The 57,365-nt window shown below is 62.2% G+C and carries 53 protein-coding genes and 1 tRNA gene (1 of these 54 only partly in view); 18 read left to right on the forward strand and 36 right to left on the reverse strand.

What is annotated here, in order from left to right; genetic code table 11:
- From mobF to LOZ77_RS04800, 6 genes are all read right to left on the reverse strand, one after another.
- Positions 1–1,457, reverse strand: the 5' portion of a protein-coding gene (mobF, locus tag LOZ77_RS04775) for a MobF family relaxase (protein ID WP_230281046.1). Its footprint begins 1,294 nt before the window's first position; 1,457 of the gene's 2,751 nt are visible here — the first part of the coding sequence; the start codon lies at positions 1,455–1,457; the stop codon falls past the left edge of the window.
- The gene (locus LOZ77_RS04780) at positions 1,457–3,277 is read right to left on the reverse strand and encodes a type IV secretion system DNA-binding domain-containing protein (protein ID WP_230281047.1); all 1,821 of its coding nucleotides are present in this window, start codon (positions 3,275–3,277) and stop codon (positions 1,457–1,459) included. The genes mobF and LOZ77_RS04780 overlap by 1 nt, the downstream gene beginning before the upstream one ends.
- Positions 3,274–3,654 carry a hypothetical protein gene (locus LOZ77_RS04785; protein ID WP_230281048.1) on the reverse strand — a complete coding sequence of 127 codons (381 nt, stop codon included), beginning with the start codon at positions 3,652–3,654 and terminating at the stop codon, positions 3,274–3,276. Before LOZ77_RS04785 ends, LOZ77_RS04780 begins: the two co-directional genes overlap by 4 nt.
- Before the next feature lie 214 nt (positions 3,655–3,868).
- Positions 3,869–4,366 carry a hypothetical protein gene (locus LOZ77_RS04790; protein ID WP_230281049.1) on the reverse strand — a complete coding sequence of 166 codons (498 nt, stop codon included), beginning with the start codon at positions 4,364–4,366 and terminating at the stop codon, positions 3,869–3,871.
- Between the two features lie 130 nt (positions 4,367–4,496).
- A complete protein-coding gene (locus LOZ77_RS04795) occupies positions 4,497–4,715 on the reverse strand; it encodes an AlpA family transcriptional regulator (protein ID WP_230281050.1) in 219 nt (72 codons plus the stop codon).
- A gap of 77 nt (positions 4,716–4,792) precedes the next feature.
- The gene (locus LOZ77_RS04800) at positions 4,793–5,977 is read right to left on the reverse strand and encodes a hypothetical protein (RefSeq protein ID WP_230281051.1); all 1,185 of its coding nucleotides are present in this window, start codon (positions 5,975–5,977) and stop codon (positions 4,793–4,795) included.
- A 281-nt stretch (positions 5,978–6,258) separates the two neighbouring features.
- Between LOZ77_RS04800 and LOZ77_RS04805 the strand changes: the two genes are divergently transcribed.
- A complete protein-coding gene (locus tag LOZ77_RS04805; RefSeq protein ID WP_230281052.1) occupies positions 6,259–6,909 on the forward strand; it encodes a hypothetical protein in 651 nt (216 codons plus the stop codon).
- A 247-nt stretch (positions 6,910–7,156) separates the two neighbouring features.
- Here LOZ77_RS04805 and LOZ77_RS04810 read toward each other — a convergent pair.
- The 6 genes from LOZ77_RS04810 to LOZ77_RS04835 all read right to left on the reverse strand — a co-directional run bounded on the left by LOZ77_RS04810 (position 7,157) and on the right by LOZ77_RS04835 (position 13,219).
- A tRNA-Lys gene (locus LOZ77_RS04810) sits at positions 7,157–7,232 on the reverse strand.
- A gap of 131 nt (positions 7,233–7,363) precedes the next feature.
- Complete coding sequence (rodA, locus tag LOZ77_RS04815) at positions 7,364–8,479, reverse strand: rod shape-determining protein RodA (RefSeq protein ID WP_230281053.1); 1,116 nt, start codon at positions 8,477–8,479, stop codon at positions 7,364–7,366.
- Positions 8,476–10,602 carry a penicillin-binding protein 2 gene (mrdA, locus tag LOZ77_RS04820; protein WP_230281054.1) on the reverse strand — a complete coding sequence of 709 codons (2,127 nt, stop codon included), beginning with the start codon at positions 10,600–10,602 and terminating at the stop codon, positions 8,476–8,478. The genes rodA and mrdA overlap by 4 nt, the downstream gene beginning before the upstream one ends.
- On the reverse strand, positions 10,602–11,159 hold the full coding sequence (locus LOZ77_RS04825; RefSeq protein ID WP_230281055.1) for a rod shape-determining protein MreD: 558 nt from the start codon (positions 11,157–11,159) through the stop codon (positions 10,602–10,604). The genes mrdA and LOZ77_RS04825 overlap by 1 nt, the downstream gene beginning before the upstream one ends.
- A 25-nt stretch (positions 11,160–11,184) precedes the next feature.
- Positions 11,185–12,063, reverse strand: coding sequence for a rod shape-determining protein MreC (gene mreC, locus LOZ77_RS04830; protein ID WP_230281056.1), 879 nt, complete (start codon positions 12,061–12,063; stop codon positions 11,185–11,187).
- A 109-nt stretch (positions 12,064–12,172) separates the two neighbouring features.
- Entirely contained in the window at positions 12,173–13,219 is a 1,047-nt protein-coding gene (locus LOZ77_RS04835) for a rod shape-determining protein (protein WP_230281057.1), read from the reverse strand.
- Positions 13,220–13,427: 208 nt separating this feature from the next.
- On the opposite strand from LOZ77_RS04835, the gene mutL reads away from it, so the two are divergent.
- Both mutL and LOZ77_RS04845 read left to right on the forward strand, forming a co-directional pair.
- Entirely contained in the window at positions 13,428–15,281 is a 1,854-nt protein-coding gene (mutL, locus tag LOZ77_RS04840; RefSeq protein WP_230281058.1) for a DNA mismatch repair endonuclease MutL, read from the forward strand.
- Positions 15,282–15,297: 16 nt separating this feature from the next.
- Positions 15,298–15,795 carry a hypothetical protein gene (locus tag LOZ77_RS04845; RefSeq protein ID WP_230281059.1) on the forward strand — a complete coding sequence of 166 codons (498 nt, stop codon included), beginning with the start codon at positions 15,298–15,300 and terminating at the stop codon, positions 15,793–15,795.
- Between the two features lie 4 nt (positions 15,796–15,799).
- Here the strand turns inward: LOZ77_RS04845 and LOZ77_RS04850 are convergent, their stop codons facing one another.
- From LOZ77_RS04850 to LOZ77_RS04885, 8 genes are all read right to left on the reverse strand, one after another.
- Positions 15,800–16,606: a DUF1206 domain-containing protein gene (locus LOZ77_RS04850; RefSeq protein ID WP_230281060.1), complete on the reverse strand. Its 807-nt coding sequence runs from the start codon at positions 16,604–16,606 to the stop codon at positions 15,800–15,802.
- Positions 16,607–16,691: 85 nt separating this feature from the next.
- A complete protein-coding gene (ychF, locus tag LOZ77_RS04855) occupies positions 16,692–17,792 on the reverse strand; it encodes a redox-regulated ATPase YchF (protein ID WP_230281061.1) in 1,101 nt (366 codons plus the stop codon).
- A gap of 111 nt (positions 17,793–17,903) precedes the next feature.
- A complete protein-coding gene (locus tag LOZ77_RS04860; protein ID WP_230281062.1) occupies positions 17,904–18,443 on the reverse strand; it encodes a hypothetical protein in 540 nt (179 codons plus the stop codon).
- A gap of 410 nt (positions 18,444–18,853) precedes the next feature.
- Positions 18,854–19,228, reverse strand: coding sequence for a VOC family protein (locus tag LOZ77_RS04865; protein WP_230281063.1), 375 nt, complete (start codon positions 19,226–19,228; stop codon positions 18,854–18,856).
- A 12-nt stretch (positions 19,229–19,240) separates the two neighbouring features.
- The gene (gene pth, locus LOZ77_RS04870; protein WP_230281064.1) at positions 19,241–19,807 is read right to left on the reverse strand and encodes an aminoacyl-tRNA hydrolase; all 567 of its coding nucleotides are present in this window, start codon (positions 19,805–19,807) and stop codon (positions 19,241–19,243) included.
- 95 nt (positions 19,808–19,902) lie between these two features.
- Positions 19,903–20,553, reverse strand: a complete 651-nt coding sequence (locus LOZ77_RS04875) for a 50S ribosomal protein L25/general stress protein Ctc (RefSeq protein ID WP_230281065.1) — start codon at positions 20,551–20,553, stop codon at positions 19,903–19,905.
- A gap of 131 nt (positions 20,554–20,684) precedes the next feature.
- On the reverse strand, positions 20,685–21,590 hold the full coding sequence (locus LOZ77_RS04880) for a TraB/GumN family protein (protein ID WP_230281066.1): 906 nt from the start codon (positions 21,588–21,590) through the stop codon (positions 20,685–20,687).
- Positions 21,587–22,486 (reverse strand): TraB/GumN family protein, encoded by a 900-nt coding sequence (locus LOZ77_RS04885; RefSeq protein WP_230281067.1) that lies wholly within the window; start codon positions 22,484–22,486, stop codon positions 21,587–21,589. Before LOZ77_RS04885 ends, LOZ77_RS04880 begins: the two co-directional genes overlap by 4 nt.
- Positions 22,487–22,620: 134 nt before the next feature.
- Here LOZ77_RS04885 and LOZ77_RS04890 point away from each other — a divergent pair, with 134 nt between their 5' ends.
- The 3 genes from LOZ77_RS04890 (at position 22,621) to ppdK (ending at position 28,433) form a co-directional block, all read left to right on the forward strand.
- Positions 22,621–23,544, forward strand: a complete 924-nt coding sequence (locus tag LOZ77_RS04890) for a glycine--tRNA ligase subunit alpha (RefSeq protein WP_230281068.1) — start codon at positions 22,621–22,623, stop codon at positions 23,542–23,544.
- Positions 23,541–25,637: a glycine--tRNA ligase subunit beta gene (gene glyS / locus LOZ77_RS04895; protein ID WP_230281069.1), complete on the forward strand. Its 2,097-nt coding sequence runs from the start codon at positions 23,541–23,543 to the stop codon at positions 25,635–25,637. The genes LOZ77_RS04890 and glyS overlap by 4 nt, the downstream gene beginning before the upstream one ends.
- Before the next feature lie 129 nt (positions 25,638–25,766).
- Entirely contained in the window at positions 25,767–28,433 is a 2,667-nt protein-coding gene (gene ppdK / locus LOZ77_RS04900) for a pyruvate, phosphate dikinase (RefSeq protein ID WP_230281070.1), read from the forward strand.
- A gap of 4 nt (positions 28,434–28,437) precedes the next feature.
- Here the strand turns inward: ppdK and LOZ77_RS04905 are convergent, their stop codons facing one another.
- Positions 28,438–29,229: a methyltransferase domain-containing protein gene (locus LOZ77_RS04905; RefSeq protein WP_230281071.1), complete on the reverse strand. Its 792-nt coding sequence runs from the start codon at positions 29,227–29,229 to the stop codon at positions 28,438–28,440.
- Positions 29,230–29,275: 46 nt separating this feature from the next.
- Here LOZ77_RS04905 and LOZ77_RS04910 point away from each other — a divergent pair, with 46 nt between their 5' ends.
- The 3 genes from LOZ77_RS04910 (at position 29,276) to LOZ77_RS04920 (ending at position 32,665) form a co-directional block, all read left to right on the forward strand.
- On the forward strand, positions 29,276–30,070 hold the full coding sequence (locus tag LOZ77_RS04910) for a ComF family protein (protein WP_230281072.1): 795 nt from the start codon (positions 29,276–29,278) through the stop codon (positions 30,068–30,070).
- Positions 30,071–30,429: 359 nt separating this feature from the next.
- Positions 30,430–30,798: a phosphoribosyl-AMP cyclohydrolase gene (gene hisI, locus LOZ77_RS04915; RefSeq protein WP_230281073.1), complete on the forward strand. Its 369-nt coding sequence runs from the start codon at positions 30,430–30,432 to the stop codon at positions 30,796–30,798.
- A 64-nt stretch (positions 30,799–30,862) separates the two neighbouring features.
- Entirely contained in the window at positions 30,863–32,665 is a 1,803-nt protein-coding gene (locus tag LOZ77_RS04920; RefSeq protein WP_230281074.1) for an acyl-CoA dehydrogenase C-terminal domain-containing protein, read from the forward strand.
- 22 nt (positions 32,666–32,687) lie between these two features.
- Here the strand turns inward: LOZ77_RS04920 and LOZ77_RS04925 are convergent, their stop codons facing one another.
- The 4 genes from LOZ77_RS04925 to LOZ77_RS04940 are packed head-to-tail and all read right to left on the reverse strand — an operon-like array spanning position 32,688 to position 36,278.
- Positions 32,688–33,389: a dienelactone hydrolase family protein gene (locus LOZ77_RS04925; RefSeq protein ID WP_230281075.1), complete on the reverse strand. Its 702-nt coding sequence runs from the start codon at positions 33,387–33,389 to the stop codon at positions 32,688–32,690.
- Positions 33,390–33,391: 2 nt separating this feature from the next.
- Complete coding sequence (gene cysK / locus LOZ77_RS04930) at positions 33,392–34,309, reverse strand: cysteine synthase A (RefSeq protein WP_230281076.1); 918 nt, start codon at positions 34,307–34,309, stop codon at positions 33,392–33,394.
- A complete protein-coding gene (locus tag LOZ77_RS04935; RefSeq protein WP_230281077.1) occupies positions 34,306–35,619 on the reverse strand; it encodes an MFS transporter in 1,314 nt (437 codons plus the stop codon). The genes cysK and LOZ77_RS04935 overlap by 4 nt, the downstream gene beginning before the upstream one ends.
- An 11-nt stretch (positions 35,620–35,630) precedes the next feature.
- Positions 35,631–36,278 (reverse strand): carbonic anhydrase, encoded by a 648-nt coding sequence (locus tag LOZ77_RS04940; RefSeq protein WP_230281078.1) that lies wholly within the window; start codon positions 36,276–36,278, stop codon positions 35,631–35,633.
- Positions 36,279–36,361: 83 nt separating this feature from the next.
- Between LOZ77_RS04940 and lipA the strand changes: the two genes are divergently transcribed.
- Together lipA and LOZ77_RS04950 are read left to right on the forward strand one after the other, a co-directional pair.
- Positions 36,362–37,354, forward strand: a complete 993-nt coding sequence (lipA, locus tag LOZ77_RS04945) for a lipoyl synthase (protein WP_230281079.1) — start codon at positions 36,362–36,364, stop codon at positions 37,352–37,354.
- On the forward strand, positions 37,354–37,827 hold the full coding sequence (locus tag LOZ77_RS04950; protein ID WP_230281080.1) for a type II toxin-antitoxin system RatA family toxin: 474 nt from the start codon (positions 37,354–37,356) through the stop codon (positions 37,825–37,827). Before lipA ends, LOZ77_RS04950 begins: the two co-directional genes overlap by 1 nt.
- On the opposite strand, the gene LOZ77_RS04955 is transcribed toward LOZ77_RS04950, so the two are convergent.
- Both LOZ77_RS04955 and LOZ77_RS04960 read right to left on the reverse strand, forming a co-directional pair.
- A complete protein-coding gene (locus LOZ77_RS04955) occupies positions 37,788–38,291 on the reverse strand; it encodes a CinA family protein (RefSeq protein WP_230281081.1) in 504 nt (167 codons plus the stop codon). The two genes, LOZ77_RS04950 and LOZ77_RS04955, sit on opposite strands and share 40 nt — an antisense overlap.
- A gap of 36 nt (positions 38,292–38,327) precedes the next feature.
- Positions 38,328–39,515: a bifunctional 2-C-methyl-D-erythritol 4-phosphate cytidylyltransferase/2-C-methyl-D-erythritol 2,4-cyclodiphosphate synthase gene (locus tag LOZ77_RS04960; protein ID WP_230281082.1), complete on the reverse strand. Its 1,188-nt coding sequence runs from the start codon at positions 39,513–39,515 to the stop codon at positions 38,328–38,330.
- A gap of 73 nt (positions 39,516–39,588) precedes the next feature.
- Between LOZ77_RS04960 and dusB the strand changes: the two genes are divergently transcribed.
- The 7 genes from dusB (at position 39,589) to hflX (ending at position 49,242) form a co-directional block, all read left to right on the forward strand.
- A complete protein-coding gene (dusB, locus tag LOZ77_RS04965) occupies positions 39,589–40,626 on the forward strand; it encodes a tRNA dihydrouridine synthase DusB (RefSeq protein ID WP_230281083.1) in 1,038 nt (345 codons plus the stop codon).
- Positions 40,623–41,744 carry a nitrogen regulation protein NR(II) gene (locus tag LOZ77_RS04970; RefSeq protein WP_230281084.1) on the forward strand — a complete coding sequence of 374 codons (1,122 nt, stop codon included), beginning with the start codon at positions 40,623–40,625 and terminating at the stop codon, positions 41,742–41,744. The genes dusB and LOZ77_RS04970 overlap by 4 nt, the downstream gene beginning before the upstream one ends.
- On the forward strand, positions 41,741–43,189 hold the full coding sequence (locus LOZ77_RS04975; protein WP_230281085.1) for a sigma 54-interacting transcriptional regulator: 1,449 nt from the start codon (positions 41,741–41,743) through the stop codon (positions 43,187–43,189). Before LOZ77_RS04970 ends, LOZ77_RS04975 begins: the two co-directional genes overlap by 4 nt.
- 114 nt (positions 43,190–43,303) lie before the next feature.
- Positions 43,304–45,631: an ATP-binding protein gene (locus LOZ77_RS04980; protein WP_370638045.1), complete on the forward strand. Its 2,328-nt coding sequence runs from the start codon at positions 43,304–43,306 to the stop codon at positions 45,629–45,631.
- Between the two features lie 34 nt (positions 45,632–45,665).
- The gene (locus LOZ77_RS04985; protein ID WP_230281086.1) at positions 45,666–47,048 is read left to right on the forward strand and encodes a sigma-54 dependent transcriptional regulator; all 1,383 of its coding nucleotides are present in this window, start codon (positions 45,666–45,668) and stop codon (positions 47,046–47,048) included.
- Positions 47,049–47,227: 179 nt separating this feature from the next.
- On the forward strand, positions 47,228–47,863 hold the full coding sequence (gene hfq, locus LOZ77_RS04990; protein ID WP_230281087.1) for an RNA chaperone Hfq: 636 nt from the start codon (positions 47,228–47,230) through the stop codon (positions 47,861–47,863).
- A 29-nt stretch (positions 47,864–47,892) separates the two neighbouring features.
- Positions 47,893–49,242: a GTPase HflX gene (gene hflX / locus LOZ77_RS04995; RefSeq protein WP_230281088.1), complete on the forward strand. Its 1,350-nt coding sequence runs from the start codon at positions 47,893–47,895 to the stop codon at positions 49,240–49,242.
- Here the strand turns inward: hflX and mazG are convergent.
- The 9 genes from mazG to LOZ77_RS05040 all read right to left on the reverse strand — a co-directional run bounded on the left by mazG (position 49,239) and on the right by LOZ77_RS05040 (position 57,295).
- Entirely contained in the window at positions 49,239–50,033 is a 795-nt protein-coding gene (gene mazG, locus LOZ77_RS05000) for a nucleoside triphosphate pyrophosphohydrolase (RefSeq protein ID WP_230281089.1), read from the reverse strand. The two genes, hflX and mazG, sit on opposite strands and share 4 nt — an antisense overlap.
- A gap of 53 nt (positions 50,034–50,086) precedes the next feature.
- Positions 50,087–50,257 carry a hypothetical protein gene (locus LOZ77_RS05005; RefSeq protein ID WP_230281090.1) on the reverse strand — a complete coding sequence of 57 codons (171 nt, stop codon included), beginning with the start codon at positions 50,255–50,257 and terminating at the stop codon, positions 50,087–50,089.
- Positions 50,254–51,021 (reverse strand): MBL fold metallo-hydrolase, encoded by a 768-nt coding sequence (locus tag LOZ77_RS05010; RefSeq protein ID WP_230281091.1) that lies wholly within the window; start codon positions 51,019–51,021, stop codon positions 50,254–50,256. Before LOZ77_RS05010 ends, LOZ77_RS05005 begins: the two co-directional genes overlap by 4 nt.
- Positions 51,018–51,794, reverse strand: a complete 777-nt coding sequence (locus LOZ77_RS05015; protein ID WP_230281092.1) for a TatD family hydrolase — start codon at positions 51,792–51,794, stop codon at positions 51,018–51,020. Before LOZ77_RS05015 ends, LOZ77_RS05010 begins: the two co-directional genes overlap by 4 nt.
- Positions 51,794–53,359: a methionine--tRNA ligase gene (gene metG, locus LOZ77_RS05020; protein WP_230281093.1), complete on the reverse strand. Its 1,566-nt coding sequence runs from the start codon at positions 53,357–53,359 to the stop codon at positions 51,794–51,796. Before metG ends, LOZ77_RS05015 begins: the two co-directional genes overlap by 1 nt.
- A gap of 68 nt (positions 53,360–53,427) precedes the next feature.
- A complete protein-coding gene (locus LOZ77_RS05025; protein WP_230281094.1) occupies positions 53,428–54,384 on the reverse strand; it encodes a DNA polymerase III subunit delta' in 957 nt (318 codons plus the stop codon).
- Positions 54,381–55,025, reverse strand: a complete 645-nt coding sequence (gene tmk, locus LOZ77_RS05030) for a dTMP kinase (protein ID WP_230281095.1) — start codon at positions 55,023–55,025, stop codon at positions 54,381–54,383. The genes LOZ77_RS05025 and tmk overlap by 4 nt, the downstream gene beginning before the upstream one ends.
- Positions 55,022–56,224, reverse strand: a complete 1,203-nt coding sequence (locus LOZ77_RS05035; RefSeq protein WP_230281096.1) for a D-alanyl-D-alanine carboxypeptidase family protein — start codon at positions 56,222–56,224, stop codon at positions 55,022–55,024. The genes tmk and LOZ77_RS05035 overlap by 4 nt, the downstream gene beginning before the upstream one ends.
- Positions 56,225–56,266: 42 nt before the next feature.
- Complete coding sequence (locus LOZ77_RS05040) at positions 56,267–57,295, reverse strand: lytic transglycosylase domain-containing protein (protein ID WP_230281097.1); 1,029 nt, start codon at positions 57,293–57,295, stop codon at positions 56,267–56,269.
- Positions 57,296–57,365 lie beyond the last annotated feature (70 nt).

The raw sequence follows: 57,365 nt of genomic DNA on the forward strand, positions 1-57,365 counted from the left end.
GTGACGGAGAGGCCCTTGGCCTTTGCCTCGGCGGCAAAGGTGGCAAGCACGGTGGTCGTCTTCGCCGTCCCGGCATAGCCTTGCACAGCGATCACGCGGTTAGTGCTGGTCAGCAGCGCCCGCGTCGCGTCGCGTTGGCCGCTATTCCAGCGATGGTCGGATCGCAGTTCTGCCTTCGCTACAGCGCTGCCCGCTTGCCGCAACGAATGGATCGGCCTGACGACACCGCGTCCGTCGACTTCAGCGCGCAGCATGCGGCGCTCGTTTTCGATGTTCGTCGCGGTTGTGAACCCGGCAAATTCCGCGCCGCGCTTGTCGAGATAGGATCGGGGCACCAACGCGCCATCTGCGCTGGCGCGCACAATCGCCTGGCCGATCTGGGTGGCGGTCACCTTGCCCATGCCATACCGCCCCGCCTCCTTCTCAAGATCGGCGGCGGAGAACACGGACTGACGTTCGCCGAGATTCTCGGCGGCAAGGGTGACGGCGCGTTGCGCGGCCAAATTGCCTTCAGCTTGGATGGCCAAGCCGTGATCCGTATTGGCGGCATTGGCTTCGGAATTTTTCACCAACTGCTGGCGTTCCGCCTGCCCGAACCCGGCGTGATCAGCGGTTGCGCGCCATTCTCCGACAAGTTCTGCCCGGTTGGCGGCCTGCTTCGCCTCTCGTGTGTCGAGCGCGGCAATCTGCTTTTGCTCTGCCGATGCCGTTTCACGGGTCTGGCCGCGTTCCGCCAAACGCGCCTCGACCTGCGCCGCACGCTCGCTGAAAGCGCGGATGACATCTGGCGAAACACCCTTGATCTCGAACAGCGAATCCTTGCTGGTTTCAATTTCGTAGCCAAGCTCCCGCACCCCAACCGCCAGTTCCTGTCGGTAGATCGCACCGATAGCCTTCTGCAATTGGTAGAAGGCGCGCGGCTCAAGGCTGCGCCAGTTTCCATCCGCGTCACGCGTCATATTCATGATGACATTGTGTGTGTGAAGCTGCGGGTCTTGCGCCCGGCTGGTGTCGTGCAGGAAGCTGGCGACGACAAGGTTGCCGGTCTGATGTCTCTCGACCTTGCCATCCTCCCTGATACGGGTGGCGGAGGCGTGACGTTCGGCGAAAGCCAACGCCGCTTTCACAGCCCGGTCGTGCGCTCCTACCAATCGACGGTCGCCAGCCACCTCTGCCATAATCGATACGGACTTGGGGGCGCTCATGGTCACATCCCAGCCGGGGCGATGTTCGAGCTTGCCGTCGCGGGTGGTGCCAAGCTGCTGGTCATCGGGCAAGCGCCCGTCAAGCATGTCGCGGAAAGCGTCACGCTCGACCTCGCCGGCAAGACCAAGTTCTTTCGCACCTTCGCCCTGCCATTCGCTCGGCGAAAGTCCGCCATCGGCATAATAGTCATCGGCCTCGTAGTAGCTCGATGCCTGTGCCGATGAGCCGATTGCACTGATCGTGGCGACCATCAGACCGGTCCAGCGGTCTTGATCGTCGCTTCGGCCTTCGCACCCTTGACCGGCAATTTGCCCCACAGCGAACGACTGACATCGACCGGAACGAACCCTCGATGCTCCGGTGCGCCGCGCGCGTCGATATGGTCACGCGTGAGCCTGATCTTTGCTACCGGAAGAGCATCGGGCAGTTGCAGGAAGCCCTGATGCGGTTCGAGCCGCATGTTGCTTTCGATCACGGCTGCGCGAACATGCCGGGTGCTGCCTACTGACGAACGGCCACTGTTCGGCCCATAGTCGAAGCTGTCGGATGCGCTGCGCACCTCCACCTCGACATCGCCGATGTTGCGCGATGCCCACTCGCGTGTTTCGCGGTCTATGAGCTGGAGATAGAGCTTGGAATTGCAGCACCCCAGGATCGCCTCGGCGCTGTCACGGCCATAGCGTCGATGCATCTGGCCGATGGCCTGAAAAGTCAGCGTGACGCTTGCACCGAACTTGCGCCCTTCGGGCAAGAGGCGGGTGAGGTTGTCCACGCGCGGCAGGTCGGCCAATTCGTCAAGGAAGAACCACAGGCGGCGGTCGGACGATGGCTCCAGCCCCAGAGTGGCACTGGCCGCGCACTCCAGCCAGCAGGCCAGCAAGGGCTTCATCGCCTCGAAATAGTCCTCCTTGCGCGGCACGAAGATCCATGGCTTCGGTCCCTCATGCCGGTCAATCCCGGCGAAGTAATCACGGAACGAAAAGCTCTTTGCATCGCCGGGTTCGCGCCAGAGGAACTGCAAGAGATTGGATGCCTTGGCGAGCATGAACAGGACCGAACCGGTCGCCCGGTCGGCGTCATCTTCGAATGTGCGGGCTGACGATGTTCCGGCAAGCCACGCCTTCATTTCTTCCTTGGTCTTGGCCTGCAAGGCATTGAGCAGGTCGGGCAAGGTGGTCTTCCCCTCGGCGCTCAGGACGCGCAGCACATTGGCGACAAGGATACGACTAGTTTCCAGCCAGACATCGTCATCGCGTTCGCCGGTTTCGGAAACAAGCTGGCGGGCGATGCGGTCTGCATCGGCGGGGTGCGCAATCTCCAGGAACGGGGACCAATAGGCCGACCGGGCATCGAACGGATTAAGAATGATGTCGCCGCGTTCGGGCCGGTAATAATGGGCAACGAATTCGCCGCTGGTATCGTAAACGAGGGCGGGTTCGCCCCTTGCCTCGACCGCGTCGAGCATCTGCCGGAGGACGGTCGTCTTGCCAGCACCGGTCGTTCCCAGAAAGGCGAAGTGACGGGTTTCGAGCCAAGCCGGAATACCGACCGTGGCGATGCGCAATGAGTACTCGTCGGTCACGCGTTTGGTCAGGCTTCGCAGTTCCCGTTCGGACACGATTTCGGTTCCCGAAACGATGCGATCCTGAGCCGCCTTGCGACCCTTGTCGCGCATCCAAACCGCAAGTCCAAGGCACGCGATAAGCCCGAACAAACCACCCGCCAAACCGCCAAGGATTGCCCTGCTTTGGATGTCCTGCCAACACGCAATCCACATTGGATCGTTGGCGAGGACACTCGCAGGTATGCGACCCGTTCTGCCATCGAAATTGACCGTGACTTCGGGGTCGGTTTTGCCGCCTGAAACGATGCTCACAAGGCTACCCTGGGCATGCTGATAGGCGCAGGTCAATTGCCATGGTTCGACCGTCTGCATGGGCAGGCCAAAGCCGCCAAGGATGGCAGCGCCGCCAACCGTCCAAGCGTATGCTTTCCAGCGTGTGGCGAAGCCCGATATGGCTTGCCGGAACAGGCCTTGTCCGCGCAGCAGATTGTCGTGATCGTGGCTCATGACAGTGCCTCCGCTGCGAGCGCTCTTTGCCGCCGGTAGGCGGCCTGTGCAGCATCGCTGGTGACGGCATCGACGCGGTCGGCATCGCTGTCGTTTCGCAGTGCAGCGCGCCGCGAATAGGCGTAGGCGGCGCTGGCCGTGAACAGGCTGCGGTCGGTCAGGGATTCGATCATGGAAAGGCGAGATTCAATCGCGGCCAGTGCTTCTTCGCTGGCTATTTGCGAGCGGATTTGAGCGCCGCCAGTGATCGATGACAGGCCAGTTTCGATGACCCGCAGCAGCGCCTGATAGCGCGAGAGTCCGCGTGCCTTGGCGATGTGCCGGATCAGGGTTTCCTGCTCCGCCGGTATGCGGATCGAGAGTTTGATGCGGTTCATGGGAACACCTCCCGCAGCGCGCCATGCGCGCGCTGCGTTTTCGGCTGAATTGCGGGGATTGAGAGGCGAGGGCGCAACGAGCGCGCGCATCGCCCCCCAAGGAAATGGCGGAAATCAGGCATGCACCCGTGCGTAGGGTGTGTATCTGATTTGCTGGCTCGATGCGCAGCATCGCAGCCTCTTTCGCGATCCGGAATTTTCGCCCGCCGTGGCATCAGCCGACTCCTTCTGTCTTTCCGGTGGAACCCAGAAAGTCGCGGATGATCTGCGCGGTTTCGGCATCCGCTGCTGCCCGATCCGGGAATGGCTTTTCGACGGTGGCGGGCAGGAATTTCATCGGCCTTCCGCCGATCCAATCGATGACGGCTTCATCGACTGCCTTGCGCAATTCACTTCGCAATTCGAAAGCCTCGACGGGATCGATCCTGACCCATTCGAGCTCCCGAAGGATGAAGCCGCCGAGCGGAAATTCGGCTCCGTCAATGGAGAGGGCGGGGCCTTCGAACTGCACGTTGAAACGCTCACCGATGAACCGGTCGAGCATCGGTCGCTCGAAGTAGAGCCAGTCCTGAATGAATGCCCGGTAGGCTTTCCCGTCCGCTCCGGGGCGACTGAGGCGACGAACGAATTCGTCGATCATCGGCCCGATAATTTGCTGCTGGAACGACTCTGACGAGACAATGGCGAGGGCATCTGCTTGTGAAATCTGCATGGTGAAAACATCCTGGAACTGGGGGGAGGAACTGCGACGCGCACAAGCCGAGAGGCGGTCTGTCGGAGCTGGCACGACAGACAGTTCCTGACCGGCAAGGGGGAGGGGGATTGGCGCTTGGAGCGGCGGTCTATTTCCGCCGCTTGGGCCGTGTTGGCAGCGACTCGATATAGCGGTTCACGTCCGATGCCTTGAAGCGGACGCGGCCACGGCGCACCCCGAACTTGCAGGGCTGCGGAAAGTCGGGAACCTCTTCGATGTACTTGTAGACGGTCGCCCGGCTGTTCACCGAAATGAGCGCCATCAGGGTCTTCATCGAGACCAGTCCGTCTGGCTCGGCAGGTTGCATGTCAAATCTCCTTTCGCTGAATTGCGAAAGGTCAATCTGACCGCCGGACGCCGTTCAGGGCAGGCGCGTATCGCAGATTATTGCAATAACAGACGATATTGTGCGTCGTCGTGCTCGGCTGGGTCGTAGGAGATTTCAGTGAACGCTGCGCGCACGAAGGCATAGTTGCCGGTGCCGCCGATCACGGATTTGATCCAGCCGGTGGAATTTGACTGCTGCAACCCCGCCCAGCCATCGGTGTTCGATGCGATCAGCTTGCCAACCTTCTCTGCCACATCGGCGATGTCCTCATGCGGGTCGGCCAGCCAGAAGCGCCGGGCAGACAGGATCGCGATGACATACTTCTTGATCTGAAACGGTTTGACCGATGGCCTGGCATTGCACAGCGCCGTTGCCTCGAAGATTTTCAGCCGGATGTGGAAGTCGGTATCGTCGAACTGGCAGGGCCAGCGCTCCTCGGCCAATGCGGAGTCGGCGTCCTCTCGCGCATGGTCGATTGGAACGCCAGCAACCGCGTCCGCTTGTGCGGCGATCCGGGTGACGAACTCGAAATGATTGCTGGTTTGGTGGATGGTGTTGTGCTGCGCGATTGTCAGGGTTTGGGTCCGCTGATCAATATTCGTAACACTGCGATCAACCATCACCGTCACGGGCGCAGAGCTACCGCTGGCCGCCTGTGGCACGGGCGCAGCCGGGGGTCTGTCAGCCATGAGCCATTTGGCGTAGCGGACCCGCCTGAGACCTTTTGATCCTGACGTTGGCAATTGCCGCATGATCGCCTTTTCAGAGAAAAGCAGAACAGCCCATGGGCTGAGCAAAAACTCCGGCGCGACCGCATTGCCGTCTTGATCGTGCAGCAGTTGAGGAGCCTTGGCCGCGTGTTCGAGATAGGCCTTGAGCGGGGCAAGCCTGCTGTCATTGAGCGGCGTGCGTGAGGACCAATCGAAAATGGAATTCTGCACCAGCACGGGGATCGCTTCGCACAGTCCCCAGACCAGCACGGAGCCTCCGATCAGAATGTCCGATGTCCACTCTGATGGCCAAGAGCCTAATGCGCTTGCAGCTTTGGCGGCGAGTGATGTGGCGAAAGTGGCTATGGCCGACCAACGTATCCAATCGAGCAATCTGATGCGCCGGTCGATCCAGCGCTCGCAATCGGCAAGCGCATTGCGGATTTGTGCGCGCCCCTGAGAGATGTCATCCGGGCAAAGCTGAAATGCCAGATCGTCGAGGATGGTCCAGGAGTTGTCCGGCACGACCATCAATCAACTGCCGCGCCGCCCGGCAGGCCAGTTCTTGCGAAAAAATCTGGTTGTCTGACGTGGTTTCATGGACCGGAGATTACCACCGCGCGGCGTTCAGTAAAGCGCACGGCGGTGACGGTTTGGCCACGACCGTCCGGTTCAATGCTTCCGGCCAAAATGATTCATAGGTCCGGTTACGGTCTTTATGATGTACGCAGTGATGGGCGACGGGCAGGGGCATCGTCGGGAGCCGGTAAACGGCGGTATGGAACCGCACAGGGGTACGGACGATGACTTGCGTGACGACAATCGACTGGGTGGCGACCGGGGCCATGCTCTCTGGGATAGGCACTGTGGTAGGCGCGCTGGCCGTAATCGGCGCGGCGGTCATAGGCTCGCGCACCTTCGATAACTGGAAGCGGCAAAAGCTTGCTGAGCGGCACATCGAACAGGCCGAGCGCATTCTGACAGCGACCTACAAGGTGCGACGCGGGCTGTCGCGCGTCCGTAGCCCCGCCATGTGGGGGCACGAGACCGACGCCGCCGAGGAACATCTCAAGGCCAACGGCGAGTGGGAGAAGACCTTCCCCGAAAGCGAGCGCAAGAGCCTGGCGACCACACAGGCCTACTACAACCGCCTGAACGCGACCCGCGACGACCAGCGGGCGCTGGAGGAGTGCCAGCCCATGGCGCGAGCATTCTTCGGCGAGGAGCTGGAGATGGCGCTGGAGAAGCTGAACCACCAGTTCTGGACGGTGAAGGTCTACGTGGATGCAAACCACAACGACAAGACCGGCGCAGACGCCGACTTCCGGCGGAAGATCGAGAGCACGATTTGGGAGGGATACCCGAACGCCGAAGAGAACGAGGTGGACCAGACCATCGCCGCACAGGTCAAGCTAATCGAGGACACCTTGGTGCCCGTGCTGCGGACTGCCAAGCTGAAATGATCGAGCCCCAACGAAGGGCCTACTTTGAACGCACCGCAACGAACCCAATAATGTCGCTTAGGGCCAGACCAAGGGTGCAGTCCTGAGCAGTCAGGATGGCCAATCATACCGCGCAGACCATTCTCGTTCATCGCCGTTTGCCGACGTTCAAATGGGCAGGGTGGAACCTATACGGAACCTAGAATGACTTTCTAGGTTCCACCCCGTCATCGGTCGTCTCGTAACTCATTGATTTTCTGAGAGTTTTTGGTGGACGCACTAGGGCTCGAACCTAGGACCCGCTGATTAAGAGTCAGCTGCTCTACCAACTGAGCTATGCGTCCACATCGTCTGGTTTTCGACGATTGCGGCGTATTCCGAAAGGAGCGATTCGCCGCGGGAGGCCTCCCTATAAAGACTGCGCGCCGCGATGGAAGGGGAAATTTCGACTTTCCGAAAATTTCTTCACGAGGCCTCAGGCAAAACTGCCGGGTTCGCGCCGGTTCCAGCGTTGAACGGCCATGATCACACCGACACAAATCATGATCGTCAGCATCGACGATCCGCCATGGCTCATGAAGGGAAGGGGGATTCCGACCACTGGCGCAAGTCCCATGACCATCATCAGATTGATCGCTGCATAGAAGAAAATCGTCGCCGTCAGCCCAGCCGCCATCAATTGCCCGAACCGGTCGTTGGTGCTGGTGGCGACCTTCAACCCCCAGCGCAGCAGGAGACCAAAAACAAACAGCACGAACAGACCGCCGATCATGCCCCATTCCTCGGCCATGGTGGCAAAAACGAAATCGGTATGCGGCTCGGGCAGATAATTCAGATGGCTTTGCGATCCATTGCCGAACCCCTTGCCAAACAGTCCGCCCGATCCGATCGCAATCTTGGACTGGGTGATATGGTATCCTGCGCCCAGCGGATCGCTTTCGGGGTCCAGAAAGGTGAGAACGCGGCGTTGCTGGTAATCGTGCAGCGCGAAAAAGAACGCCAACGGAATGGCGGCCAGCCCGGCCACACCGACGCCAACGAACCAGATCATCGGCAAACCCGCCAGAAACATCACCACAGCCGCACCGAAGACGATGGCAAGGCTCGTGCCCAAATCGGGCTGCAGCAGCACCAGACCGACCGGCAGGCCGATCAGCACGCCCGGCACGATCAGCGATGAAAACTCACGGGTCGCGGCAGGGGGCAGCATATCGTAAAAGCGGGCAAGGATGATGACGATGGCCGGCTTCATCAGTTCGGAGGGTTGCAAGGTCATGAATCCGAGATTCAGCCATCGCTGGCTGCCGCCGCCGACGAAGCCCATGGCTTCCACGGCCATCAGCATCAAAAGCAGGATGATATAGACCGGCAATGCCATCATGCGCACGAATTCACGCGAGAAGCTGGCGATCACCATGGCCATCACCAGAAACACGGCAAAGCGGACGACATGCAATAACGCCCACGGCATCAGGTTCCCGCCCGCCGCCGAATAGAGCACTGCGGCGCCAAAGCAGACCAGCAGCATCAGCGGGATGATCACACCCCATGGCTGCAACGCGATGATGCGGGGCAGGAACTTGCGGTTCACGGGTTCTCTCCCGCCGGAGACGCTGCGCCAGCGGATGGTGCAGGCGGAGAGGCGGCCTCTGCCGATGCGGCATCGGGGCTGCTGCCTGTCTGTGTGCCTCGGTCCTCGGCCGCGCGCTGGCTTTGCGCGGCGTTCAGTGGCGGCGGCGCGTCGGCCGTGGCGGTGCCGGTCGCCTGATCCAGTTCGGTCGACGAAGGCTTGGGCGCACTGCCGCCATAGGCATTTTCATAGGCGCGATACTTCCGCGCCAGCCGCTCTTGCGCGGTGCCGCCCCATTGACGTTCGTAATCGTGCAGCACGTCCAGCGCCTTGCCCGGATCGAACAGGAACGTCATGACATCGCGCGCCACCGGATAGGCAGAGGACGAGCCCGCGCCATGTTCGATGGCGACGGCGCAGGCGTAACGCGGATTGTCATAAGGGGCAAAGCTGATGAAATGGCCGTGGTCGCGGTATTTCCACGGCACATCCTTGCCGCCACGGCCATAATTCAGCGACACGACTTGCGCCGTACCGGTCTTGCCCGAAAGCTCTACACCGGGAACGGGCAGGCGGGCGCGGCCCGCCGTGCCGCCGCCATTCACCACTTCCCACATGGCATGACGCACGATTTCCAGATGCTCGTCTGGGATGTCGAGATGGGGGGCGGGTTTTGGATCGTTGCTGAGTACAAGGCGCGGTTGCAACCGCCGCCCGCTGGCAATGCGCGACGTCATGACGGCCTGTTGCAACGGATTGACCAGCATATAACCCTGACCGATCGTCGCGTTCACCGTGTCGAACGTCTGCCAGTCGCTATCGTATTTTTTCTTCTTCCACGCCGGATCGGGCACGGTGCCATAGGACTGGCTTTCGACCGGCAGGGGATATTTCCAGCCCATGCCCAGCTTGCGGGCCATATCGGCAATCGCCTGCATGCCCACGCGCTGTGCGAAATAATAGAAATAGACGTCGCAGCTTTGATAAATGCCCTTGGCCATATTGACCGTGCCGTGCCCGCCGCGTTTCCAGCAGCGGAACACGCGATTGCCCACGCGCAGACCGCCGCCGCAGAATACGCTTTCCTCGGGGTCGATCCCTTCCTTCAGAAAGGCAAGAGAGACATAGGGTTTGACCGTCGATCCCGGCGGGTAAAGGCCCGACAGCACCTTGTTGCGCAAAGGCACATGGTCATCCTCGGACAGCATCTTCCATTCGAGCCGGCCGATACCGTCGGAAAAGCTGTTGGGGTCGAAACTGGGCATCGAGGACATGGCAAGGAGGTCACCCTTTTCCAGATCCATCACCACTACCGAACCCGATTCAGGCCCCAGCCTGCGCGCGGCGTAATCCTGTAGCGGACCGTCGATGGTCAGTTGGACAGGATCGCCCTGCACGTCCTCACGCATCTCAAGGTCGCGGACGATCTTGCCTGCGGCGGTTACCTCTGCGCGTCGGGCGCCCGGTTGGCCGCGCAGGTTTTTTTCAAAGTATTTTTCAACGCCATCCTTGCCGATCTTGAAACCCGGCGTGATGAGAAGCGGGTTCTTTTCCTTCTCATACTCCTCGGCCGAAACGGTACCGACATAGCCCAGCAAATGGCCAACCGAAGGGCCGGTCGGATAAAAGCGGGAGAATCCGCGTTGCGGCACCACGCCGGGCAGGTCGGGCAGACGCACCGATAATGCCGCGAATTGTTCCCAATCGACGCCAGTGGCGACTTCGACGGGGCGAAACCCGCGTACTTCGGTGAGCTTGTCGCGCAGATCGGTTATGGCGGCGGGCGAAAGCTCCAGCACTTCGCCCAGTACGGCCAGTGTGCGTTCGCGGTCGACGATGCGTTCGGGCACCAGATCGACGCGGAAATCGGCACGGTTCGATGCAAGCGGCACGCCATGCCGGTCGAGGATCCAGCCACGGCGCGGCGGGATCAGTGTCAGATCGACACGATTGCTCTCTGATGCGAGCTGGTATTTCTCGTTCTGCTCTACCGCCAGCCATGCCATGCGGCCGGCCAGCAACAGGCCGACCCCGCCTTGCAGCGCGCCGATCGCAAAAGTGCGGCGGTCGAATGCGTTCTGCAATTCGCCGGCGCTGACCCGCTTGGGCGCGCGGGGTCGCTTTCGCCACGTCAGGCTGACCATTAACCCAGCACCTTCACGCGGGCACGGCGCAGCACATCAAGAATGGCGACAAGGCGAGTGAACAAGGGAAAGGACAAAATCGAAATCAGCAATTGGGGCAGGATCAGCGAAGGATACCATATCGCACCTGCCATGACTGCAAACATATGGCCAATGGTCAGATACACCCAGATCAGCACGATGGCGACGGCCCAGTCCTGCCAGAAACTGCGCCAGCGTTGCCAGCTGTCCAATGCCTCCAATCCGATCATGGTCAGCGACCATAACAGCACGGCACTACCAAGGGGCTGGCCCGAAAACAGATCGTCGATCAGCCCCAAAGGCGCACCAGCCCAAATCGGCAGCATGCCCGGTCGAAACAGTCGCCACGCGATCAGCAGCATAAAGCCGAGCGGCGGCAGTACCGGTGCCGATGCGATGATCGGCGACAGCGGCGCCAGCGAAATCAAAGCGATGGAGACCCACGGAATGATCGTCGCCAGCACGGGAGAGGGCGCACGATTGAGCCGTCGCTGGAACATGTCCTCGCCGGGAAGACGGTCCCCCTTCAGCGGCATGGGCGCGGGCCGGATGCGGTGGATGTCACGGCGCGATCTCGCCGTCGATATTGCCCAGTTCGGTCATAGGTTGCCAAACCGGTTCGACCATGACGAAATCGGTGGCGGCAGGATCGGAAATGATGCGCGCAACCGCGCCGTCGCGGGTCACGTTTTCGACAATGGCGACAGGGACATTGGGTCGATATAATCCGCCCGAACCCGATGTGACCATCAAATCGCCTTTTTCCAGCGGGTTGATGCCCATTTCGATAAGGCGGACAATCAAAGTGCCATCGGCCTGTCCCTGCGCGAAACCGGCGACATTCCCCTTGATCCGGCGCACCGGCACGATGCTTTGCCCATCGGTGACGAGGAGCACCCGTGCCGTGCGGCGACCCACTTCCAACACGCGTCCGACAAGGCCCGTGGCAGAGCGCACCGGTTGGCCCACCATCACTCCATCCACCGCGCCTGCGCCAATCAGTGCGAAACGGCGGGTGCTGCTGGGGCTTGAGCCGATCAGCCGCGCGCTGGCAACGGGGCGGATATCCTTTTCACGCAGCGAGAGGAGCTGTTTCAGCCTGCGGTTTTCGTCATAGATCGCTTCCGCCTCGGCGAGCTGGGCGCGGGCGATGCGCAATTCTTCCTGCAAGGCGGCGTTCTTGCTGCCTGCATCGATGTAGCCGGTGACAATATCGATGATCGAACGGCTGCTGTTGCGCGTAACGGCTGAAACCTCGCCAACAGGGCGCGCCACATCGCTTGCCGCCGTGCGCGCAAACGCGAAACTGCCCGGACTGAGCAGCGAGATCAGCAGCAACACGATCCCGACCACGCCGCCGCCAATGGCAGCGACATAGCTCGTGAAGATCGAGATGTGCGCCCTCTTGGAAAACCCGGGACGCCGCTCCGCCGACGCCATGTCGTGCTACTCCCCTTCGGCCCGATGGCCGCGTCATGCTTGCGGGGGCCCGATGAACGGCCCCCAAGGTGCCCCGATCGCGGCAGCCCCGAAAGGCTGCCGCCAATAATCAGGCCGTCATCAATACGCCGCGGAACACCGGTTCTTCAAGCGCGCGACCGGTACCGAGCGCCACGCAGGAGAGCGGATCTTCGGCCACAGTCACGGGCAGGCCGGTTTCTTCGCGCAAATGCTCGTCCAGTCCCTTGATCAGCGCACCGCCGCCCGTCAGCACGATGCCCTGATCGACGATATCGGCCGCCAGTTCGGGTGCGGTGTTTTCCAGCGCAATACGCACGCTTTCGACGATGGCTCCGATCGGTTCGGAAAGCGCCTCGGCAATATTCGCCTGGCTGATGGTGATTTCCTTGGGGACGCCATTCACCAGATCGCGGCCGCGCAAATGTATGGTTTCGCCCACACCGTCGGCAGGCGGGATGGCGACAGCGTAATCCTGCTTGATCCGCTCTGCCGTCGACTCGCCGATCAGCAGGTTGTGGTGGCGGCGGACATAGGAAACGATCGCCTCGTCCATCTTGTCGCCGCCGACACGCACGCTGGTGGTATAGGCAAGTCCGCGCAGCGACAGCACCGCAACCTCGGTTGTGCCGCCGCCGATGTCGACCACCATCGACCCGACCGGCTCGGTCACCGGCATGTCGGCGCCGATGGCGGCGGCCATGGGTTCAAGGATCAGATAGACCTGGCTGGCGCCCGCATTGCTGGCCGCATCGCGGATGGCGCGGCGTTCGACCGAGGTGGAGCCGGAAGGGACGCAGATCACGATTTCGGGATGGCGCAGCACGCTACGCTTTCCGTGCACTTTCTTGATGAAATATTTGATCATGTGCTCGGCGACTTCGATGTCGGCGATCACACCGTCGCGCAGGGGGCGGATCGCTTCGATGCTGTCAGGGGTTTTGCCCATCATCATCTTGGCGTCGTCGCCCACGGCCCGCACGCGCTTGATCCCGTTCTCGGTCTCGATCGCGACGACGGAGGGTTCGTTCAATACGATCCCGCGCCCTTCCACATAGACCAGCGTATTCGCTGTGCCGAGGTCGATCGCCATGTTCTGCGAGCCGAACTGGAAAAGACGCGAAAAGAAATTTGCCATTTTAGGTATCGTCCCTCACCGGAGCCGCGTTAGCCCTTGCGCCTGACATGACGCGAGCAGCGGTCCGTAAGTAGTTGCTGGTCCCTAGCGGTGCCTAGCCCAATCCTGCCACCTATGGAAAAAAATTCATGGGGTTCCGCGCGCTTTTCCACATGGAGCATCATTCACTGGCCTCGAAAATCGGGCCGTTCGGCGCTAGCCTTGGTCAATGCCTGTCATCAGACGACTTCCCGAGGCGCTGGTCAACCGCATCGCCGCGGGCGAGGTGGTCGAACGTCCGGCCGCCGCGCTTAAGGAACTGGTTGAAAATTCGATCGATTCCGGCGCGAAAGAGATTGCCGTCACGCTGACCGACGGCGGTCTGGGTTCGATCGAGGTGATCGACGACGGCTGCGGCATGTCGGCAGACGACATGGCACTGGCGCTGGAGCGGCACGCGACATCGAAACTGCCGGTCGAGCTGGTGGGAGAGGAAGGCGCGATCGAAGAGGTTGCGACTCTGGGTTTTCGCGGAGAGGCGCTGCCATCGATTGCCAGCGTCGCGCGGCTGACTATCGAGTCGCGGCCCGCCAGTGCCGCGCAGGGTTGGAAACGCGTGACCGATCATGGCGAAACGGTCGCCGAAGGCCCCGCCGCCCTGCCACCCGGCACGCGCATCAGGGTAGAGGACGTGTTCGCGCGGGTGCCTGCCCGCCGCAAGTTCCTGCGAACGCCGCGCAGCGAATATATGGCTTGTCACGATGTGATGCGCCGCCTCGCCATGGCGCGGCCCGACGTGGGTTTCCGCTTTGCCAATGACGGGCGGCGGATATTCGCGGTGCAAGCGGGCGAGTCGCTTGAAACCCGCGTGTCGCGTCTGGTCGCCCGCGAACTGGCGGACAACGCCGTCAGCATCGATTGCGAACGCGGTCCTGTCGATGCGCCTTTGCGGTTGACGGGTATTGCCGGCCTGCCGACCTATAATCGCGGCGTGGCCGACCATCAGTATCTGTTCGTCAACGGCCGTCCGGTAAAGGACCGTTTGCTGACGGGCGCGGTGCGCGGTGCCTATGCCGATATGCTGGCGCGCGACCGCCATGCCGTGCTGGCGCTGTTCCTGACGGTTCCGCCGGGCGAAGTCGACGTCAATGTCCATCCGGCCAAGACCGAGGTGCGCTTTCGCGATGCCGCCGCCGTTCGCTCGCTGATCGTCGGCGGCTTGCGTGATGCCTTGTCGGCGGGGGACCGGCGTTCGGCACAGCAACCGTCCGCACAGGCCATGTCGGCATGGCGGTCCGAACCGCTTGTACCCGCCGCCGCGCCGACGGGCGATGCGCTGACACTGGCGCTGCGCGAACAGCGGCCCATGTTCGCTGCCCATCCGGCGCCGCAACACCCGCACAGCCCTGCGCAGAATGCATTTCGCGCGATGGAGGCAGCGATACTCGAACCCTCTGCCCGCGCGGAAGAGGCAGAGGATGGCGCGCCCGATGCCGATGAATTCCCCATGGGCGCGGCGCGCGGCCAGATTGCCGAGACCTATATCGTGGCCGAAGCGTCGGACGGGCTGGTGATCGTGGACCAGCACGCGGCGCATGAACGGCTGACACTCGAACGCTTGCGCGCAGCAGGGGCCGAAAGCGGCGTTGCGCGGGCACAGGCCTTGCTGATGCCCGAAGTGGTGGAGATGGAAGAAGGCGATTGCGACCGCATCGAAAGCGCCGCCGACCGTTTGGGCGAGATGGGGCTGGCGGTCGAACGCTTCGGACCCGATGCGGTACTGGTGCGGTCCCTTCCTGCCGCGCTGTCGGGCGCGAATTGCCAAAAGCTGCTTCAGGATATCGCCGACGATATCGCAAATAACGGTGAAGCTTTGCTGCTGGGCGAAAAGCTCGATCTGGTGCTGGCGACCATGGCTTGCCACGGGTCGGTCAGGGCAGGGCGGCGCTTGTCGGTGGTGGAAATGAACGCCCTGCTGCGCGAGATGGAGCGCACACCGCGTTCGGGCCAGTGCAATCACGGGCGCCCCACCTGGGTCAAGCTGTCGATGGGCGATGTCGAGAAACTGTTCGGACGGAAATAGGAAAAATCGGGAGAAGATGATGAAGGCGTCGATCTGGGCCGTGCTGGCCGTGCCTGCCATGCTGGCCGGGTGCGGAGATAATCGCAGTCCCGCGCAAGATGCCGCCGACGTGGCGGAAATCCGTGCGATGCACGATAATCCGCCCGCCGTACCCATCGATCCGGAGCGTATTTCCTATACCGATATCGAGAAGAACGATCTGTTCGGCGCGGGCTGCGGGTTTGCGCCCGAAAACAGCCTGTCGGTCATCGCACTGGCCCAGCCGGAGCGCGGCTTTCTGAAAATCGACGGGGCTATCGTGACCCTGTCACCCGACAAGGGCGGGGCATCGCTGCCGATGAGCAGCTGGCAAAATTACGCGGGCAGCGATTATGCCTTCGAATTAAAGCAGCTGCCCGGCGAGGGTGAGGAAAGCGGCGTGGAAAGCACCAGCTGGCCAGGGTCGCTCACCATTACCGACGCCAAGGGCAAGGCTGTCTATCAATCCGAAGGCACTTTGCAATGCGGGGCCTGATGCCCTAGCCCAGCTTGGCGCGGAATGCGGGAATACTGCCCGAAGCATCCATGTCGGGCACGATGCGGTAACGCGCCAATACCACGCTGAACAGGCCAAACATCAGCAGGCCGATGGCGGTGAGGGTGAACCAGAGGCCGTCGTCGGCAAGGCTGGCGACTGCATTGCCCAGTGTCTTCACCTCGCCGCTGCTGCTGAACCAGCCCGAGCGGACGAGCGACCAGCCGATCACGGTAAACACCACCGCACGCGCCAGATATCCCGCGCCGCCCAGCCAGCGCGTGGCCGATGGCGCGCGCGCGCTGATACGGTGCATGAAACTGCCCGAAATGCCCTTGCGCGCCTGCGAGAAGGCCGCAGCGAAAAAGGCGAGGCCCAAAGCGCCCAGCAGTATGCCACCCAGCGGCATGGACAACAGGCCCGAAGCGGCTTCCTGCGCGCCGTCGCCCGAACCGCCGCTTTCGCTGGTGGCGAATTTATAGGCCGAGTAGGCGAGAGCGAAATGGCCGATTGCGCTGCCGGCATGGCCGATCCGGTGCGCGATCCCCTTACCGTCGCTGCCCTGGTGCTCGATATCGAAGACAGTGGAGGCAAGGCGGAAGAGGCCGTATCCGGCCAGCCCGATCACCAGCAGCCACAATATGACCATGCCGCCGGGCAGTTCCTCGACCGTTTGAAACACGCCGTTCGTGCCTTGCTGGATGCTGCCGATGCTGGTCAGCGCGATCAGCCCGACGAGCGTGTAAAGCACGGCGCGCGAAAGATAGCCCAGCCTGACGAGCCATCTGAATTTTTCGGATTTGTCCACCATTTGCCAGTCCCACGGATTGCTGTCGATTGCCCATGGGAACGGGCGTCCGGCTCAAAAGTGCCCGCAAACCGTGCGGGCACCGCGATCAGACGTTGAATTTGAAGTGCATGACATCGCCGTCCTGCACCACATATTCCTTGCCTTCCTGCCGCAATTTGCCTGCCTCGCGCGCGGCGCTTTCGCCGCCCAGCGTGACATAGTCATTATAGGCAATCGTCTCGGCACGGATGAACCCGCGCTCGAAATCGGTATGGATCTCGCCCGCGGCCTGCGGCGCCTTCGCGCCCGAGGGGAAGGTCCATGCGCGGGTTTCCTTGGGGCCTGCGGTGAAGAAGGTCTTCAACTGCAGCAAGTCGTATCCCGCACGGATCACGCGGGCGAGGCCGCTTTCTGTCAGCCCGATGGCTTCCAGGAATTCGGCGCGGTCTTCGGGTGCCATGGCCACGATCTCGCTTTCGATCGCGGCCGAAACGACGACGGCCTGCGCGCCTTCGGCAGCGGCCTTTTCGAACACCTTGGCCGACAGGGCGTTACCCTCTGCCGCGTCTTCCTCGGCCACGTTGCAGACATAGAGGACCGGTTTCGCGGTCAGCAGCTGCGCCTGTGCGAAAACGCGCGCCTCTTCGTCGTCCTTGGGCTCCGTCAGGCGCGCGGGCTTGCCGTCGCGCAGCAGTTCGAGTGCCTGACCGAGCACGCTGGCGGCAATTTTCGCTTCCTTGTCGCCGCCCGTCGCGCGCTTGGCGGCGGCGGGAACGCGCTTTTCAAGGCTTTCGAGGTCGCTCATCAGCAATTCGGTCTCGACCACCTCGGCATCGGCGATCGGATCGACCTTGTTGGCGACATGCTGGATGTCGTCATCCTCGAAACAGCGCAGCACATGGACGATGGCATCCACCTCGCGAATGTTGCCGAGGAACTGGTTGCCAAGCCCTTCGCCCTTGGACGCGCCCTTTACCAGCCCCGCGATATCGACGAAGGCCAGCTGGGTCGGGATGATCTTTTCGGATTTGGCGATGGCGGCGATCTTGTCCAGCCGCTCATCCGGAACGCCGACCTGCCCGACATTGGGCTCGATCGTGCAAAACGGATAATTCGCCGCCTGCGCTGCCTGCGTCTCGGTCAGCGCGTTGAATAACGTCGACTTGCCGACATTGGGAAGGCCGACGATGCCGCAACGAAAACCCATTTGAAACTCCGCTAGATGGTCTGGCAGGCCCGATAGGCGGTGCCGAACCGAAATGCCAGCAGGAGTTTCACAGCTTTGTCGCGGGCATCGCCGGCCCTTCCGAATTCAGGCTTAGCCTTCCGAGGGAATGGCAGCCTCGATCTGGGCCAGCGTTGCCAGCACGATCACCGCGCCATTGGCATCAAGCGCGAACATTTCCTTGCCCAGCGTGATCTTCTGCTCGTCGGTCAGCGCCAGAACGACGCCTTCTTCCGAAACCGTGTCGATCGTGCCCAGCGTCTGCGCATCCGCCGTGCCGACAGGCGCGCCCGCGACCATCGCTTCGGCCAAAGCGGCTTCGGCAGCGGCCAGCTGCTCGGCCATCATGGTGTCGAGCTCGGTCTTGGTGATGTTGAGCGTAAGGCCGTTGGCATCGGTGCCAAAGGCGTTGAGCGGCAAGGGAACATCATGCGTGCCGGTGTTCACGACGGCGCTGTCGGCGGAAACCTGCGTGACGGTGCCGATGGCGTTGCCGTCATTGCCGGTCACCGTGGCGCCCTGCGTCACCTCGACCGCCGCGGGAGCTGCGGCAGGAGCGGCGTCCTGTGCATAGGCGGTGGCGGGCACGATCGCGAGCGCAGCGGCTGCGGCAGCGAGCTTGGCAAATTTCATTCATCAGTCCTTTGTCTGTTCAAAACGATACGGCACCCACCGGCAGGGCCGGGGCAGTGTTTTGCCGATGGCTGAATTGCGTCGGCGCGCTTTGGCGCAAAAGACGCGTCCCCAAAGGGAGGCCCTATTGAAGCAAGGCAGAAGGCCGAGTGCAAGGGGGCGTTGGCCCCGTTTGCCAATTTCTCTCGCACATGCAGCAGGCAGCGACGAGATAAAAACGCGCAGCACTCAGTCTTTTTTGTGATCTCGGGTCGGGGTTTCCGCCGCATTGGCAAACACTTCGATCCCGTCGTCGGTGGGTTGTGCGGGCACGTCGATCAATGCGCGCTTACCTGAATTCAAGGTGCAATCTAGCGGTCGAGTTTATCGGGCCGGAAACTGCCAATCTGGAGCGGGATGCCTGTTGGCGGTCAGGAGATGCGCCATGGCGGAAAGCGTCGCGCATCGCCTGCGTGGAACAGGCATATCTCGTTACCCGCAGGATCGCGCAGCCGTGCCTCTCGCCACAGCCAGCTCTGATCCTGCGGCATGGTATCGAATGCCAGCCCGCTGGCGGCAAGCCGCGCGACGGTGCCGTCCAGATTGTCGCATTCGAAATAGACGATTGTCGGCGGCGCGGGAAAAACCTCTGCCGCATGGATCGAGAATGTCTCACCCGTCGGCGTTTCGAAGCGGGCATAGCGCGGCGGGGAATCGACGATCTGGGTCAGCCCCAATGCGCGATAGAACGCGACCGATGCCATATAATCAGTGCAACCGACGGTGACCTGATTAAGCCGCATCATGTGCATCCCGCATCATTGCTGCCGTAGCGCGATATAGTTCATGAAACGGGCATCGTCGCCCCTGGCCAGCCATTCGGCCTCTGCCGCGATGGCGCCCAGCATGGTAACCAGATCGTCCTGTTCTGCCTTGGCGTAATTGCCCAGCACATGGCCGGTCACGCGGTCCTTGTGCCCGGGATGGCCAATACCGATACGCACGCGGCGGAAATCGGGGTCAAGGTGCTGCACGATGCTCCTCAGCCCGTTCTGACCGGCCGTGCCCCCACCGTGCTTTACTTTGACTTTCATGGGGGCAAGGTCGAGCTCGTCATGGAATACGGTCAGATCGGCACCGGTCAGCTTGAAAAAGCGCAGCGCCTCGCCAACGCTCCGGCCGCTTTCGTTCATGAAGGTGGCGGGTTTCAGCAGCAGAATCCTAACCCCGCCGATGCGGCCTTCGCAAAGCCAGCCCTGAAACTTCTTTTGCGGGGGCGCAAAGCCGTGCACCTCGGCAATGGTGTCCGCGGCCATAAAGCCGACATTGTGACGGTTGAGCGCATATTTCGCGCCCGGATTTCCAAGACCAACCCATAATTGCATGGCCAAGGCCGTTAGCGGCTAATTCCCCAAATGAAAACGCCGGCCCTGCGAACAGGACCGGCGTTTCATGAATTCGGCGAAAAAGCCGGAGAGGATCAGTCCTCGCCGCCTTCCTGCCCTTCGCCTTCCTCGCCTTCGCCTTCGCCTTCAGCGGCTTCGGCACCTTCGCTCTTCTTCAGAGCCGAGGGAGCGACCAGCGTGGCGATGGTGAAGTCGCGATCGGTGATCGCGCTTTCCGAACCGGCGGGCAGCGTCACGTGGCTGATGTGGATCGAATCGCCCACATCCTTGCCGGTAACGTCGATCTCGATCTGGTCGGGGATCTTGTCCGCTTCGCAAACCAGTTCCAGTTCGTGGCGAACGATGTTCAGAACGCCGCCACGCTTCAGGCCGGGGCTGGCGTCTTCGTTGACGAAGACAACCGGTACGGCCACGTCGACCTTGGCGTCCTTGGAAAGGCGCAGGAAATCGACATGCAGCGGGCGGTCGGTCACGGGGTGGAACGCGACGTCCTTGGGAAGGGTGCGCACGGCCTTCTTGCCGACTTCGACCATCACGATCGAGTTCGAGAAGTGACCGGTGCCGAGCAGCTTCACAAGGGCGCGCTCCTCGACGTGAATGGTGGTGGGTTCTTCCTTGCCGCCGTAGATCACGGCGGGGACACGGCCTTCACGACGCAGTGCGCGGGAGGCTCCCTTGCCTGCCTTGTCGCGCGTCTCGGCCGCCAGGGTCATCTGATCGCTCATTACCTTGGACCTTTATCAATAAATCGGGTTCAACAATTCCCGCGCGAAACACGCCTCCAGGGATGACCATGCAGCACGGGAAGGGCGCGCGCATAGGCGTATCGCGGGCAGAAGGCAAGGCGAAACCGCGCCTATCGAATGCGCGACACCCGCCAGTCGCGCGCCGAGAGCAAGGCGATCAGCCCATCGCTGCCGCCGACATGGCCTGCGCCCACGGCCACGAATGGCTGTTCGCCGCGTTGCATGGCGGCAGTGATCGGTTCGACCCAGCGTGCATTGCGGTCGGTCAACAGCGCCTTGCGCAGCGAGCGGTCGCTTTCGCCATCGCCCAGACCCATGTCCATCAAGCCCGCCAGCGCATCGGTATCGCCTGCCAGCCAGGCATCGGCCATTTCCGCCGGATCGCTATCCCGATCGGCGAGCAACGATTCCAGCAGGTCTTGCTGCGCGTCCTGATCCATCCGGTCGAAGATCGCGAATTGTTCGTCTACCGTTTCCAGACCGACCACGCGGCGCGGCGCATAGCGGGCGATCAACGCCTTATCGACGCCGGCATCCGGATCGATGCCCGATTGCCCCTGGACCATCGCGGATAAAGATATGGCCGCGGCCCAGCTTTCGACATGGCGGAATTGCCGCCCGCTGACGCCCGCATCGTCGAGCAATTCGTCGAGTTCGTCGCGATATTCGGGCGAAACGCGCTGGTCCAGCGGGGGCAGGGTTGTATCGACCGACAGGCGGGCGAAACTGTCGCGTACCTGGTCGGGATCGAGATCGGCGATCTCCACCATCAGCACGCCCGATCGGGCCAGCGCATCGTCGATGGCCGGCCGGTCCCACCGCGCGCCCGAAGGCAGCGCATGGATCGTGCCGAACAGCCAGCCCGCCGGTTCCGCGTCCGCAGCAGCATCTGCCGCATCGATGCGATAGAGCGCAGGCTCTCCGCCCGGCGTATCGTCCGAACCGCCGCATGCTGCCGCCAGCAAGGCCAGCGGCACAAGCCATAAAGCGCGCAGCAGGGGGCGGATCGGGGTCAATATGCGATCCGTTCGACGTTTAAACCGCGTTCGGCCAGCACTGCCTGCACGCTGTCAGCGCCTGCCAGATGGCCCGCACCCACCGCGATGAACACATTGCCGGGCTGCGCCATGCGCTGTTCGATCCAGTCGGCCCAGTTGCGGTTCCGGTTCGTAATCAGCACCTCATAGATCTCGGGCGATTCCTCCAGCCCTTCGTTGATCAGCTTTTCGGTCGAGACGATGTCGCCCACGCCCCAAGCACGCTCGGACTCGGCGTAAAGCGCTTCGGCTTCATCCAGCGAATCTGCGGCTTCGATCAGGAAAGTGATCTGCTGCTCTTCGGGCAGGTTCGAGAAAAAGCCCATTTGCTGGTCGAAAGTCTCCAGACCGGCGATCGGCTTGCCCTGTTCCTTTGCGCTGCCCTGCAATACGGCTTCGGCGCCCGATTTCGGGTCGTATCCCAACTGGATAAGCGGGGCGGCAGACAGGGTGACCGCGGCAAACCACGGTTTCATCCGGTCCAGCGCCTGCATGGGAATGCCTATGGCGGCCGCGCTCTCTGCCAGCTTGGTGCGCTGTTCGTCGCTCAGACGTTCGGACAATGTGCTGCCGTCGGTATAGATCGCACTGGAGCCGATTACCTGCTGCATCGTCGCCATATCGGGCTCCAGCATTTCGATCACCAGCTCGTCCGAACCGTTGAAGGCATCGCCCACCGCATCGTCGAACCACACCAGATCGGGTTTCAGCGCATGCATCGTGCCGAACAGCCAGATCGTCGTGTCCTCGTCCGCCAGCTTCCACAAGGCGGGATCGGCATCCGAACGGTCCAGTTCCACCACTTCTTCGGCCAGCGCGACCTGCGGGCTGGCCATCAGCCCGATTCCCGCCAGCGGCGCGGCAAAGCGCGTCAAAAATTTCCGAATACCCCCGGCAACCCGTTTTACATTCACTTTACGCATCCTTTTTGCCCGTTCCACCCTGTTACCAACGCCGCATATGCGAACGGCGGTTGACGGTTTCCTAGCGCTTCGCCATTGCCCGCGCGATGAACGAAAGTGCTTCTTCCCCGGTTCAGCCTTCCGGCGTCCTGTCGTTTCAGGACATGATCCTGACGCTCCACGATTACTGGAGCGCCAAGGGGTGCCTGATCCTTCAGCCCTATGATATGCGAATGGGGGCGGGGACTTTCCACCCCGCGACCACATTGCGCGCATTGGGGCCTCAGCCGTGGAACGCCGCTTTCGTGCAGCCGTGCCGCCGCCCGACCGACGGTCGCTATGGCGAAAACCCGAACCGGCTGCAGCATTATTACCAGTATCAGGTGATCCTGAAGCCCAGTCCGCCGCAGATTCAGGACTGGTATCTGGATTCGCTGCGCGTGATCGGTGTCGATCCGCTGAAGCACGATATCCGTTTCGTGGAGGATGACTGGGAAAGCCCGACGCTGGGGGCGTGGGGCCTTGGCTGGGAAGTCTGGTGCGACGGGATGGAAGTGACTCAGTTCACCTATTTCCAGCAGATGGGCGGATATGACTGCAAGCCGGTGGCGGGCGAACTGACCTATGGCCTCGAACGTCTGGCCATGTATATCCAAGGCGTCGACAATGTGTACGACCTTGCCTTCAATAAGCAGGGCGTCACCTATGGCGAGGTGTTCCTTGAAAACGAACGCCAGATGAGCACGTGGAATTTCGAAGTGGCGGATACAGACGCACTGTTCGACCTGTTCCGCAAGGCCGCTGCCGAATGCCGCCTGTGCCTCGACAAGGGGTTGCCGATCCCGGCCTATGAGCAAGCGATCGAGGCGAGCCATATCTTCAACCTGCTGCAGGCCCGCGGCGTGATTTCCGTGCAGGAACGCGCCAGCTATATGGGTCAGGTCCGCGACCTCGCCCGCGGTTCGTGCGAGGCCTATATGGCGAAATATGCCGACCAGTGGGCGGCTGATTATCCGGAGTGGACGGCATGAGCGACTTTCTGCTCGAACTCCTGTGCGAGGAAATACCTGCCCGCATGCAGGCCGGCGCTCGCGCCGATCTGGAACGGCTGTTCAAGGCCGAGATGGATGCTGCCGGTGTGGCTTTTGGCGCGATCACCGTGTTCAGTACGCCGCGCCGACTTGCCCTGATCGCGGCGGACATGCCCGAACAGACCGAGGCGGTCAGCGAGGAAGCCAAAGGCCCACCCGAAGGCGCTCCCGATGCCGCCGTCGACGGGTTCTGCAAAAAGAACGGCGTTACCCGCGACCAGCTTGAACTGCGCGAGGTAAAGGGCCGCAATACCTGGTTCGCGGTCAGGAACGTGCCGGGCCGCGCGGTGGCCGATGTTCTTGCCGAAGCGATCCCCGCGATCATCCGCGCTTTCCCGTGGCCCAAGTCGATGCGCTGGGGCGCGGCGTCGATCAGCACCGAGAGTCTGCGTTGGGTTCGTCCGTTGCAAGGCATCGTCGCCATTCTGGGCGAAGAGCTTGTGCCGTGCGAAGTGGGCGGCGTGGCATCGTGCTATGCCACCGTGGGCCACCGTTTCCACCACAGCGGCGAAGTCACCATCGGCGGCGCGCATGACTATGCCGACAAGCTGCGGTGCTGCCATGTGATCGTCGATCACGAAGAGCGGCAGGACATCGTTCGCACTAGGGCGGGCGAGGCGGCGGAAGCGGCTGGCCTGAGTTTGGTAGAGGACGAGGGCCTCGTAATCGAAAACGCGGGCCTGACCGAATGGCCTGAACCGCTGCTGGGTCGTTTCGACGAGGCGTTTCTGGAAGTGCCGCCGGAGGTGATCCAGCTGACGGCGCGGGTGAACCAGAAATATTTCGTGTGCGAGGATGCGGCCGGAAAGCTGGCCAATGCCTTCGTCTGCACCGCCAATATCAGCGCCACCGACCCCGCCGTGGTGGTCGACGGCAATCGCAAGGTGCTGGCCGCGCGCCTGTCCGATGCGCGCTTCTTCTGGGACACCGACCGTAAGGTCACGCTGGAAGAACAGGCGAAAAAGCTGGCCCGCATCACCTTCCACGAAAAGCTGGGCACGGTGGCCGACAAGGTCGAGCGCGTGGCGAAGCTTGCCCGCTGGCTGGCCGAAGAAGGCATCGTTCCGGGCGCCGATCCCGAGCTGACCGAACAGGCCGCGCGTCTTGCCAAGGCGGACCTCGTGACCGAAATGGTCGGGGAATTTCCTGAACTTCAGGGGCTTATGGGCGGCTATTACGCCCGCGCCGAAGGTCTGCCCGATGCCGTGGCAGATGCAGTGCGCGATCATTACAAGCCGGTGGGGCAGGGCGACGATGTACCCACTGCGCCGGTGACGGTGGCGGTATCGCTGGCGGACAAGCTGGACAACCTTCGCAGCTTTTTCGCCATCGACGAAAAACCGACCGGCTCGAAGGATCCATTCGCTTTGCGCCGCGCAGCCTTGGGTGTCATCCGTACCGTGACACAAAACAAGCTGCGGCTTGCTATCGCGGAGGGTGACATCCTCGACTTCTTCGCCGACCGACTCAAGGTCCAGCAACGAGAGGCCGGCGTTCGCCACGATCTGATCGATGCCGTTTTCGCGCTTGGAGGAGAGGACGATCTCGTCCGTCTGCTCGCGCGCGTTTATGCGTTGCAGAGCTTTATGGAGAGCGAGGACGGTGCGAACCTGCTTGCCGGCTACAAGCGCGCGGCCAATATCCTGAAGAAGGAAGGCTATGAAGGCGCCGACACCCGGATTGCCCGCACCGGAGAGGAAGACCCGCTTTCGCTGGTCGACGATCCCGAACTGGGCTCGATCGTGGCGCAGCGCGGCCATCTGCATCCCGATTACACGCCAGAACCCGCCGAGGCCGCTCTGATCGCCGCGCTGGACAAGGCCGAGCCTGCCGCGACGCAAGCGGTGGAGAGCGAGCAGTTCGAAGCCGCGATGGCCGCGCTTGCCTCTTTGCGGGGGCCGATCGATGCGTTTTTCGACAATGTCACCGTGAACGATGCCGACCTCGCCAAGCGCGAGGCGCGGCTTGCTCTACTGGACCATTTGCGCGCTGCGGTGCACAAGGTCGCCGATTTTTCGCGGATCGAGAGCTGAAATCATGCGTTTCAACGCTCTATTTCGTGGCGGGAGGCGCCAAGCGGCTTAACGCTTGTGGGCAGTTTAAATTTTCCTGCCGCAGCGCAACATTGATATGCCAATCCAGGTCGGGGAGTTTTAGACCAGATGACGCAATATGTTTACACCTTCGGCGGCGGCGCGGTTTCGGACGATCCGCGCGCGAAGGACAAGACGATCACTGGCGGCAAGGGTGCGAACCTTGCCGAAATGGCATCGATCGGTCTGCCGGTTCCTCCGGGCTTTACGATCACCACCGAAATGTGCGTCAAATATCTGGCAGAAGGCGCGAATTTCGACGACCAGCTTCGTGCCGACGTGGCAAAGGCGCTGAACCATATCGAAAACACGGTCGGCAAGACATTCGGCGATGCTGCCGATCCCTTGCTGGTGTCGGTGCGTTCGGGTGCGCGTGTTTCCATGCCCGGCATGATGGACACGGTTCTGAACCTCGGCCTCAACGACGATACGGTACAGGGCCTTGCCGCCGTTTCGGGTGACGAGCGGTTTGCATGGGACAGCTATCGCCGCTTTATCCAGATGTATTCCGACGTCGTCCTCGGCCTCGACCATGGATTGTTCGAGGAAGCGCTGGAAATCTGCAAGGAAGACAACGGCTATTCCGCCGATATCGAGCTGTCCGCCGATGACTGGAAGGCGCTTGTCGCTGAATACAAGACCATTGCGCAGAATGAGCTTGGCCGCCCGTTCCCGATGGATGTCAACGACCAGCTTTGGGGCGCGATTGCCGCCGTGTTCGGCAGCTGGGATTCCGAACGCGCCAAGGTCTATCGCCGCCTGAACGGCATTCCCGGCGGTTGGGGCACGGCGGTCAATATTCAGGCCATGGTGTTCGGCAATATGGGCGAAACGAGCGCAACCGGCGTTGCCTTCACCCGCGATCCCGCAACCGGCGAAAAAGCCTATTACGGCGAATATCTGATCAATGCGCAGGGCGAGGATGTCGTCGCCGGTATCCGCACGCCGCAATATCTGACCAAGGCCGCGCGCGAGGAAGCGGGCGCGCAACTGCCGTCGATGGAAGAAAGCATGCCGGGCGCCTATGGCGAGCTGGCGCGGGTGTTCGACCTGCTGGAAAAGCATTACCGCGACATGCAGGACATCGAATTCACGGTGCAGCAGGGCAAGCTGTGGATGCTGCAGACCCGCGCAGGCAAGCGCACGGCCAAGGCCGCGCTGAAAATGGCCGTCGAAATGGTCGGCGAGGGGCTGATCAGCGAGGCGGATGCGGTCAAGCGCGTCGATCCCATGGCGCTCGACCAGTTGCTGCACCCGACGCTCGACCCCGAAGCACCGCGCGAAGTGTTGACTGTGGGCCTGCCCGCATCGCCCGGCGCGGCATCGGGCGCGGTGGTGTTCGATGCCGATACGGCCGAACAACTGGCCGAACGGGGCGAGGCGGTGATCCTTGTCCGCGTCGAAACCAGCCCCGAGGATATTCACGGCATGCACGCAGCCAAGGGCATCCTTACTGCGCGCGGCGGGATGACCAGCCACGCCGCCGTGGTGGCGCGCGGTATGGGCCGGCCATGCGTTTCGGGCGCCTCGGCACTGTCCATCGACCGTCACAGCAAGACCGCACGCATTGCCGGAACCGAATTGAAGGAAGGCGATGTCATCACCCTCGACGGCGCGACCGGCGAAGTGATGAAGGGCGCGGTTCCAACGATCGAACCCGAGCTGGTTGGTGATTTCGCCACATTGATGGAATGGGCCGACGCCAAGCGCCGCATGAAAGTGCGCACCAATGCCGAAACGCCCGCCGATTGCCGCATGGCGCGCCAGTTCGGTGCCGAAGGCATCGGCCTGTGCCGGACCGAGCATATGTTCTTTGACGCTGCCCGCATTTCCAGCGTGCGCGAAATGATTCTGGCCGAGGATGAGGCAGGTCGACGCAAGGCGCTGACCAAGCTGCTTCCCGAGCAGCGCAGCGATTTCAAGGGTATCTTCACCGAAATGGCGGGCCTTCCGGTAACGATCCGGCTGCTCGATCCGCCGCTGCATGAATTCCTTCCGCACGGTGACGAGGAGTTTGCCGAGCTGGCGGAAATTACCGGCTATGGCGTCGACCATCTGAAGCGGCGCGCAGGCGAATTGCACGAATTCAACCCGATGCTGGGCCATCGCGGATGCCGTCTGGGGATCACCTACCCCGAGATTTACGAGATGCAGGTCCGCGCCATTTTCGAAGCCGCGTGCGAAGTGGCCGACGAAAGCGGCGATGCTCCCGTGCCCGAGGTGATGATCCCGCTGGTCGCGACGAAGAAGGAGTTGGAAATCCTGCGCGCACTGGTCGACCGCGTGGCCAAGCAGGTGTTCGGCGAAAAGGGCCGGACGCTGGAATATCTGGTCGGCACGATGATCGAACTGCCGCGCGCCGCGCTAATGGCCGATACCATCGCCGAAGAGGGCGAGTTCTTCTCGTTCGGGACCAATGATCTGACGCAGACGACACTGGGCGTCAGCCGCGACGATGCGGGGCGGTTCCTGACCCCCTATGTCGACAAGGGCATTTATCCGCGCGACCCGTTCGTCAGCCTCGACATCGAAGGCGTGGGGCAACTGGTCGAACTGGCAGCCGAACGCGGGCGCAAGACGCGGCCCGACATCAAGCTGGGCATTTGCGGCGAGCATGGCGGCGACCCCGCCTCGATCGCCTTTTGCGAGAAGACGGGGCTCGATTACGTGTCGGCCTCGCCCTATCGCGTGCCGATTGCGCGGCTTGCTGCGGCGCAGGCCAGCCTCGCGGACTGAACCGCTAGAAACGGGGCGCCGCGTTGCGCCCCGTCAGCGTCACGAATTCGAAGCGTTCGCGGATCAGCCCGTCGGCATCCCGCGATGCTTCGAAACGGGCGCGGGCCGTTGCGACCGCGGCGCGGAGCAATGGCGGGCCCGATCTGGCGAGAACATTGTTCAGCGCCTGCGCACGCAAATCGCCGACAAGCTGGTCAAAACTGTCGAAGCCAATATCGAAACCCCAGCCATCCACCACCGGATCGGCATAACCAAGCCGCGTCAGCAATTGCCCCGCGGCGCGCACATCGACTTGCGGATGAATGCGCGGGGCAGGGCGGTCGCCATCGGCCTCCAGCATGGCAGCGCGCAGCGTGGGCAGGATACCGGCAGCGGCAAAACTGGCGATCATCAGTCCGCCCGGTTTCAATGCGCGGCGCATAAGTACCAGCGCGCCCGGCAAATCATTGACGGTGTCGAGCAGGCCGAGGGTCACGATCAGTGAAAACGGGCCGCCGTCGATGGGGGCTTCCTCGTCGATCTGCGCCATCCCGTCGAGCGGCGCGGGATCGGCGGGTATTACCTGCGTTCCCTGCGCCTCCAGATGGCGGATCAATGCTCCTGTCCGGTCACCCAGCACCAGCGCATTGTCGAATGTCTCGCGCAGGAAACCCAGCCGGTCGACGATATCTTCGGCCAATTCGCGCGCAATGGTCGAAACGCCGTGCCCTGCGCGCTCTCCCGCGGCCATGCGCTGGCGGGCGGCCATGCGGCGCGATCGGGCAAAGATAACGGGCGGAGAGGGCGGGATATCCATGGCGCGCCTGTTGCAGTGCAAAGCGCGCTGACGCAAGCGTAACGGCATGAGCATTCGCCAGGCCTTTGCCCCGTTGGTCGATTTCGCCTTCCCCGCGCGCTGCCCGTCGTGCGGAGAAGGCGTGATGGGCAGCGACACCCATTGGGACGAAGGGCTGTGCGGTGCCTGTTGGGGCAGGCTGCAATTGCCTGGCCAGCCGTCCTGTCGAAACTGCCAGATTCCACTGGCCAGCGACGAATTGACGGCAGAGCGCATTTGCCGGTTTTGCGCGCTTGATGCACCGCTTCACGACGGCATCGCTGCGGCGACAATCTATGGCCCTGTGTCGCGCGAGATCTTGCTGGCATTAAAACATGCGGGCCGGTTCGCTTTGGCGGGGCCCATGGGGCGCTTTATGGCGTTGCGCTTTGCCGCGGCCGGTCTGGGGGAATTGGTCGATCCGCTTGTCATGCCGGTGCCTTTGCACCCCACGCGGCTTTGGAAGCGGGGATATAACCAGTCGGCTTTGCTGGGGAAAGCGTTTGCGAGGCAGCAGGGCTGGGCGTTCACGCCCGACGCACTGCGCAGGATCAGGCGGACACCATCGCTTGACGGGCTGGACCGGAAGGAAAGGCGCGATGTTCTATCGGGAGCGATCCGGACCCGCGATGATGCCACCGCCTCGATCGCGGGGCGCGATGTGGTGCTGGTCGACGATGTGGTGACAAGCGGCGCGACCAGCGGGGCCTGTGTCGCGGCATTGAAGCAGGCAGGCGCACGGCGCGTGGTGATCGCCTGCTATGCGCGCGTCGCGCCAGCGGCCGAGCCCAAGCCGGCATTTATCGATGACGATCCGGAATAGGCAGAAGCGGGAAGCATAAAAAGTTGGCGCCCGGGACCGAAGTCCCGAGCGCCAGCGTGACGTTCGACCGGATGCGCATCAGGGACCATGATCCCGAGCGGCTTTTCCGGCCGTTTGTCCGACGCGCCCCCCGGCACGCCGTTTTCCCTGAACGTTGACCGCTTTTGCAACCTGCTCCGCGACAACGCCAACCGCTGCGAAGAGCGGGTCCGGCTCCCTCAAGCCGTGATTGCGTTCTTGCGCGTAGAGTGCAATTTGGAAAGGAGATTCCCGCGTTTGTCATGGAAATGATGCAACGCTGTGTTCCTTTTGCAACATTCGTGCGCCACAATCAGCAGGCGCGATAAGGACATTAGCCAATGGGCGACATTTGCGCCGACAGCACTCTGCAATTCATCCCGCGTTTCGACGCGAGCGGATTGATTACCGCGATTTGCGTCGATGAAGGCGATGGAACGATCGTGATGGTGGCGCATATGAATGACGAGGCGCTGGCGCTCACACGTTCGACACGGCTTGCCCATTTCTGGTCGCGTTCGCGCCAGTCGCTTTGGAAGAAGGGCGAGACGTCGGGCAATATGCTGCGCGTTTCGGACATGCTGGTCGATTGCGATCAGGATTGCCTTGTCCTGCATGTCACACCGGCGGGTCCTGCATGCCACACCGGTCGGCGCAGCTGTTTCTATCGCCGCGTAATCGATCATGGGCTGGAAATGGTCGGGGATTGAAGAAGTTTGGCCAGTAAATTATACTGACAATAATGTAAGTAAAAATTGAGAGGAGTAGGCCACCATGGCCGAGTATACCGCGCCGTTGCGCGACACATTGTTTAACCTGCAAAACGTGCTCAAAATCGGCGATTATGCCGGCAAACCGGGTTTCGAAGCGCTCGACGCCGACATGGTCGAACCCATTTTGACCGAAGCGGGCCGCTTTGCAGCAGAAGTTTTCGCTCCCCTCAATGCGTCGGGTGACCGGCAGGGCTGCACCCGCCATGACGACGGTTCGGTCAGCGTTCCCGACGGTTTCGCCGATGCCTATCGCCAGATGTGCGAAGCGGGCTGGACCACGCTGACTGCGCCCGAGGCGTTCGGCGGGCAGGCACTTCCCCATGCCATCGGTGTCGCGGTCGAGGAATTCCTGTCGGCTGCCAATATGTCGCTTGCCATGTATCCGGGACTTACCGACGGTGCGATCCGCGCTCTTCTGGCGCGCGGCAGCGAAGAGCAACAGCAAACCTACCTGTCGAAGCTGGTGTCGGGCGAATGGACCGGCACGATGAACCTGACGGAACCGCATGCGGGCACCGATCTCGGCCTGCTTCGCACCCGCGCCGAACCCAATGGCGACGGCAGCTATGCGATTACCGGCACCAAGATTTTCATTTCCTGCGGTGAGCATGATCTGGCGGGCAATATCGTCCATCTCGTGCTGGCACGCCTGCCTGACGCGCCCAAGGGGTCGAAGGGCATTTCGATGTTTATCGTGCCCAAGTTCCTGCCCGACGAAAACGGCGAGGCGGGAGAGCGTAACACTCTGTCCTGCGGCTCCATCGAAGAGAAGATGGGCATTCACGGCAGTTGCACCTGCGTCATGAATTATGACGGCGCAAAGGGATGGCTGATCGGCGGAGAGCACAAGGGGCTGGCCGCCATGTTCATCATGATGAATGCGGCGCGCCTGTGGGTCGGCCTGCAGGGGCTGGGGCAAGCCGAGGTTTCCTATCAGAATGGTGCGGCCTATGCGCTGGATCGCCGTCAGGGCAGGGCGCTGACCGGCCCCGTCGATCCGGATCAGAACGCCGATCTGCTGGTCGTTCACCCCGATGTCCGCCGCTTGCTGATGGATGCACGCACCCGGACCGAGGGTTTGCGCGCGCTGGTACTCTGGTCGGGGTTCCTCAGCGATCTGGCGCATCATGCAGAGAGCGAGGAAGAACGGACCCGCGCGGACGATTTCGTCCAGTTGCTGACGCCGGTCGTCAAAGCGATCGGTACCGATATCGGCTATGATGTGGCCACCCAGATGCAGCAGGTTTGGGGCGGGCATGGCTATATTGCCGAAAACGGGATGGAGCAGTTCGTGCGCGATGCACGAATTGCCCTGATCTATGAAGGCGCGAACGGCGTGCAGGCGATGGATCTTGTCGGGCGCAAGCTGCCGATGAATGGCGGGCGCGCGATCCAGTCGTTCTTTGCGCTGGTCGACGCAGAAATCGCCGCCGCCGGTTCGGATGAGGCGACAACCCAAATTGCCGCCGCGCTGGAAAAGGCGAATGGCGAAATGAAGGCGGCCGCCATGTGGCTGATGCAGAATGCGCCCGAAAACGCGGATAATGCGGGCAGCGCGGCCTATATGACGATGCAGATCCTTGGACTGGTCGCCATCGGGTTGATGTGGCTGCGCATGGCCAAGGCCGCGGGCCAGGCGCTTGCGGCGGGTGAGGGCGACAATGCCTTTATGGAAGCCAAGCTGCTTTGCGCGCGCCATTTCGCGCGCAGCCATCTGCCCGATGCGGGCGCGCTTAGCCGCAAACTGGAAGGTGGAGCCGACGTGATCATGGCTATGCCCGCCGAGAGCTTTCTGCGGGCCTGACCCTATGCGAACGGTCGGCGCGTCAGGCTGCTGCGAGCGAATGTTCGATCAGCAGCATGGCGGCCGACCAGCTCTGCCGGTCGGCCTGTTCATGATAGGCAACGGCGTCATTGTCGCGTAAATCGCTGGCGGGATCGGTAAAGCCATGCTTCGCCCCGCCAAACACCATAAGCTGCCAGTCGGCACCGGCAGCATCCATTTCCGTCTGGAATGCCGCGACATCGCCGCGCGGGACCATCGGGTCGGCATCGCCATGGCAGACCAGGATTTTTGCATCGATCCTGCCGTTGGCGGGCATGTCCGTCGCCAGCAATCCGTGAAAGCTGATCGCCGAGCGTATGGGCGCGCCGGTTCGCGCCAGTTCCAGCACGCCGCGCCCGCCCATGCAAAAACCCATTGAAAACAGCGGCAGGCCCGCCGCGATCTTTTCCGCCTTGTCGCAGGCGGCCCTGATCCTTTGCCGGAAGGCAGGCGTGTCCGCCATCAGCGCGCGTCCCGCCTCGAACAATTGCTCGATACTGGCATCGGGCAGCCCATAGAAATCGGCGATGAAGACCAGATAACCCGCGTCGGCAAGCATGGCAGCCCGCCGGTCCATCGCCTCGTTCCGGTTGGCGATGGTCGGCAGGATCAGAATGGCGGCAGTGGGGGCGCATTCGGGACGGACCAGCCATCCCGTCAGCGCCATATCACCGTCCGAATAAGCAATGGCTTCGGTTTGCATGGCTACTCCGGCAGGAAACCGGGCACCGAAAGATAACGCTCACCCGTATCATAGTTGAAGCCCATCACCCGCGCACCAGCGCCAAGTTCGGGCAGCTTTTTCGCGATGGCGGCCAATGTCGCCCCCGAACTCAGGCCGACGAGCAAACCTTCCATGCGCGCACATTTGCGGGCCATGTCCTTCGCTTCGTCCGCGTCGACGGGGATTGCGCCATCGATTGATCGTGTATGCAGGTTTTCCGGAATGAAACCGGCGCCAATGCCTTGCAGCGGGTGAGGGCCGGGTTGCCCGCCAGAGATAACCGGCGACAGCGCAGGTTCGACGGCAAAGGCCTTCATCGCGGGCCATTCGGTCTTCAGCGCCTCGGCGCAGCCGGTCAGGTGACCGCCCGTGCCGACGCCGGTGATCAGCGCGTCGATCGGGCTGTCTGCGAAATCAGCCAGGATTTCCTTTGCCGTGGTGGCAGCGTGGATCGCGGGATTGGCGTCATTCTCGAACTGCTGCGGCATCCAGGCGCTATCGGTGGCCTCTACCAGCTCGCGCGCACGTTCCAACGCGCCTTTCATGCCCTTTTCCTTGGGTGTCAGGTCGAATGTCGCGCCATAGGCCAGCATCAGACGGCGGCGTTCGATCGACATGCTCTCGGGCATGACGAGCACCAGCCTGTAACCCTTGACCGCGGCGACCATGGCAAGGCCGATGCCGGTATTGCCCGACGTCGGCTCGATAATCGTGCCGCCGGGCTTCAGCGCACCGCTCGCCTCGGCCGCTTCGACCATGGCAAGTGCGATACGGTCCTTGATCGATCCGCCCGGATTGGCGCGTTCCGACTTCACCCAGACCTCGTGATCGGGGAACAGGCGCGACAGGCGGATGTGCGGCGTATTGCCAATCGTGGCGAGGACGTTTTCGGCCTTCATAACTTGGCTCCTTCCTGCTCTTGCTCGCGCTTCCCGTCGTCGGTGATGCGATAGGCGGGCGCGAATGTCCGGGCGTTTCTGAGTTCGGGATAGGCATAGGCCCAGATGACGACCACCAATATTGCCCCGACGCCGCCGAAAACAACCGCCCCCGTCGCACCGATCAGCGCAGCAGCCACGCCCGATTGCAATTCGCCCAGTTCGTTCGAAGCAGAAATGGCAAGGCCCGATATGGATGAGACCCTTCCGCGCATGTGATCGGGCGTATTCAATTGCACCAGCGATCCGCGCACGAACACCGAGATCATATCCGCCGCGCCCAGCACCACCAGCACGCCGAGGCTGAGCAGCAACTCACGCGAAACGCCGAAAAGCGCGGTCATCAGGCCATAGATCGCCACCGCCCACAGCATTTTGACGCCGACATTGCTTTCAAGCGGCTTCCACGCCAGCCACAGCGCCACCAGTCCCGCGCCCACGGCCGGGGCGGCCCGCATCCAGCCAAGGCCAACAGGTCCGACCTGCAAAATGTCGCGCGCAAACACCGGCAAAAGGGCTGTTACGCCGCCCAGCAGCACGGCAAACAGGTCTAACGAGATCGCGCCCAGCAGGAACCGGTCGTTCCACACGAATTTCAGCCCGTCGGTCACTTGCCGGATCGGGTGCACCTTGCGGTCGACATCGGGCTGGCGCAGCGGCTTGATCAGTGCGACCATCGATGCGGCCGTCAGCAGCAGGACGACCGATACGATATAGGGGAAGCTGGGAAAAACAGCATAAAGCATGCCGCCCGCCGCGGGGCCCAGAACGGTTGCGAACTGCCATGCGATGGCATTGGTCGCAATCGCGCGCGGGATCATTCTGGCGGGTACGATATTGGGCGCCAGCGCATTCATCGCGGGGCCGAAAAACACGCGCGCCGTGCCATGCAGCGCCGCCAGCAGGAACAAGAGCGGCAAAGTCAGATGCCCGTGCCATGTCGCAAAGCCCAGCGCGGCGGCGATCAGCATGTCGAACAGCATGGCCGTGACCGCGACCTTCCGCCGGTCGAACCGGTCGGCGGCGACGCCCGCGAACGGCGTCAGCAGAAACAGCGGCACGAATTGCGCCGCGCCCAGCAGGCCGAGCTGGAACGCGGCCAGCGACCTGCTCATCCCATAATCGCTGCGCGCGACGTCATAGACCTGCCAGCCCAGCACGACGACCATCGACAGCGTGGCGATCACGCCCGCGAAACGGGCGACCCAGAACAGGCGGTAATCGCGAATCTGGAGCGGGTGGCGCGGCTCGTTCGCGGCGGTGTCAGTCATGGAACGGCGGTTCAGCGAACCGGTGTGAACTTACCGGATGCTTCGTCAAGCCAGTGCAGAACCCCGTCCGAAATCGCGAAAAACGCGCCGCGCAGACTTAACTTGCCTTGTGCTTCCTTGGCCTGGATGCAGGGGAAGCTGCGCAGGTTCTGGATCGATACCTTGACGGCGGCCTGTTCCATCGCGCGCTCCGCCTCCCGGCTTTCGGTGCCGTGGTCGTGTGCGACTTCCTCGCGCGCTTCGTCCAGCAATTCGATCCAGTCCGCGATAAATCCGCCGCGCCCCGGTTCGGCCCCGTGCATCGATTGGGTGAGCGCCGCCTTGCACCCGCCGCACATGCCGTGGCCCAGCACCAGCACTTCCTCGACCTCCAGCACCTGGACGGCGAATTCCAGCGCGGCGGAAACGCCGTGATGGCCGGGATTGGTTTCGAACGGAGGGACCATGGCGGCAACATTGCGGACCACGAAAATCTCGCCCGGATCGACATCGAAAATCTGGCTGGGATCGACGCGGCTGTCCGAACAGGCGATGACCATCACCTTGGGCGACTGCCCTTCTTTCAATTGCATCCAGCGTTCGCGCTGGGGATGCCAGCTTTTCTCGCGGAAGCGACGGTAACCTTCGGTCAGGGCGGACTGTACGGGTGAATCGGGCATGATGCGCTCTTTGCATCCGTGCTGCGCAGCTTGCAAGCAGCACGATGTTGCGGCCCGTGGCAGACGCGCTTATGTGGGCCATTATGAACGAGATCACCAAACCCGCCGATATGCGCCCGCCGATCCAGCGCAAGCCCGACTGGATTCGCGTGAAGGCCCCGACCAGCAAGGGCTATGCCGAAACGCGCCGCCTGATGCGCGACCTCAAGCTCAATACGGTGTGCGAGGAAGCGGCCTGCCCGAATATCGGCGAGTGCTGGACCAAGAAACACGCGACAGTGATGATTCTGGGCGATGTGTGCACGCGCGCCTGTGCGTTCTGCAACGTCAAGACCGGCATGCCGCGCATGGTCGATCCGATGGAGCCGGTGAACGTGGCCATCGCCGCGGGCGAGATGGGGCTGGAACATATCGTCATTACTTCGGTCGATCGCGACGATCTGCCCGATGGCGGCGCCGGTCATTTCGTGAAAGTGATCGAGGAGCTGCGCAAGCGCGCGCCCAAGACCACGATCGAAATCCTGACACCCGACTTCCGCGGCAAGATGAAGGCATCGATCAAGGCGATCTGCGAAGCGCGTCCCGATGTGTTCAACCACAACCTTGAAACCGTGCCGCGCCTTTATCCCACGATCCGGCCGGGCGCGCGCTATTATGCCTCGCTCCGCCTGCTGGAAGAGGTGAAGGCGATCGATCCGTCGATCTTCACCAAGTCGGGCATCATGCTGGGGCTGGGAGAGCAGCGGCTTGAGATCCACCAGGTGATGGACGACATGCGCAGCGCCGACATCGATTTCCTGACCATGGGGCAATATCTGCAACCCACGCCCAAGCATGCGAAGGTGGTCGATTTCGTCACACCTCAGCAGTTCAGCGCGCTGGGCTCGATCGCGCGGGCCAAGGGCTTCCTGCAGGTGGCATCCAGCCCGCTGACGCGGTCCAGCTATCACGCAGGCGACGATTTCGCCGAAATGAAGGCGACGCGCGATGCCCAGCTGGCAAAGCAAGCGGGCGAGCCTGCCAAGGTGCCGGGCAAGAAGCACTGGGACCGCAGCAACGAGACGCCCGCCGACTGATGCCCAGCATTCGCGAAACGCGCGAGTTGAACTATTCGGCCGAACAGATGTTCGATCTGGTCGCCGATGTGGGCAGCTATCCGCAATTCCTGCCATGGGTGGTGGCAACGCGGGTGCGTTCGGACACCGAAACCGAAATGGTGGCCGACATGATGGTCGGCTTCAAGGCGCTGCGCGAACGGTTCACGTCGAAAGTGCACAAGCACCGGCCCGACCGGATCGTGGTCGAATATGTCGACGGTCCGCTGTCCAAGCTTGAAAACAGCTGGCAGTTCGAACCGCTGGACGGCTCGCCCGATTACGGGCGATGCCGCATCCATTTCTGCGTCGATTTCACCTTCCGCAACCGCGTATTCGAGGCGTTGGCAGGCCAGTATCTCGACCGCGCCTTCCGCAAGATGGTCGGCGCGTTCGAGGAACGCGCCGAAGCGCTTTACGGCAGCAACAGTTCCAGCGCGCATAGCGCCGCCTGAAGACGCACATCGGCGCGGCCCTTGCAGTCGAAATGCTTCAGCTCGGCTGAAGGCTCCTCATCCTCGTCGCGGTCGCGATTGGCGCGCGCGAACACGACCGTGCCCACGGGTTTCAGTTCCGTGCCGCCATCGGGGCCGGCAATGCCGGTAATGGCCACGGCAACATCCGCATCGCTGCTTTTCAGCGCACCGGTCGCCATCGACCACGCAACGGCGACGGAGACCGCGCCGAACGTCTCGATCAGATCGCTCGGCACGCACAGCTCTTCCATCTTGGCTTCGTTCGAATAGGTCACGAAGCCGCGGTCGAGCACCATGGACGATCCGGGAATTTCAGTGAGGGCGGCGCATACAAGACCGCCGGTGCAGCTTTCGGCCACGGCGATGGTCGTACCCGCGTCCTTATGCGCGGCGACGACCCTTGCGGCCAGATCGGTCAGTTCCTGGGGGAGGTTGCTGTCCATGTCAGTTCCGGAAAAGTTGGGGGGATTTTGCGGTCATCACGCCGTTTTCACCAAGAGCACCTGGGCCTGTGCGGCGATGCCTTCACCGCGGCCGGTAAAGCCCAGCCGTTCGGTGGTGGTCGCCTTGACCGAAATGACATCGATGTCAACAGCCAGCAGTTCGGCCAGCCTTGCGCGCATGGCCATGCGGTGCGGCCCGATCTTGGGTGCCTCGCAAATAATCGTCAGGTCGCAATTGCCGATGGCATAGCCCTTGTCGGCGGCGAGCTTTACCGCATGCGTCAGAAAGATATGCGATGCCGCGCCCTTCCATTGCGGGTCGCTGGGCGGGAAATGATCGCCGATATCGCCGATGGCGATCGCGCCCAGTATGGCATCGGTCAGCGCATGCAGCGCCACATCGGCATCGCTATGGCCCGAAAGCGTATGATCGTGGTCGACCCTGATCCCGCACAGCCAGACGTGATCGCCCGGGACCAGCCGGTGCACATCATAACCGCTGCCGGTGCGAAAGGCGGGGGCGGCACCGTGCGGCATGGCAAAATCTTCCTTGAAAGTCAGCTTGGCGAGCCGCGCATCGCCTTCTACCAAAGCGACATTGTGGCCCGCCTGGCGCAGGACCTGCGCATCGTCGCCCGCATCGCGGGCGCCCTGCCATGCGCGGTGGGCAGCAAGGATCGCATCAAAGCGAAAGGCTTGCGGCGTCTGGACACGGCGCAAATCCTCCCGCCGCGCGGGGGCGCCCATGATATCGCCGCTGGCTTCGACCATGCTGTCCACGACGGGTAGAACGGGTATCGCGCCCGGAATATCCCGCAGTGCCGTGATCAGCCTGTCGGCCACGTCCGCGGGAAGATCGGGGCGCGCGGCATCGTGAATGAAAACCTGCGTCGGGCGCAGGGGCAGGGCAGCCAGAGCCTCTAGCCCTGCACGGACCGATTCCTGCCGCGTCGCGCCGCCCGGAACAAAGGAGATGTCGTCGCAATCGCCAATGGCAGCGCGGGCCTGCGTTTCGTCCTTGTCGGGGATGACGATCAGGATCGGGCCGGAAATGGCCGCCCGTAGCCGCGCGACCGCATGACCCAGAACCGTCGTTTGGCCATAGGGCGCAAATTGTTTCGGCGTAGCCAGACCGGCGCGCGATCCGCTGCCTGCAGCCACGATGATGCCGGCGGTTTGCCCACCGGCCCGTTCCGCCTGTATATGCCCAGCACCGTCCGCCATCGCGCTGCCCCGCTACAGGCTTGATGGGCGTTGAGCAATCGACTATGCGCACTGCTTAATTTTTAGGCAGAATATGAACGCTATTTCGACATTCCCCACAGCGCCAAAGCTTGACCCGATCCGCATCGGGCCGGTTCATGTGGCGACTCCGGTGGTGCTGGCGCCGATGACGGGCGTGACCGACATGCCGTTCCGCACGCTGGTCCGCCGTTTCGGGTCGGGCCTGAACGTGACCGAGATGATCGCTAGCCAGGCAATGATCCGCGAAACGCGCCAGTCGATCCAGAAGGCCGAGTGGCACCCCAGCGAAGATCCCGTTTCGATGCAGCTTGTCGGTTGCGATCCGGTGTCGATGGGCGAAGCGGCCAAGCTGAACGAGGATCGCGGCGCGGCGATTATCGACATCAATTTCGGCTGTCCGGTGCGCAAGGTGACCAACGGTTTTGCCGGATCGGCTTTGATGCGCGACATTCCGCTGGCGACAAAGCTGATGAGCGAAACGATCAAATCGGTTTCGGTGCCGGTCACGGTGAAGATGCGCATGGGGTGGGATCACGCTTCGCTCAACGCGCCCGAACTGGCGCGTATTGCACAGGATCTGGGGGCGGCCATGGTCACCGTCCACGGACGCACGCGCAACCAGATGTACAAGGGCAGCGCCGATTGGGCCTTTGTGCGCAAGGTGAAGGACGCCGTATCGATCCCCGTTATCGTCAATGGCGACATTTGCGGGATCGACGATACCGCCACCGCGCTGGAACAGAGCGGGGCCGACGGGTTGATGATCGGTCGCGGTGCCTATGGCCGCCCCTGGTTGCTCGGTCAGGTCATGGACTGGCTGGAAGGGCGCGATGTGCGCCCCGATCCGTCATTGGCGGAACAATATGCGTTGGTCACCGAACATTATCGCGCCATGCTGGACCATTATGGTGCCGAAACCGGCGTCAAAATGGCGCGCAAGCACCTCGGCTGGTACACCAAGGGGCTGAAAGGTTCGGCCGAATTCCGCAATATGGTCAATTTCATCGATGATGCGGACAAGGTGCTGGCAGCTCTGCGCGAGTTCTATCTGCCTTTGTTCGAAGATAGCCCGAAGGCTGCCGCGGCGTGACGCTTGCCGGCACGATCGGAGAGGCCGTTCGCCCGTCGCCCGATCACGCGCGTCTGATCGCCAGCCTGCCCTATGCCGTCGTCATGCTGCGCCCCGGCCAGCGCATCGCTGCCGTCAATGGCGCGGGTGAGCAGCTGTTGGGACAAAGTGCGCGAAGGCTGATCGGTAAGTCATTGAAATCGGTCGTTGATTTCGGTGAACCGCGGCTGATGGCGATGCTGGACGATAGCGATGTACAGATCAATGCACGCGATATGGCGGCCCGCATCGGCAAATCCAGCGCCCGCCGTCTGCATGTCATCGTTTCTCCGGTCGCGGGCTGGGAGGGTTGGCAGACGCTGACCCTGATCGAATCGGCAGAAGTTGAGGGGTTCGAGGAATCGGGCATCAATACGCATGAGGAAGCGGGGCTGCGCGCCCCTGAGATCCTTGCGCACGAGATCAAGAACCCGCTGGCCGGTATCCGCGGGGCGGCGCAGCTTTTGGGGCGCAAAGCCAAGGCATCGGACCGTGCACTGACCAATCTGATCGCGGACGAGGTTGACCGTATCGCTGCGCTGATCGATCAGATGCAAACCCTGTCGAGCCGTTCCGCAGCGCCCGCAACACCCGTAAACCTGCATGTCGCGATCCGCCGCGCCAGCGCCGTTCTGGAAGCAGGCGGGCATGCCAATGTGCGCATACGCGAGGAATTCGATCCGTCGCTTCCCATGGTGCTGGTCAATTCGGATTCGCTGCTGCAGGTGCTGCTGAACCTGTTGACCAACGCGGCGGAGGCTTGCGCCGGAGAGGACTGCCCCGAAGTCACGCTGCGCACCCGTTTCGCCAGTGGCATCATGCTGCGGCAGGCAGGTCATGCCCAGCCGATCCGCCTGCCGATCGAGATATGCGTGACCGACAATGGCCCCGGTGTCGATCCGGAACTGCGCGACCATATTTTCGAGCCCTTCGTTTCCTCCAAGAAACAGGGGCAGGGGTTGGGCCTTGCGCTGGTGCGCAAGCTGGTGCGCGACATGAACGGGCGCATCAATCACGAGCGGGACGAACTGCGCGGCCTGACGCATTTCCGCATCCGCCTGCCCATGGTGGAAACCAGGCGCGAGGATAGCGAAGCATGAGCGCGCCGGTTCTTCTGGTCGAAGACGATATCTCCATTGCGGTCGTGATCACCACGGCGCTGGAGGATGAGGGGCTGAAAGTCGTCCGCTGTGATACGATTGCAGAGCGGGACCGGCTGCTGGCGTGCGAGAATTATTCGGCGCTGGTGACCGATGTCGTGCTGAAAGATGGCGACGGCATCGGCACTTTGGACGAAGTGCGCGCACGGCAGCCCAACCTGCCGGTGATCGTCGTGTCGGCGCAAAATACGCTGGATACGGCGGTGCGCGCCAGCGACACGGGTGCGTTCGAATATTTCCCCAAGCCTTTCGATCTCGACGAACTTGTCCGCGCGGTCACCGCCGCGATCGGCAATGCCGAGGCAGAGGCAAAGCCGCTGGAGGGAGAGGGCGATCCCGCGCTTCCGCTGGTCGGCCGGTCCAATGCGATGCAAGCGGTCTATCGCATGATCACCCGCGTTTTGCGCAACGATCTGACCGTGCTGATCCTGGGCGAATCGGGCACGGGCAAGGAACTGGTGGCCGAGGCGATCCACAAGCTGGGCCAGCGTTCGCGCGGGCCTTTCGTGGCCGTGAATACGGCGGCGATACCCGCCGACCTGATTGAATCCGAATTGTTCGGCCATGAAAAAGGCGCGTTCACAGGAGCCTTTGCGCGCCATATCGGCAAGTTCGAGCAGGCGCGCGGGGGCACTTTGTTCCTCGACGAAATCGGCGATATGCCGATGCAGGCGCAGACCCGACTGTTGCGGGCGTTGCAATCGGGCACCATCCTGCGCGTCGGCGGGCGCGAGGAAGTGCCAATCGATGCGCGCATTGTGGCCGCGACGAACAAGGATCTGGCGCCTCTCATCGAAACCGGGCGCTTTCGCGAGGATCTTTTCTATCGCCTGAATGTCGTGCCGATCCAGCTTCCCCCGCTGCGTGAACGGGGCGACGATGTCGATGCGCTGGCCAGCCATTTTCTGGCACAAGCCGCGCGCGACGGGCTGCCGCGCCGCAATCTCAGCAAGGATGGCGCGGCGCTTTTACGGGCGCAGCCATGGCGCGGCAATGTGCGCGAACTGAAGAATTTCGTCTATCGCCTTGCCTTGCTGGCACGTGAGGAGATTGTCGACCGCAATGCGGTTCAGGCTTTGCTGGCCGACGAGGCCGCGACTGCCCCGCCGCCATCGGGCGCAATCATGGCCGAGAGCGGCGGCATCAACGATCTCGACAATGCGCTGCATCGCTGGCTGGCTGCCAATGCGCCCGAGCCGGGCCAGATTTATGCCAAGGCGATTGCTGCTTTCGAAAAACCGTTGCTGACCCATATGCTCGACACCACGGGCGGCAACCAGCTGCGTGCCGCACGAATGTTGGGGATCAACCGCAACACTTTGCGCAAACGTCTGGACGAGCTTGATATCGATCCGGACCGGTTTACCCCCCGCACGCGCGGCTGATCGGGGCGCATATCATCCGTATGCAGCGGCTGATCGCAATTCCGGCCAGATTTATCCCCTGCGTGCCAGTCTGCTCTTGAGTTTGAGCAACAGCGCTGTTGTATTCGCGCAACGATGAGTTCCGACCGCCCTTTCCCCGCCGATTCCTTTGAAGCCCCACTTCAGGGTGGCGCACAGGCTGCGGATGAAGCGATCGCGACATCCGCCAACGGCGTTGCCAACAGTGCCGGCCGCGACTGGCAGCGTCTGATGCGCCGGATCGGGATCGTCTGGCACCGGTCGAACGGCTTTGCGATATTGGAAATCGCCTGCGTGATCGCGATTGCGGTCACGGTCGTGTTCGGCTGGATGACACTGGATGGCGCTTCGCAGGATGCATTGCTGCCGACGGCCACCACCACGACATTGCTGGTGGTAACGCTGGTGCCCGGCATGGGGCTGATGGTGCTGATCGGAAGGCGGCTGGCGCTGCGACGGGCCCAGCGGCTGACGGGATCGACGGGGCGCATGCATGTGCGGCTTGTGTTCTTTTTTTCTCTGCTGGCGGCGGTTCCGACGCTGCTGGTCGTGGTATTCGCATCCTTCCTGTTCCAGTCAGGCGTCGAATTCTGGTTTTCCGACCGTTCGCGCGGCTTGCTGGAGGATGCGAACGAGCTGGCGCGCGGCTATTATGCCGAGAATTTCCGCGACATCGGCGACAAGACCATCGCGATGGCGGACGACATCCGGTTCTACCTCGACCGCGCCGCGATCACGAGCCCCGAGTTTGCCGAGGCCTATACGCGGCAGGTGATCGTACGCGAATTCGACAGCTCGGCCATTCTGGAAGTGGGCAAGGACGGCAATGTGCGCACTGCCGCTATCGTCGATCCCGAAAGCGATTTCGGCCCGGCGAGCATCCACTCAGAAGTGTTTGCCAAGCTGTCAGCCGGTTCGCGCGTTGAGGTCACGGCAGTGGCCGAAAAGATCGAAGCGGTGGCCCCGCTCGACCTCGATGCCGGTATCTATCTTTATACCTCGCGCGAATCCGATCCGCTGGCTTTCAGCCAGTGGCAGCGTGCGCAAAGCGTGCTCGCCAATTACGATGTGCTGACCGACAATGTCCGGTCGCTGCAATTGCAGTTCAACATCGCGCTGCTGGTCGTGTCGCTGGCGCTGGTCGGGCTGGCCGTGTGGTTCGCTCTGCGCTTTGCCGACCGGCAGGTCGGGCCCCTGGCAGAGCTGGTTGATGCCGCGCGCGATGTGGGGGCGGGCAATTTTTCCAGCCGGGTGAGCGGGCGCACGGGATCCGATGAAATCGGCCTGCTGAACCGTGCGTTCAATCGCATGACCGCGCAGATCGAGCGGCAGACCGCGGCACTTCTGTCGGCGAACGAGCAATTGCATGAACGGCGTGCCTTTATCGAGGCAGTACTGGATTCGGCCACGGCTGGCATCGTCTCGATCGATACCGAGGGTAAGATATTGCTGATCAACGGATCGGCGCAGACCCTGCTGGTGGGGGAGGACGACGAGGCGCCGGTCGGGCAAAGCCTCTCTGCCGTCGCCCCGACGCTTGCCGCTTTGGTAGAGGAAGGCAAGGCGAGCGGCATCGCGCAGATACCGCGCGGCGGGGACATGCGCACTCTGGCCGTAAAGCGCGCGCGCACGACGCACGGCCATGTTTTGACGTTTGAGGATATCACTCGCCAGTTGCTCGACCAGCGGCGCGCGGCCTGGTCCGATGTGGCGCGGCGGATCGCGCATGAAATCAAGAACCCGCTCACCCCGATCCAACTGGCGACCGAACGGCTCAACCGCCGGTACCGCCGCCAGATCGAAACCGATGGCGAGTTGTTCGACGAGCTGACGCAGACGATCATCCGGCAGGTCGGCGACCTTAGAAAAATGGTCGACGAGTTTTCCAGCTTTGCCCGCATGCCCAAGCCCAGCTTCCGACGCGAGGACATCTCGGACCTCGTCCGGCAATCGATGTTCCTGCAGGAAGTCGGCCATCCCGAAATCACCTATCGTTTCCGCGCGGGGGAAGGGGACACGGGTATCGATTGCGACCGCCATCAGGTGGGGCAGGCGATGACCAATGTGCTGAAAAACGCGGCCGAGGCGATTGAGGCGCGCCGATTGGCCGAAGGCGACGATTATCGCGGCCAGATCGAAGTGGCGATGCAGCCCGACAAGGACGGGGTGACGATCACCGTCACCGATAATGGCAGCGGCCTGCCGCAGCAGGGCGACCGCATCGTCGAACCCTATATGACCACGCGCGAGAAGGGCACCGGCCTCGGCCTTGCCATCGTCCAGAAAATTCTGGGCGAACATGGTGGGCATATCGGGTTCGAACCTGCCGCGAAGGGCGGAACGACCGTGCGTATGCGTTTCGCACGCGATCCGCTGTCGGAAGAAAACGCGGCAGGCGATGGCGGCAGGCAGGCCGCGGAATGACGGAATTGATGCAAGGAAGGCAGGACTGGTTCTGATGGCACTCGATATTCTGATCGTCGACGATGAACGCGATATCCGCGAACTGGTCGCGGGCGTGCTTTCGGACGAGGGTTACGAATGCCGGACCGCGGGCGACAGCATTGCGGCGTTGAACGCGATTGACGAGCGCAGGCCGTCGCTGGTCCTGCTGGACGTTTGGCTGCACGGCTCGCCCATGGACGGGCTCGAAGTGCTCGATGCGATCAAACAGCGCGAACCCGATCTGCCGGTGATCGTGTTCTCTGGCCACGGCAATATCGACACGGCAGTCTCGGCCATCAGCCGCGGCGCGGTCGATTTCATCGAAAAGCCGTTCGAGGCGGAACGCCTGCTGCTGATGGTGGAACGCGCGACCGAGACCGAGCGTTTGCGCCGTGAAAACGCGCAATTGCGCAATGACGGCGGCGCGGGCTTCGAAGAATTCAACGGCAATTCCGCCGCAATTAACACAGTGCGCGCCACATTGAAACGCGTTGCCAATACCGGCAGCCGCGTGCTGATCACAGGTCCGGCTGGTGCGGGCAAGGAAATGGCCGCGCGCCTGCTCCATCACTGGAGCCCGCGGGCGGAAAAGCCGTTTGTCACCGTCAATTCGGCGCGCATTACGCCCGAACGTTTCGAACAAGAGCTGTTCGGCGAAGAATCGGGCGGTCGTCTGGTCCGTGCGGGGCTGCTGGAAATGGCCGATGGCGGGACGCTTTACCTCGACGAAGTGGCGGATATGCCCGAATCGACGCAGGCGCGCATCCTGCGCGTGCTGACCGATCAGGCCTTCGTCCGCGTCGGCGGTAACCGGCAGATTCGCGTCGATGTCAGGGTTGCCTCGTCCAGTTCGCAGGATCTGGCCGAGGCGATTGCAGACCGCCGTTTCCGCGAGGATCTGTATTACCGGCTGAACGTCGTGCCCGTCAGTGTGCCCGGCCTTGCTGAAAGGCGTGGCGATATTCCCGTACTGGCCAATCATTTCTTCGCCCGATACGCCCGAAGTCAGGGCTATTCCCCGCCCGAAGTCAGCGACGAGGCAGTGGCCGTTTTGCAAGGCTATGAATGGCCCGGCAATGTTCGTCAGTTGCGAAATGTGGTGGAACGCACGCTGATCCTTGCCCCGCGCGAACGGCTGTCGACGATTGAGGCGGATATGCTGCCAGGAGAGATTACGCAGGAGCCAACCGGCGACAGCGCGGGCATTACGGCTATGATGGGCATTCCCCTTCGCGAAGCACGCGAACAGTTCGAGCGGGAATATCTGCGCGTCCAGATTCGGCGTTTTTCGGGCAATATCTCGCGCACAGCATCATTCATCGGGATGGAGAGATCGGCTTTGCATCGCAAGCTCAAGACGCTTGGCCTTTCGGAGAAGCGTGATGAAACGGACTGAATTCGTTACATTTCCCGATAATTACCTGCTGATACATGCTAAACATTGCGCTGCTGCACTGCAGCAATTAGTAGGAGCTTTGCCTTTGGCGTGATATGACGCCGGGTATCGGTGCATCGCAGGCACCAGAACGCCACGGGCCTTCCCTCGGCCCGCGCGCCAACAACAGGAGACCAATAATGGCCGGAAAAACGCTCAGCATCCGTACCAAAGCGGAAGAGCCGACGACGAAAAGCATGGCAGAAGAAGCCGCCGAAGCCGAAGCGACACCCAAGAAAACCGTTACGCGCAAGGCACCTGCCAAGACGGCCGCCAAGGCGCCTGCCGGAAAGACGGCTGCTGGCAAGGGGCAGAACCTGCAGGACATTTTCCTCAATCATCTGCGTAAGCAGAAGACACCGGTTACCATGTTTCTGGTCAAGGGCGTGAAGCTGCAAGGCATCGTGACATGGTTCGACAATTTCTCGATCCTGCTGCGCCGCGACGGTCAGACTCAACTGGTTTACAAACATGCGATCAGCACGATCATGCCGACGCAGCCCGTCGATGCCGCGATTTTCGAGTTCAGCGAGGAAGCCAAGGGCAAGCGCATGTTGCAGGACGTGTTCCTGTCATCGGTCCGCGATGCGGGTGCGCAAGTGACCATGTTCCTGATCAATGGCGTGATGCTGCAGGGACGGATCGCTGCCTATGATCTCTTCTGCATGCTTTTGGAACGCGAAGGTTATGTGCAGCTTGCCTATAAGCATGCTATCTCCACCGTTCAGCCGATTACCCATGTCGACCTTAGCGGCGACTGGGCTGGCGACGAGTAACGGAGAACGCCGTTAAGGCGAGGTACGCATTGGGCGAGGATATTTTCGGAAATGACGACGTAAGCGGCGAGGTGACGCGCGGTGCGCGCGCCCTTGTCGTCCTGCCCGATATTCGCAAGGAGAACCTGCTCGACCCCGACGCGCGGTTGGAGGAGGGCAGGGGCCTTGCGCTCGCCATCGGGATCGAGGTCGTCGACAGCTTTGTCATCCCCGTGCGCGAAGTGCGCCCGGGCACCCTGTTCGGCTCGGGCCAAATCGAGAATATCCGCGCCGCCTGCGAAATGGAGGAAGCCGAGCTTGTCATCGTCGACGGCGCGCTTTCGGCCATTCAGCAGCGCAATCTGGAAGACGCTCTGAAACGCAAGGTGATCGACCGCACCGGCCTGATCCTCGAGATTTTCGGCGAACGTGCCGCCACGGCGGAAGGGCGGCTGCAAGTCGAACTGGCCCATCTGGATTATCAGGCGGGCCGTCTGGTGCGCAGTTGGACCCACCTTGAACGCCAACGCGGCGGTTTCGGCTTCCTTGGCGGTCCGGGCGAGACGCAGATCGAGGCTGACCGCCGGATGATCCGCGACCGCATGGCGCGACTGCGCCGCGAGCTGGAACAGGTTCGCCGGACCCGCGCGCTGCATCGGGCGCGGCGGGGAAGGGCGCCATGGCCCGTTGTCGCGCTGGTCGGCTATACCAACGCGGGCAAGTCGACATTGTTCAACCGGCTGACCGGTGCCGAGGTCATGGCCGAGGACTTGCTGTTCGCCACGCTTGACCCGACGATGCGGGCGATCGGCCTGCCGGGTGTCGAAAAGGCGATCCTGTCGGATACGGTGGGCTTTATCTCGGACCTGCCGACACAGCTTGTCGCCGCCTTTCGCGCAACGCTGGAAGAAGTGACCGGCGCGGACATCATCGTGCATGTGCGCGACATGTCGAGCGCGATGGCCGACGGGCAGAAATCCGAAGTGGTGCAAATTCTGGCAGACCTCGACATCAATACGGACGAGGAGGGCGCGCTGCGCATTCCTGTGATCGAGGCATGGAACAAATGGGATGCGATTCCCGACGATCGCCGCGAGGAACTTGCCGAGCAGGCGGAAAGGTCCGACGAACCGGTCGTGCCCATTTCGGCATTGATGGGTTTCGGAACAGAGGCACTGGAACGGGCCATCGCCGCAATCCTGACACGCGACGCGCGGGTCCATGATATTGTATTGCCCAGTCGCGACGGCCGGCGGATCGCATGGCTGCACGCCCATGGCGAGGTGCTGGGTGAGGAAGAGGTCAGCGACGAGATCGAGGGGGAGGAACCGCAGATCCGCCTGACGGTTCGCATCGACGACCGCGAATTCGGCCGCTTTGTGGCAATGGGCGGAACTTAGTCGCGCGGCGCCTTTTCACCTTGCTTCACGCGGTTCCAAAGCGAGTCCTGATCGCTCAGATCCAGCGCTGCAAAGTCCTGTCCGTCCTGTTTCGCCATGGCCTCCATTCCGGCGAAACGGCGTTCGAATTTCGCATTGGCGGCCCGCAGGGCGTCTTCGGCAGGAATTCCGCTCTTCCGCAGCCAGTTCACCGCGGCAAAAAGCATGTCGCCGGCCTCTTCAAGCCGCTCCGCTTCGGTGGAGGCTTTTGTAAACTCGTCGATTTCCTCATGCAATTTGGCGGCGGCGCCGAGTTGATCGGGCCAATCGAAACCGACGCGCGCGGCGCGCTTTTGCAGCTTTTCCGCCCGTAACAAGGCGGGCAAGGCCAGCGCTACACCGTCCAAAGCGCCGGTCTGGGCCTTGGCGGCGCGCTCATCGGCTTTCAACCGTTCCCAATTGGCGCGCACGGCTTGCGTTTCATTGGGTTCGTTGCCGGTGAAGATATGCGGATGCCGGCGTTCCATCTTGTCGGCAATTCCGGCTGCGACATCGTTAAAATCGAATGCGCCGCGTTCTTCGGCCATGCGGGCGTGGAAGACGACCTGAAGAAGCAGATCGCCAAGCTCGTCCTTCAATTCCGCCAGATCGTCGCGTGCGATGGCATCGGCGACCTCATAGGCTTCCTCGATCGTATAGGGTGCGATCGAGGCGAAATCCTGCGCCAGATCCCATTCGCATCCGCCATCGGGATTGCGCAATTGCGCCATGATGGCGAGGAGACGGTCAATAGGGGCAGTCTGCTGGCTCATGGCAAAAATCCAAAAGAATGATAATCTATATTATGTAAAATAAATGCGGAGCGCTACGAAGTGATCAGCCCCATCACGAGCGTTGCGCCCAGAAAAATACCGATCCAGATCAGTACCATCTTGATGGTCGCCGACTTGCTTACCTGATGGCTGCGCCAGCTTGCGATCATCAGGACGAGCCAGCCCAGCAAGCTGATCAGCGAAACGATTGCCAGCGTGCTCAAAGTTCGACCTCCATCCCGTCATATCCAACTTCGACATGTGGCGGCACTTCATTGCAGAGCGTGCGATAATCCATGCTTTTGTCGAGATGCGTAAGGATCGTCCGGTCCGCACCGACTGCGTTCGACAGTTCCAGCGCCATGCCAAGATGCGCATGGGTTGGATGCGGTTCACGACGCAGGCAGTCCACCACCAGCAAATCGCATCCACGCATCAGCGAGACCATATCATGAGTAATCTCACTGAAATCCGTAGCATAAACAATTGAACTATTGGTACTTTCGAATCGAAACGCTGTGCTCTTTACCGGCCCGTGTGGCATCTCGCACCATCCGACCGACAGACCGCAAATCATCTTGAGCCTGTTCAGAGGTTCAAGATTTACAATCGTCGGATAACCGAATTGTCCCGAAAATACATAATCGAACCGTCGCCGTAACCGCTGTACCGTCACCTCACTCGCAAAACCGGCGATCGGCCCGCCACGCCCGTATCTCAACACCCGCAGATCGTCGATCCCGTGACAGTGATCCGCATGGTCATGCGTCCAGAACACGGCGTCGATCTTGTCGATGCCGTTCGACAGCATCTGCTGACGCAAATCGGGAGAGGTATCGACCAGTATCCGCTGGCCTTCGTCGTTCTCGATGCAGATCGAGACACGGCTGCGGCGGTTGCGCGGTTCGCCCGGATCGCAGTCGCCCCAATCATTGCCGACGCGTGGAACTCCGGTCGACGTGCCCGAACCCAAAATCGTCAGCTTCACAAGGCCGCCTTGGTAAACAGGCGCCGGAAATTCGCCGTCGTACTATCTGTCAGCGCGGACAGTTCCTCGCCTCGCAGATCGGCCACGAATTGCGCCGTATCGGCCACGAAAGCGGGTTCGCATGTCTTGCCGCGATGTGGGACCGGAGCAAGGAACGGTGCGTCGGTTTCGACCAGCAGGCGATCAGCGGGAATTTCGCGTACGGTGTCCTGCAGATCTTTGGCATTCTTGAATGTTACGATGCCCGAAATCGAGATCGTAAGCCCCAGTTCCAGCACGGCCTTTCCAAAGGCGTCCGACGCGGTGAAGCAATGGATCAGTGCGGGAAAGCCCCCCTTCCCCATCTCCTCACGCAAGATGGCCAGCGTGTCATCCTCAGCATCGCGGGTATGGATGATCAGCGGCAGTCCCATTTTACGTGACACGGCGATGTGCATCCGGAACAGATCGCGCTGCGCATCGCGGTCGGAATGGTCGTAGTAATAATCGAGACCGGTCTCACCGATGGCAATCACCCGCTCATGCTCGCTGGCGGCGAGAAGCTCGGCATAGCCCAGATCCTTGTGCTGGTCAGCCTCGTGTGGGTGAATGCCGATGCTGGCCCACACGTCGCTTTCCCGCTCTGCGGTGCCGACGACATCGCCCCATTCGCTCTGCCGCGTGGAGATGTTGAGGAATCCGCCGATCCCGCGCGCACGGGCGGTGTCCAGCACGTCGCCCTGGCGTTCGATCAACCCCTTGTAATTGAGATGGCAGTGGGAATCGATCAGCATTACGCCGCGCCCTCGGTCTCAGGCATTTCGAGGCGCGGGAACACGCCCGTTGGCTTGTCGACCTTGAACCCGCTGGCGATCAGCGCCGCGAACCAGCCGGCATCGCCCAGCGCGGCATAATCGCGCGTGTCACCGGCAATCCCCATCTGGTCGAGCAGGCGGTCGATCGAACCCGGCACCACCGGACGCACCGCAATCGCCAGATCGCGCACGCAGCGGAACAGCACGTTGAGCACGGCCTTCATCCGCTCCGGATCGCTTTTGCGCAGCGCCCAGGGCGCCATTTCATCGACATAGGCGTTGCACGCAAAGACACCGCGCATCCATGCCTCCAGCCCCTCGCTGAATGCCAATTTGGCGAATCCGGCGCGCAGCCCGCTGACCGCATCCGCGACGGCGGACATCAATTCCGCGTCGGCTGCGTCTTCCGGCAATCCCGCTGTAAGTTCTCCATCCAGATTTTTGAAAATCATGGACAAAGTGCGCTGCGCCAGATTGCCGAAACTATTGGCAAGTTCCGCATTCGACCGTGTGACGATGGCGTCGGGAGAATAGCTGCCGTCCTGACCAAAGGCGATTTCGCGCATCAGGAAATAACGCAGCGGATCGACACCGAACTGTTCGACCAGCCCCACCGGATCGGTGACATTGCCCAGCGACTTGGATTCCTTTTGCCCGCGATTGAGCAGGAAGCCATGGCCGAAAACCTGCCGGGGCACGGGCAAGCCAGCGCTCATCAGGAATGCGGGCCAGTAAACCGCATGAAACCGCACGATATCCTTACCGATCAAGTGCAAATCGGCGGGCCAGAACTTGGCAAAATCGTCAGTCTTGTCGGGATAACCGAGACCGGTGAGATAGTTCGTCAGCGCGTCCACCCACACATACATCACGTGATCGTCGGCACCCGGCACTTTCACGCCCCAGTCGAAACTGGTGCGCGATACCGAAAGGTCGCGCAAACCGCCCTCGACGAAACGCATAACCTCGTTCCGTCGGCTGTCGGGCTGGATAAACTCGGGATTGTCGCGATAGAGCGCCAGCAGCGGCTCGGCATATTTTGACAGGCGGAAGAACCAGCTTTCCTCGACTGTCCATTCGACGGGCGTCCCTTGCGGGGACAGCTTTTCACCCCCCTCGCCTTCGGTCAGTTCGCTCTCGTCGTAATAGGCCTCGTCCCGGATCGAATACCATCCTTCGTAACGGTCGAGATAAAGGTCGCCATTGGCCTCCATCGCCTTCCACAGAGCCTGCGTGGCCGCGTGATGGCGGTCTTCCGTAGTCCGGATGAAGTTGTCGTACTCGATTTCAAGAAGGTCGAACAAATTTCTGAAATGCGCTGACATTTCATCACAAAGATCACGGGGGGAAACCCCGAGTTCGCGTGCCTTTTGCGCCATCTTCAGGCCATGCTCGTCGGTGCCGGTCTGGAACCGCACCTCGCGCCCCGATGCCCGCTGGAACCGGGCGATCACATCGGCGGCAATGGTTTCATAAGCGTGGCCGATATGCGGCTTGCCATTCGGATAATGGATGGCGGTGGTGATATAATAAGGATCGGCCATCAGGCCCCTGACTTTCTGAACTGGATTGGCTTGATCGGCCACGCGCTATGCGAGGCCCGTGATTTGCGCTAACCCTTAGGTGCCGCAGCCCCTGCCAGCAACCCGCCAATTTCGACCACGGTCAGTCCGGGATCGAAATTCGCATAGGGTATTTCCGCCCCAAGCCGGACCAGCCGGTCATGCGTGTCGATCAGCCGCATCTGATGCGCTCGCGGGGCATGCCGTGCCTGTTCGGCACAAATCTCGCGCGCCAACCTGACGCTGGCGAGCAGCCGTTCGCGGTCGGGCCGCGCACCAATGGCTGCCGCGAGCGCACCGCGACGCGTAAAATCGGGATCACCCTGACGCATGATGGCGCGCAATTCGCGCGCAATTGGCGCCAGTTCGTCCTCGATAAACGCCAGCGCCGCACCGGGGGAGCCCTGTGCCGCATCGATCGCCGCCTGTCGCAATTCAGCGGGTGCATCGGGTTTCTGTTCGGCAAGAACCTGCGCCAGCCGTTCGTCGCTCAACGCATGGAACCGCAGCTGGCGACAGCGCGAACGCACGGTCGGCAGCAAGCCGCCCGGGCGGTGCGCGACCAGCAGGAAAAAACAGCCTGCTGGGGGCTCCTCAAGGCTTTTCAGCAAGGCGTTGACGGCCGATTTTTCAAGATCGTCGGCGGAATCGATGATGATCGCGCGTCGTGCACCCAAGGTCGGCCGTGTCGTCAGGCGCCGCTGCATCGCACGGATCTGGTCGACGCTGATGTTCCGCTTGCGGTTGAAGGGCTTGCCTTCCTCACGCTTCTTTTCGTCGTCGCTGGTCGCCGGTGGACGTTCCAGCAGCATGATATCGGGATGCGCCAGCGCTTCGGGCTGGGGCACGCCCTCTTCGGCCACCAGCTCCGCTGCCGCCGCAAGTGCGAACCCCGCCTTGCCCAGACCGCGCCCGCCCGCCAGCAGCCATGCATGATGCATACGCTGCCCCTGCATGGCCGAACGCCAGCTGGCCCAGGCCTCATCATGTCCGATCAGGACCGTCATGGCGCATCCAGCAGGGGTGTCAGCGCCGCCATGATCCGCGCGTGCACATCCTGCGCGCTGCCAGTGCCGGCGATCCGCGCGAAGCGGTCGGGCGATTGGTCTGCCAGCAAGGCAAAGCGGTCGCGCACCGCCGAATGGTAATCTGCATGCTTTCCGCCGATCCGGTCCGCCGCATCGCCGTCGCGCGCGCGCGCGCGAAGGGCGGCTTCACCGGCATGCAATTCGATCAGAATGGTCAGATCGGGCAGCAATCCGCCGCTGCCAATCCGGTGGAGCGTCAGCACATCGGCATCGCCAATACCGCCTGCCCCGCCCTGATAGGCGCGACTGGAATCCACGAAGCGGTCGCAGATGACCCATTTGCCTGCCGCCAGCGCAGGCTCGATCAGATGTTCGACATGGTCGCTGCGCGCGGCGGCAAACAACAACGCTTCTGATTTGGGACCCCAGTCATAGGCGGGATCGAGCAGCAGGGCGCGCAATGCTTCTGCCCCCGCCGTGCCGCCCGGTTCGCGGGTGATGACAATGTCGAGGCCCCGCGCTTGCAATGCCTCGGCCAGCAGACGCGCCTGCGTCGATTTGCCCGCGCCCTCGCCTCCTTCAAAGGCGATGAACCGGCCGCGGGCTTTCCCTGCGGTCACCCGAAAATTCCCAGCAGGCCGTTACGCAGCCGTTGCAGTGCATTGGCCTCTGCCACGTCTTCGGTGGCGACCAGATCGAAACGGGCGATCTCTCCGCCTTCGCGCGTAACCTGCAATTCGCCCACGCGCTGCCCTTTGCGGATGGGTGCGGCGACCGGCCCCTGATAACGCATGATAACACTCGCGTCCGTTCTGGCACCATGGGGGACGGAGAGATTGACAGCCTGTGCCGCGGCCACCGGCACATGGCGCATCGAACCGCCCTGCACCGCCACTTCGCCTACGGGTTGGCCCTTGCCGTAAATGGTCTGCGCGTCCCAGGCGGCAAAGCCCCATTCGATGAAATCGCGCGCCACCTGTTTGCGCAAACGGCTCGATTCCGCGCCGCCCAGCACCATGATCAGGCGGCGGCCATCGCGCTCTGCCGACCCGACGAAGCCGTAGCCCGCCTCGTTCGTGAAGCCGGTCTTCAACCCGTCCGCCCCCTCGACATAGCCAAGGATCGGGTTGCGGTTGTTCTGGGTGATATTGTTGTAGCTGAATGTGGGCAGCGCGAAATAGCGGCGATAGAGGTCGCCATGCTCTGTCAGCAATGCGCGTGTCAGCGTCGCCAGATCGCGCGCGCTGGTATAGGTGCGCCCTTCGTCCATCCACCCGTTGGGCGTGTTGAAATGGCTGTCCTTCATGCCAAGCTTTTCGGCATTGGCATTCATCAGCGCGGTCCAGCCCTCGACACTTCCTGCGGCCCCTTCGGCAAGGATCACACAGCCGTCATTGGCCGAAACCGTGAGGATCGCTTTTAACAGCGTATCGACCGATAGCGACGTATTGGCCACCGAATACATGGTGGAGCCCTTCCCGCTCCATTCGCGTGCCGTTCGGGCCGATACCGGCAGGCGCTGGCCTGCCGTCAACCGCCCCTCTTCCAGCAATTCGAACGCGGTATACACCGTCATCAGCTTGGTCAGCGATGCGGGGATGAAGCGGCGGTCGGCATCCTTGGCATAGAACGGTACACCCGCATTGGCATCCATGATCAGCGCGACGGGCACATTCTGGATCGGCGGCTTCGCGGGATCGGGATGCTGTATCGAAGCGGCGGTTGCGGGCTTTTGCTGGGCCGCAGGCAAGGCGGGCACCAGCGCAAGCGTCAATGCCGCCGTCACGCCCGAAAGGCGTTTTGCCGAGAGAATTTCCATGTCTGCTCCTGCGGGCACATGCGCCCCGGGCCCTGACAGGCCCTAATGGATGGCGTCTGCCAGCAGACCTACCGAAAGCGCGTAATAGTTGGAACAGTTATAGTCCAATATCACCCGATAGTTGCTGGTAAGCAGATAGGCCGTCGCCCCCGGTCCGTCGGGTTCGAACAGAAAGGCGAATGTGTCGTCCGCGATCATTCCCTGCGGCCTGATGCCCAGCGCCTTCCATTCGGCCACGGTCTTCCACTGGCCATGGCGTTCGAACACGCGCTCGCACCGTGGCGCATTCAAACGGCTTACATTGGCCGAACGGTTGAAATTGCCGGGGACATAGGCGGGCACGCCCCATGGCTCGCCGCGACGCCAGCCAGCCTGAACAAAATAATTTGCGATAGAGGCCAGCGTGTCGGCACGGCTGTTCCAGATGTCGCGCGTGCCGTTATTGTCGCCATCCTGCGCCACGCGCAGCCAGACGCTGGGCAGGAATTGCGGATTGCCGATGGCCCCTGCCCAGCTGCCCGTCAATTGCTGGCGCGTGACCCCGCGGTCGATCATTTTCAGCGCGGCGATCAGCTCGCTTTCGAACAGGTCGCGGCGGCGACCTTCATAGGCCAGCGTCGCCAGCGACCGGATCGTGTCGAACGTGCCGGTATAGCTGCCGTAATTGGTTTCATGCCCCCAGATCGCGATCAGGATTTCTCCCGGAACGCCATAGCGCTGTTCGATCGACGGGATCAGCGATGCGCTGGCGGCATAGGTTCGCTGCCCGCCGCTGATGCGCGCGGCATCCACATGCCGTTCGCGATAGGGCGCGAATGGCGGATAGGACGATCCCGGCGGATCGGGTGCCTGCGGCCGGTCCAGTTCCACGACGCGGGTATTGATGGTCAGGCCGGTCAGCCCCTGCCGAATCGCGCGGTCCGAAACCCCCTCGGCGCGGGCCTTGTTGGCGACCTGCGCCAGATAGGCCTCGAACCCCGCCTGCGTATAGACTTGTGCCGAAGCGGCGGGCGCAAGGGCAAATGCGGCAAAGGCGGTCAGACCGGCGAAAAGGCGCGAGAAAATCGTCATATCGCCTCTCATGGCATAGGCTTGGGCGCGTGTGAATTGCCTCTGTCGGTGGATGCGGCAAAGCGACGCC

The sequence above is a fragment of the Croceicoccus sp. Ery15 genome, from assembly GCF_020985305.1.
In the GTDB taxonomy this organism is placed as follows: Bacteria; Pseudomonadota; Alphaproteobacteria; order Sphingomonadales; family Sphingomonadaceae; genus Croceicoccus.

Coding starts and splice junctions, on each gene's coding strand:
- LOZ77_RS04780 (WP_230281047.1), bottom strand. CDS start 3,277: ATGAGCCACGATCACGACAATCTGCTGCGCGGACAAGGCCTGTTCCGG.
- LOZ77_RS04785 (WP_230281048.1), bottom strand. CDS start 3,654: ATGAACCGCATCAAACTCTCGATCCGCATACCGGCGGAGCAGGAAACC.
- LOZ77_RS04790 (WP_230281049.1), bottom strand. CDS start 4,366: ATGCAGATTTCACAAGCAGATGCCCTCGCCATTGTCTCGTCAGAGTCG.
- LOZ77_RS04795 (WP_230281050.1), bottom strand. CDS start 4,715: ATGCAACCTGCCGAGCCAGACGGACTGGTCTCGATGAAGACCCTGATG.
- LOZ77_RS04800 (WP_230281051.1), bottom strand. CDS start 5,977: ATGGTCGTGCCGGACAACTCCTGGACCATCCTCGACGATCTGGCATTT.
- mrdA (WP_230281054.1), bottom strand. CDS start 10,602: ATGGTCAGCCTGACGTGGCGAAAGCGACCCCGCGCGCCCAAGCGGGTC.
- LOZ77_RS04825 (WP_230281055.1), bottom strand. CDS start 11,159: ATGCCGCTGAAGGGGGACCGTCTTCCCGGCGAGGACATGTTCCAGCGA.
- mreC (WP_230281056.1), bottom strand. CDS start 12,063: ATGGCGTCGGCGGAGCGGCGTCCCGGGTTTTCCAAGAGGGCGCACATC.
- LOZ77_RS04835 (WP_230281057.1), bottom strand. CDS start 13,219: ATGGCAAATTTCTTTTCGCGTCTTTTCCAGTTCGGCTCGCAGAACATG.
- mutL (WP_230281058.1), top strand. CDS start 13,428: ATGCCTGTCATCAGACGACTTCCCGAGGCGCTGGTCAACCGCATCGCC.
- LOZ77_RS04845 (WP_230281059.1), top strand. CDS start 15,298: ATGATGAAGGCGTCGATCTGGGCCGTGCTGGCCGTGCCTGCCATGCTG.
- LOZ77_RS04850 (WP_230281060.1), bottom strand. CDS start 16,606: ATGGTGGACAAATCCGAAAAATTCAGATGGCTCGTCAGGCTGGGCTAT.
- ychF (WP_230281061.1), bottom strand. CDS start 17,792: ATGGGTTTTCGTTGCGGCATCGTCGGCCTTCCCAATGTCGGCAAGTCG.
- LOZ77_RS04860 (WP_230281062.1), bottom strand. CDS start 18,443: ATGAAATTTGCCAAGCTCGCTGCCGCAGCCGCTGCGCTCGCGATCGTG.
- LOZ77_RS04865 (WP_230281063.1), bottom strand. CDS start 19,228: ATGATGCGGCTTAATCAGGTCACCGTCGGTTGCACTGATTATATGGCA.
- pth (WP_230281064.1), bottom strand. CDS start 19,807: ATGCAATTATGGGTTGGTCTTGGAAATCCGGGCGCGAAATATGCGCTC.
- LOZ77_RS04875 (WP_230281065.1), bottom strand. CDS start 20,553: ATGAGCGATCAGATGACCCTGGCGGCCGAGACGCGCGACAAGGCAGGC.
- LOZ77_RS04890 (WP_230281068.1), top strand. CDS start 22,621: ATGAACGAAAGTGCTTCTTCCCCGGTTCAGCCTTCCGGCGTCCTGTCG.
- glyS (WP_230281069.1), top strand. CDS start 23,541: ATGAGCGACTTTCTGCTCGAACTCCTGTGCGAGGAAATACCTGCCCGC.
- ppdK (WP_230281070.1), top strand. CDS start 25,767: ATGACGCAATATGTTTACACCTTCGGCGGCGGCGCGGTTTCGGACGAT.
- LOZ77_RS04905 (WP_230281071.1), bottom strand. CDS start 29,229: ATGGATATCCCGCCCTCTCCGCCCGTTATCTTTGCCCGATCGCGCCGC.
- LOZ77_RS04910 (WP_230281072.1), top strand. CDS start 29,276: ATGAGCATTCGCCAGGCCTTTGCCCCGTTGGTCGATTTCGCCTTCCCC.
- hisI (WP_230281073.1), top strand. CDS start 30,430: ATGGGCGACATTTGCGCCGACAGCACTCTGCAATTCATCCCGCGTTTC.
- LOZ77_RS04920 (WP_230281074.1), top strand. CDS start 30,863: ATGGCCGAGTATACCGCGCCGTTGCGCGACACATTGTTTAACCTGCAA.
- LOZ77_RS04925 (WP_230281075.1), bottom strand. CDS start 33,389: ATGCAAACCGAAGCCATTGCTTATTCGGACGGTGATATGGCGCTGACG.
- cysK (WP_230281076.1), bottom strand. CDS start 34,309: ATGAAGGCCGAAAACGTCCTCGCCACGATTGGCAATACGCCGCACATC.
- LOZ77_RS04935 (WP_230281077.1), bottom strand. CDS start 35,619: ATGACTGACACCGCCGCGAACGAGCCGCGCCACCCGCTCCAGATTCGC.
- LOZ77_RS04940 (WP_230281078.1), bottom strand. CDS start 36,278: ATGCCCGATTCACCCGTACAGTCCGCCCTGACCGAAGGTTACCGTCGC.
- lipA (WP_230281079.1), top strand. CDS start 36,362: ATGAACGAGATCACCAAACCCGCCGATATGCGCCCGCCGATCCAGCGC.
- LOZ77_RS04950 (WP_230281080.1), top strand. CDS start 37,354: ATGCCCAGCATTCGCGAAACGCGCGAGTTGAACTATTCGGCCGAACAG.
- LOZ77_RS04955 (WP_230281081.1), bottom strand. CDS start 38,291: ATGGACAGCAACCTCCCCCAGGAACTGACCGATCTGGCCGCAAGGGTC.
- LOZ77_RS04960 (WP_230281082.1), bottom strand. CDS start 39,515: ATGGCGGACGGTGCTGGGCATATACAGGCGGAACGGGCCGGTGGGCAA.
- dusB (WP_230281083.1), top strand. CDS start 39,589: ATGAACGCTATTTCGACATTCCCCACAGCGCCAAAGCTTGACCCGATC.
- LOZ77_RS04975 (WP_230281085.1), top strand. CDS start 41,741: ATGAGCGCGCCGGTTCTTCTGGTCGAAGACGATATCTCCATTGCGGTC.
- LOZ77_RS04980 (WP_370638045.1), top strand. CDS start 43,304: ATGAGTTCCGACCGCCCTTTCCCCGCCGATTCCTTTGAAGCCCCACTT.
- LOZ77_RS04985 (WP_230281086.1), top strand. CDS start 45,666: ATGGCACTCGATATTCTGATCGTCGACGATGAACGCGATATCCGCGAA.
- hfq (WP_230281087.1), top strand. CDS start 47,228: ATGGCCGGAAAAACGCTCAGCATCCGTACCAAAGCGGAAGAGCCGACG.
- mazG (WP_230281089.1), bottom strand. CDS start 50,033: ATGAGCCAGCAGACTGCCCCTATTGACCGTCTCCTCGCCATCATGGCG.
- LOZ77_RS05015 (WP_230281092.1), bottom strand. CDS start 51,794: ATGCTGATCGATTCCCACTGCCATCTCAATTACAAGGGGTTGATCGAA.
- metG (WP_230281093.1), bottom strand. CDS start 53,359: ATGGCCGATCCTTATTATATCACCACCGCCATCCATTATCCGAATGGC.
- LOZ77_RS05025 (WP_230281094.1), bottom strand. CDS start 54,384: ATGACGGTCCTGATCGGACATGATGAGGCCTGGGCCAGCTGGCGTTCG.
- LOZ77_RS05035 (WP_230281096.1), bottom strand. CDS start 56,224: ATGGAAATTCTCTCGGCAAAACGCCTTTCGGGCGTGACGGCGGCATTG.
- LOZ77_RS05040 (WP_230281097.1), bottom strand. CDS start 57,295: ATGACGATTTTCTCGCGCCTTTTCGCCGGTCTGACCGCCTTTGCCGCA.